Below are 57,671 nucleotides of genomic sequence, written 5' to 3'. Positions count from 1 at the left end.
CGCATAATTTTTAGCACTTCACCAACCATCTCTGGGTCAAGGGCTGACGTAGGTTCGTCAAACAACATAACTTCAGGGTCCATTGAAATGGCACGAGCAATAGCTACCCGTTGTTTTTGTCCACCTGATAATTGAGACGGTTTAGCATGAGCAAATTGTTTCATGCCAACTTTATCTAAGTTTTCAATGGCAATTTTTTCAGCCTCTTCTTTTGAACGGTTTAACACCTTCATTTGGCCAACCATACAGTTGCTTAAAATATCATGATTTTCAAATAAATTAAATTGCTGGAAAACCATTCCAACATGAGTTCTGAATTGAGGTAAATCATAACCTGGTGCTAAAATATTTTCATTTTTATAAAGGATTTCACCGCCTGTTGGCTTTTCAAGTAAGTTAATACAGCGCAAAAGAGTCGATTTACCAGAACCAGAAGGCCCAATAATAGTAACGATTTCTCCTTTTTCAATGCCAACATGAACATCTTTTAACACATTGTTGTCTCCGTAACTTTTTTGTAAATGATTAATTTCAATGAAAGAAGCCATTAGCGTTCATCCTTTCTTTCTAATTTTGCAGTTTGCATTTGATTAGCATATGGTGCGTAACTACCATCGCCGTCTAATCTTTTTTCTAGATAGCGTAAAATTCTTGTGACTGTAAAGGTCATTACAAAGTAGATAACACATGTAATAGTGAATGTTTCAAAGAATCTAAAGTTAGCACCTGCAGCAGTTTTTGATGCAAAGAACAACTCAGAAACCGCGATAACATTTAAAACAGATGTATCTTTGATATTAATAACAAACTCATTACCAATAGCTGGAAGAGTATTTCTAAAAACTTGAGGAATAACAACGTTGGTCATTGTTTGCCAGTGAGTCATTCCGATAGCTGAAGCAGCTTCAAATTGCCCTTTATCAACGGAGAAGATCCCACCACGCACAATCTCAGTCATGTAAGCTCCTGTGTTGATTGAAACAATGATTAAAGCAGCTGTTAAAGGATTCATATCAATTCCATATAATTGAGATGAACCGTAGAAGATAACCATTGATTGAACGATCATCGGAGTTCCTCTAAAGATCTCAATATAAACTGAGAAAATACCATTTAACAGATTATAAGCCATACGAAGTCCTGTTTTTTCAGGTGTTGGAATGGTTCTGTAAATCCCGATTCCTAAACCAATCGTTGTTCCGACAACTGTTCCGACTAAAGCAATTAAAAGAGTTGTTCCAGCTCCGCGTAAGAACATTTTCCAATTATCTTTAGCGATATTTTTAACCCAGATATACCAAGGTTGATCTTCTTTAACATCAGGTTGTTGATTGATTGCGTGATCCATAATCTCGTCACGCTCTTTTTGAGAAATGCCAGCTAGAGTTTCATTTACTTTAGCTAAGTCTGGTGATTTCTTTTTCATACCAATCGCAATCGCATTATCAGCTTCTGATGTTTGAAAGCCATTTTCTTTATCAAAACGAATCATTTTAAAATTAGGATTTAATTTTTCAGCTGTGATTCCTTCAGGCACTTCTGTGACATAGCCATCAATTTTTCCAGATTCTAAAGCAACACGCATAGCTGAAAAATCACTCATAGCAGTTTGCTTAGCAACATCTGGTATTTGGTCAATAACATTGTAGTGTAGCGTGTTTAATTGTGCGGTAATTTTAGCGTCTTTAAAATCTGCTAGGGAAGTAGCTTTACTAAAAGAACCATCTTTTTTAACAAGCATTGTTAATTGTGAACTGTAGTAGTAATCAGAAAAATCCAAAGTTCTTTTACGTTCTTCTGTTGGTGACATCCCAGCAATAATAGCATCAGCTTTTCCTGATGTTACAGCAGGTGGTAAACCATCCCAATCTGTTTTAAAAATAACTAATTCTTTTCCTAATCCATCAGCAATTTTTTTGGCAATTTCAACATCGTAACCACCAGCAAATTCTTTCGAGCCCTTAATAGGAACAGCTCCGTTACTGTCATCTTGCTGCGTCCAGTTGAAGGGTGGGTAACCAGCTTCCATCCCAACAGTAAAGGTTTCTTTTTCAGCTAGAGCTGTATTTCCAGCAAAAAAGAGACTTATCATAAGTAATGCCAACGAATAAACAATTGTTTGTACTTTATTTCCTTTTTTTAACATATCCATGTTCCTTTCTTATACAAAAAAGAAGCAACCTTATCTAAAGGTTGCTTCATGGATAGTTGATAAATAATAAAACACATAGGTATTTATCAAATCGTAGCGCACCTCAGATTGACTGAGACAGTGCTATAGTTATTCACTATAGCCCCAACATTAAACAGGTAAGGTCCTAATTTAACATTTCGGCGAAAATCCCTCACTATCAACGTCGTCGCATCCTTATGCTCGTTTGATAATCATGATGTTTCGCAACCTCTAGATTCTTTATTCAGCTGTTCTTTTTCTTTCTTGTGTTTCACTATAGCACACCCAAATGGAAAAGTCATGGAAAAATAAAAAGAAATTGACAACTTTTCTTTCATTCTGTTCTTTTTTATGTTAAAAAAGGATAAGAATAATCCATGATACAATAGAAGTAAGAAAAATATAGAGGAGGCCAAAAAAATGAATCAGGAAGCAATTGATTTAATTAAAAAAAGTCAGCGAATCGTTTTTATGACTGGAGCTGGCGTTTCAACGCCTTCAGGGATTCCAGATTATCGTTCTATGACTGGCGTTTATAAGGGAATCGAAAATCCAGAGTATTTGCTTAGTCATACTTGTTTGATGGAAGAACCTGAAAAGTTTTATGATTTTGTGAAACAACTTTATCATGAAGAAGCAATGCCTAATGTTATTCATCAAGGAATGAAAAAGCTTGAAACTGCTCATGATGTTAGTATTATTTCTCAAAATATAGATGGTTTACATGATAAAGCAGGTAGCCAAAAAGTCGTGAATTTCCATGGTAATCTTAATGATTGCTACTGTATGGCTTGTGGGCAAAAGGTTTCCTCAAGTCAATATCTTATCTCTTCTATTCATGAAAATTGCGGTGGAAGAGTAAGACCTAATGTGGTTTTATATGAGGAAGGTTTATCTGAAGAGGGAATTCAATCTTCTGTTCAGTGGCTTGAACAAGCTGATTTAGTTGTTATTGTAGGAACCACTTTTAAAGTATATCCATTTAGTGGATTAATTGATTACAGGAATCCAAAAAGCAAAATATTAGTGATTAATAATGAGCCAATCTATTTACAAGCACCTCATTTATTTGTTCAAGAATCAGCAGAAACATTTTTTAAAGAGTTCGTTTAGCAAAATTAGAAGGAGAAAAAGATGTTAGAGAAAATAAGAGATGAAATTAATCAAATTGATCAAGAAATTGTAAAACTACTTGAAAAACGCTATATCTGTGTGGATGAAGTGGTACGTATTAAAAAAGAGAATAATATACCTGTGCTAGATAATAATAGAGAAAAAGAAGTTCGCGAAAAGATAGCAAATTCAATTGAAAAAACAGAATATAAAGAAGCAATTGTTGAAACGTTTCAACAAATAATGGATGTTTCGAAAGAATATCAGAAAAATAAAAAATAAATTGATTGTATTGGGTAGGAAAAGAATATAGACACAAATACAAAAAAAGTGATTTAAAATAATAAGGATTTTCACAAACGACCACTTAAATAACGTTAAATGAAAATCGGTTTTAAAAATAAATTATTAAATTAAGTGCTTTTTTCGAAAAAATGAAGATAAAAAAACAAAGCGATAATTAATCGCTTTGTTTTTTGTCTTTTAAAATAGTGTACAAACCGTATTTTGATATGTTTTTTTATAATTAGAATGATAGATGTTGTTTAACTGTTGTTATTTTAAAAAAATAAAATAAATGTTTCTTTATTAAAAAGTTTAAAAAATAGTTATTTAATTTTTTGTGAAATCGTTTTTAATGGGTGATAATATTATTAAAATAGCGTTTATATAGTTAACTAAAAGTTAGCTTAAGTAGTTTAAATATTTTTATATGTTTTTTAAATAGAACTTAATGCATAAAACTTGTAATAAAAAACAGTTTTTTTTATGATGAGTTCATAAATAGATTATTTTTAATACAAGCAAGGGGGAATTGTTTTGAACGATAAAAATGGATTAAAAAAACGCTATAAAATGTATAAGTCAGGTAAATTTTGGGTGGTAGCAGGGCTATTCTTTTTAGGAACAGGAACTTTAAAAGTAACTGTTGCGAATGCAGAAGGTCTTAATTTAATGGGGAATGATCAAACAGCTATTCATAGTATTTTAAATTATTCAGCTAGTTTAAATCCGTTGGACGCAAAATTGGTAGATAGAAATATGACGATTAGTGACAATCTTAATAATCCACAAACTGCACCAATTGATGAAGATTCAGAGTATTACACAAATAGAGTTTATAAAAATATTGCTGAAACAGAATACTATACAATATCAGTTCCAAGAGAAAAACGTCAGAATGAAGCAGTAAAAAACATGAAAATAATTGAATGGAAAAAAAGTGGTAAAGATTATACAAAAGTTAAAACAACTATTTTAAAACCTGGTGAAAAATATTCAGTAAATGAGAAAGAATTCTCCCTTTTTGCATCAGGTCAGAGATATTACTATCGAACACTAAGTACTGGTGAGAAAGAAACAGCACCAGGAACTGTAAAGATTGCTTATGATTGGTTAACAAAAAATATTACAGAGACACTTCATACAGCCAATGGTTATACTACAGCAAATCCAGCTTCATCAATTGGAGTTCCATTCCCAGGTGAGATAACAACAACTGTAACCTTTAGGGATAATTTGGGACGAAAGGTTAATGACTCATCAGGTAAAGAAATTCCAGATGAAACCTATACTTTACTAAATGGTCAAACGTATCAATATGATGAAAAAGCGTTACTTGATATACCTGGTTATACACTTAAAAAACCAGGAAATATGACGGGAGCTTTACAAGATCCTGATACTAAAGAAGTATCAATTAAATTTGTTTATGAATTTGATAAAGAAGCATATAAAGAAATTAAATTAGCTGATTTAGATAAAGTGATTCAAGAGACGAATGATAAAATAAATGGAGATACAAATTTAACAGAAGCTGAAAAAGGAAAACAACTAAAAGAAGTTGAAGAAGCAGGGAATACAGCTAAAAAAGCTATTGAAGCTGCAGATACAGCTGATAAATTAAATGCAGCATTTGAGACTGGTAAAAAAGATATTGAAAGTAAGTACGTTAAAGGAACACCTTTAGATGAACAAAAAACAAAGGCATTAGCCGATTTAGATAAAGTTATTCAAGGTACTAATAAAAAAATTAATGACGATAACAATTTAACGCAAGTTGAAAAAGATAAGCAATTAAAAGAAGTTGAAGAAGCAGGAAAAGCAGCTGAAGGAGCAATCAATAAAGCCAATACAGCTGATGAGTTGAAAACGGCATTAGATACAGGTAAAGGTATATTGAGGGGAAATATATTGCAGGAACACCTTTAGATGAACAAAAAACAAAAGTATTAGCCGATTTAGATGAAGTTATTAAAGAAACTAATAAAAAAATTAATGACGATAAGAATTTAACGCAAGTTGAAAAAGATAAACAATTAGAAGCTGTTGTTGAAGCAGGAAAAGCAGCTGAACAAGCAATTAACGATTCTAAGACAGCTGATGATTTAAATACTGCACTAGATTCAGGTTCTAAAGAAATTAGAAGTAAGTATCAACAAGGTTCACCATTGGAGGAACAACAAACACAAGCTCTAGAAAATTTAGATAAAGTTGTAAAAGCGACAAAAGAAAAGATTAATGCAGACGATAACTTAACTAAGGCTCAAAAAGAAGAACAATTGACAACAGTCGATAATGCTTCAGATACTGCTAAGAAAGCAATCAACGAATCTAAGACAGCTGATGAGTTAAAACTTGCTCTAGAGAATGGTACAAAAGATATTGAAAGTAAATATCACCCAGGAGCACCTTTAGATGAGCAAAAAACGACAGCTTTAGTGGATTTAGATAAGGTTATTACAGATACAAAAGAGAAAATAAATGGTGACACTAATTTAACTGAAACTGAAAAGAAAGAACAGTTAAAAGAAGTCGATGATGCTGCTGCAGTGGCTAAAAAAGAAATATCAGATGCAACAAATGCAGAAAATTTATCTAAAGCATTGGAAAAAGGAACGAAAGATATTGAAAGTAAATATCACCCAGGAACACCTTTAGATAAGCAAAAAGAAAAAGCATTAACTGATTTAGAAAAAGTAATGACTGACACGAAAAAAGCGATTGATGCAGATCCAACTTTAACAAAAGAGGAAAAAGAAGTTCAAAAGAAAGCAGTAAATGAAACAGGCCAATTAACTAAAGATGCTATTAATGGAACAAATACAGCAGATGAGCTTGAAAAAGCTGTCGAAACAGGTACAGCGTCTATTATTAAAGAACATAAACCAGGTGATGGTTTAGACGTGAGAAAAGAAGCGTCTAAAGAGTTAATTGATAAGGCAGTAGCTGAAACGAAAGAAGCTATTAAAAATGATCCAACCTTAACTAAAGAAGAAAAAGAAGTTCAAACTAAGTTAGCTGAAGAAGCAGGTGAAACAGCTAAAGAGGTAATTAATAAAGCTGAAAACGCAGATCAAATCAATCAAGAAACTGCAAAAGGTATCGAAATAGTTAATAATCAACATAAATCAGGTGATAGCTTAGACCTACGTAAAGAAGAAGCTAAAAAAGCAATTGACGAAGAGGCAAAACTCATCAAAGAAAAAATTGCTAATGAACCAACATTGACAAAAGAAGAGAAAGAAATTCAAAGTAACAAAGTTGATGAAGAAGCATCAAAAGCAAAAGAGTCAATTGATGAAGCAACAACAGCAGATAGTGTAGATGAAGCTAAAGGAAAAGGTATTGAATTAATTGATAAACAGTACCAACCAGGCACTTCATTAGATGTAAGAAAAGAAGCAGCTAAAGATGCAATTGATGAAGAAGCGAAACTTATTAAAGAAAAAATTGCTAACGAACCAACACTGACAAAAGAAGAAAAAGAAATTCAAAGTAATAAAGTTGATGAAGAAGCATCAAAAGCAAAAGAAACAATTGATGAAGCAACAACAGCAGACAGTGTGGATGAAGCTAAAGGAAAAGGTATTGAATTAATCGATAACCAGTACCAACCAGGTAGTTCATTAGACGTTAGAAAAGAAGCAGCAAAAGATGCAATTGATGAAGAAGCAAAAATTGTTAAAGAAAAAATTGCTAATGATTCAACATTGACAGCTGAAGAGAAAGAAATCCAAAGTAATAAAGTTGATGGGAAAGCATTAAAAGCAAAAGAAACAATAGATGCAGCAACAACAGCAGATAATGTAGATGAAGCTAAAGGAAAAGGCATTGAATTAATTGATAAACAGTACCAACCAGGAAGCTCACTAGATGTTAGAAAAGATTCAGCAAAAGAAGCGATTGACGCGGAAGCAGCTAAAATTAAAGAACGCATTAATAATGATCCAACTTTAACTGCTGAAGAAAAAGCAATCCAAAGTGGTGGAGTTGACCAAGAAGTTGTAAACGCTAAGGATGCAATAGATGCAGCAACAACAGCAGACGGTGTAGATGAAGCTAAAGGCAAAGGTATTGAATTGATTGACAAGCAACACCAATCAGGTAATTCATTAGACACGAGAAAAGACTCAGCAAAAGAAGCAATTGATGCAGAAGCAGCTAAAATTAAAGAACGTATTAATAATGATCCAACTTTAACTGCTGAAGAAAAAACAGCTCAAAGTGGTGGAGTTGATCAAGAAGCGACAAATGCTAAAAGTGCAATAGACGCAGCAACAACAGCAGATGGAGTGGATGAAGCTAAAGGCAAAGGTATTGAGTTGATTAATAATCAATATCAACCAGGTGTTTCAATTGACTCTCGTAAAGAAGCAGCTAAAAAAGCGATTGATCAAGAAGCTAATTTAATCAAAGAACGTATTAATAATGATCCAACCTTAACAAATGAAGAAAAAGCTAGCCAAAGTAGTAATGCTGATGCCGAAGCAGTAAAAGCAAAAGAGTCAATTGATGCAGCGGTAGATGCAAATGGCGTAGATTCATCTAAGGGTCAAGGAATTACAAATATCGACAATCAGTATCAAACAAGTCAACCGTTGGAAGAAAGAAAAGAAGCAGCTAAAGCTGGAATTGATGAAGCAACTCAATCAGCAAAAGAACGTATTGCTAATGATTTGACGTTGACAGATGAAGAAAAAGCAACACAAAGTGCTGGAGTAGATGCCGAAGCAGCAAAAGCTAAGGAAGCGATAGATGCAGCAGTAGATGCAAGTGGTGTAGACTCATCTAAGGGTCAAGGAGTTACAAACATCGATAACAACTACCAACCAGGAACAGCATTGAATGAACGAAAAGAGTTGGCAAAAGCAGATATTGATGAAGCAGCTCAAGCAACAAAAGAAAAAATCAATAATGATCCAACACTAACAGATGAAGAAAAAGCAACACAAAGTGCTGGAGTAGACGAAGCAGCGACTAAAGCTAAGGAAACAATAGATGCAGCAGTAGATGCAAATGGTGTAGATCGTGCTAAAGGTGAAGGGATTACAAACATTGATAAAAACTATCAACCAGGTACACCTTTAAACAAGCGTAAAGAATTAGCAAAAGCAGATATTGATGAAGCTGCAAAAGCAACAAAAGAAAAAATTAATAATGATGTGACCCTAACGAATGAAGAAAAAGCAACACAAAGTGCTGGAGTAGATGAAGCCGCAACAAAAGCAAAAGAAGCAATTGATGCAGCTGAATCAGCAGACGCAGTAGACGCTTCAAAAGGTGAGGGTATTACGAATATTGATAAAGCATACCAACCAGGAAGTGCCTTAGACTTACGTAAAGAAGAAGCTAAAAAAGCAATCGATGCAGCTGCAAAAGCAACAAAAGAAAAAATTAATAACGATGCGACACTAACAAAAGCAGAAAAAGAAAAACAAAGTAATTCAGTAGACACAGAAGCAACAAAAGCTAAAAAAGCAATTGATGTAGCTGAAACAGCAGATGCAGTAGACGCTTCAAAAGGTGAAGGTATTACAAATATTGATAAAGCGTATCAACCAGGAAGTGCCTTAGACTTACGTAAAGAAGACGCTAAAAAAGCAATCGATGAAGCCGCAAAAGTAACAAAAGAAAAAATCAATAATGATGTAACTTTAACAAAAGAAGAAAAGAAAAAACAAAATGATGTAGTGGATGCAGAAGCAACAAAAGCGAAAAAAGCAATCGATGTAGCTAAAACAGCAGACGCAGTAGACGCTTCAAAAGGTGAAGGTATTACAAATATTGATAAAGCGTATCAACCAGGAAGTGCCTTAGACTTACGTAAAGAAGACGCTAAAAAAGCAATCGATGAAGCTGCAAAAGCAACAAAAGAAAAAATTAATAATGATGCGACACTAACGAAAGCAGAAAAAGAAAAACAAAGTGATGCAGTAGATACAGAAGCAACAAAAGCGAAAAAAGCAATCGATGTAGCTAAAACAGCAGACGCAGTAGACGCTTCAAAAGGTGAAGGTATTACGAATATTGATAAAGCGTACCAACCAGGAAGTGCCTTAGACTTACGTAAAGAAGAAGCTAAAAAAGCAATCGATGAAGCTGCAAAAGCAACAAAAGAAAAAATCAATAACGACGTAACTCTAACAAAAGAAGAGAAGAAAAAACAAAATGACGCAGTAGATGCAGAAGCTAAAAAAGCGAAAGCAGCGATCGTTGCGGCAAAAACTCCAGATGAAATTGATCAAGCTAAAGGTCAAGGAATTACAGATGTAAGTAAGCAACATGAATCTGGAAAGGCTATTAACGAACAAAAAGAAATAGCTAAAAATGAACTTGATAAAGTGGCAGAAGCAACAAAAGAGAAAATTAGAAATGATGAAAATCTAACTAACTCTCAAAAAGAAGCACAAATCAAGGCGGTTGACGAAGCATTAGTAAAAGCTAAGATCGAAATCGACAAAGCAACAACAGCAGACGCTATTGTCAAAACTAAATTAGAGTCAATTACTCTAGTTGAAAGTCAATATAAACCAGGTAAAAAAATTACCGGTATTAACACTGGAGGTAAAGGAACTTCATCAGGTGGAGGTTATACATCATCTGGGACTTCAGGTAAAACAGGCTACTCAGCCCTACCTAAAACTGGTAGTGAACAAAATGGTTATTTAGCAGGATTAGTCGGTTTTGTTTTATCAGGTTTAGCATTATTAGGATTTAGAAAAAGACGTGAAACAGAAGAAAAATAAACAATAAAAAGAGAACTGACCTTATAGTCAGTTCTCTTTTTATTTATTGAAAAATTTATTTGATTCTTCAGCAATAGCTTTTGATTGAGTACGGTGTAAATAATGATGCCCTTTAAGTTCAATCATTTTACCATTAGTTACCTGTTTCATTTGTTTTTGATGTTCTGGAACCCAGTCATCGCGACCGTCATTAATTGCAACAAACATTAAAGTAGGTAAGTCTTTAGGTAGTACCATTTTTTTAGTTTTTTGGAAGTTCTCACTTAGTAAATCAAGTTCTTCTTCTAAATTATCACTAATTGAGTTTTTCAAGGTAATCATTCTAACTTGGTCGACATTAGGGTCATCTTCTTTCATCCCTAACCCTTTGGCAGGGTTACTATCAATATAGAGTCTCATGATACCTGATTTTTTTAAGAAGTTGAAAGGAGCCATATTCATACTTTCCATTTTTTGAGTTGGAACACTCGTATCAATACCTAAAAATCCAGTGACGTTTTCATCCTTGTAACGATTTAAATAATTTACACCATACAGTCCAGTAATTGAGTGCCCACCTAAAATGTAATGATCCATATTTAGTTGAGTGATGACTTCATGCATCTCTTCAACGATATTTTCAATAGATCTTTTTCGTTTTGTTTGGCTACTTAAGCCGTATCCAAAAGGTTCAACGACGATTACGTTAAAATCCTTTTCAAGCTTTGTTATAACAGGTAAAAAATCGTAATAAGGTGAAGCTGTTCCGTATCCAGGAAATAGAAGAATATTTTCTTTATTCTTATCTTTTCCACTGCGTACCACGTTTATTTTGCCATCAAATACATCAAGTTGTTCACCATAACTTTCAATTTGCTTGGCCTCTTTTTTTAGTTTACTTTGATTATTTATATAACTACCACCTAAAAATAAACAAACAATAGCAAGTAAACTTCCTAAAATAATTAAACTAATTTTCCAAAATTTCTTCATGTGTCATTGCCTCAATTCCTTCTTTTATTTTTGATAAAACTCGCGAGTCAATTACATCGACACCGATTTGTTTTAAAACGTATTGAGAAGTTTCTAATTTCTGATAGAAGTTATCTAGTGAATTAGAAAACAGGGTTGCGTTATACCAAGTTGTTAATAGAAATAGAATAACTTCTGCTATTAAATCTGGATTTGGGACGTCTAAAGAACCATCCTCATTACCTTCTTTAATAAATGCAGCAATTTCTGGAATAAAAACATCTTGAGTTAATTTTACGTATTTTAAGGATAATAGTGGTTCCTTAGTAAAATTAGGTGAAAAAGGTAAAAACTTTTGAACATCGACGTGAAACATCGCATTTAAAAATAAAGTTTGAATTTTTTCTAAACCTGAAAGTTCCTTATCAGAACGAATACTTTCAATTAGAGCTTCACTTGGCATAAAGTGACGCATTAATTCATCTAAAATAGCTTCTTTCGATGGAAAGTGATGATAAATAGCACCTTTAGATAAACCATTTAATTCAAGTACAATCGATTGAATAGACGTTTTTTGAAATCCTTGTTCTCTAAAAAGCTTGCCGGCAGCTATTAAAATATCTTCTCTTGTTTGATCGCCATCATAGCGTTGTTTTGACATTATTATTCTCCTTCCAACGTGAAACATTCTTCGGTATGTTTTATAATAAAGTAAAATGAAAAAAATGTCAAAAAAAGAAACTTCATTTGAAGTTTCTTTTAAGTGTTATTTTTTAAACCAACGTTTCTTAGCACTATCTTCTGCTTCTTCTTGTGTTTTTTGAGCTTCTTCAATTTCTTCTTCTACAACATCTCGGTCTAAACGTTCAATTTTTCCGTTAAGTTGAGTCAAGGCGATATCATTAATGTGACCTGTATTTGGCTCGTCACAAATGATAATCAATCCCGTTTCACCTTCAGGAATAATAGCTATTGCTTTCTCAAAAATAGACATCGCACTTTTGACTTCTTTAACGTCCTTAGAAGAACCAATCAAACTACCTGTAAACCAGCCTAGTAAGACACCTAGAGGGCCTCCGAGAATCCCGACTAGCATACCAATCATACTGCCTTTAAAGTTTTTATCCGCACCTGTAAAATCAATAAAATCCTTTGGTTCAAGATTATGGTTAGAACGGTGTTCTAAAATTGCCATTTGTTCACCTTTGATATTTCCAGATTGGTGTAATTTCTTTAATTCGGAAAAAGCTTGATAAGATTTACTTTCTTCGTCAAAACTCATAATAATTACTTTTTCATTAGTTGCCATTGTCGTTTCCTCCTTGATGGATGTTTGTCATAAATGATTTATATATTCATCTTACAAGACATAGTTGATAGAAGATTGATAAAAATATGAAGTAATTATAACTATTTTTTTCTTAAAATAAGCCATGATATACAATCTGTGCTGATAATGGCTACTACGATTAGACTAATGAGTAATTTGTTACTACTTCCAACTAATAAAAAATAGAGTAGATAAACAATTCCTGTTAATAAAATAAGAAAGCCAAATACTTGATTGGTAATTTTCCGAGAATTTTTTATCTGAAATAAATAAAGAACTCCTCTAAAACCAAGCATAGGGTAATATTTGGGGACAACAGCTAAGAGAAATAAACCAGCAATAATCATAAAGAGTGAAATCCACATATAGCTTCCTCCTTAATCTAGCTATGTTTTAATTCATTATAAGCTTCTTGAAACATTGGATGAATAACAGGCATTCCTTGATTAAAGGCCCATTCTAGATAGACGAGACAGGCTTGGTTTAAAGAAACTGTTAAAGCTTGTTCCACATCATCTAGAAAAGGTGCTCTATCAGAATGATCCCATTTAACTTTATCTGAGATGAAAATAAGTTTATCTAAGCCAGTTGCCTGAGCTTTTAGTGTTGTATGACAAGCCATAGCAGAAAGCAGCTCCTGGTCAGTCACTAAAAAGATTTTTTCAGCTAGATAAGCAGATAATTTTTGATGAAGCAAAAAAGGGAGTATTTCTTCTGCTTCAACTACATGTAACTTAAGTTCTTTTGCTAGTAAAAGTTGTTTCTCGCTAGGAACAACATTTCCTATATCATGGAGTAAAGCGGCAAAATAGGCTTTTTCTTCATCTATTTGAAATTGAGGAGCTAATCTTTTAGCTTCTGTGGCGACCTCTAATGAATGTTTAGCGATTTTTTCTAAGTCAAAACAATTAAAATAAAAAAACATTTTATCTTCAATAGAAGTTATTTCTTTTGGAAAAGTTATATTGTAATTTTCAATAAGCATATTATCCCTCTTTTTAGAATTTTTTATAAGTTAATCCAGTATTGTTTTACTTGTTTATTACTTTCAGAATCTAGAACAATAGATTCTAAGACTCCTTCATTTGCTTCAATCACTTTGGCAGAAGGTATATTATCCTCATCACAGGTAACTAACACACGTTTTAATCCGTGACCCTCAGCTTTTTTTAGAGCTTCTTTTAAGATGAGTCGCCCATATCCTTTACGCCGTTTAGATGGAGCAACCGAATAACCAATGTGTCCTCCTACTTGTCGTAAACAGTCATTTAATTCAGTTCTGATAGATACTGCTCCTAAAATCTCATGAGTTAAAGTATCATATAAAACATATTGAAAACTAGGAACGAAATTTTTATTAGGTAATGTTTCTTTTGACTCATAGGCTTTTAAATGTTCTAACCAATCGTTAATCTCAGTAAATTTTTCCAAAGAGCTAACACCATGCATGGTATCTCCTGTCTCTTCAAACTCTGTTCGGTATTTTTTAAGAGCATTAGCCATTTCAATAGACGGAAAAACGAGTTTTGTTTTATGAACCATGATAACGCCTCCTTTTAAATGATTGTATCATTAAAAATGTGTTTTTTTAATTGTAAACCCAGATAGACATCCTTAGAATGGATATTAAATACAAGTATCACTAGAAAGAGAGGGATAGAATGAATGGATTTTATAACTTTTATTGGTATTTGTTTCAATTAACATTCGTTTTTGTTTCGTTAACAGGAACAGCCCTATTTCTAGGTGCTAAAAATCACATTAAAGAACAAACTTCGATGAAGAAAACAAGTTTTTTATGGGGTGTAAGTTTCTTAAACATGATGACTTTAATTTTTTTAACCTATATGTATATCTTTTTGAAAAAAGAGTATAAGCTGACGATGGATACCGTTATTATCCTTTTTATTTTATATTTATTGACGTTATTTATTATTCAAACTGTTTTTTTTATCAAGAAGATTAATCAGTCAGAGACAATGATGAAAGAATACCGAGCGCCTGTATTTTTAATTGGTTTTTCAATGTGCCTCCATTTTGTCTCGTTAATCGAAATAAATGAAATAGATAAGCTTAATTATTTGATTGATCCTTTCTATTGGTCATGGTTAATTAGTTTATTTTTAGGTGTCATCGGAAATATCGCTCTAGTTGTTTTAGGTACGGTGGATTTCTTGAGGTTAAAAAAAGAGCGAGTGAATCAATAGAATGATTGGAGAATAGAATAAATGTTAGATTTACGAATAAGAAAAATGGAATTATCTGATATTGAAAAAATAGATAAAGCTTTTACAAATCAGGGGTGGGAAAAAAGAACAGATGTCTTAACGAATTATTTGACTGAGCAAGCAGAAGGGAAGAGAGAGGTTTTAATTGCAGCTGAAAATGAAGAAGTTGTTGGCTATCTAACGATTCTTCCATTGGCAAAAGAAGGACCATTTAAAAATAAATTTCCAGAAATAGTTGATTTTAATGTCTTTACTGCTTTTCAAAATAGAGGAGTAGGACGTTCGCTTTTATCTGTAGCTGAAGCAAGAGTTATGAATGAAACGAATATTTTAACGCTTGGTGTTGGGCTTCATTCAGGGTATGGTGTTGCTCAAAGATTATATGTGAAAATGGGGTATTGTCCTGACGGTTCTGGTGTTTGGTATAATGATAAGCTTTTAAAGCAAGGTGAATCCTGTACGAATGGTGATAACTTAGTTCTTTATTTGATGAAACAATTAGATGAGTAGAAAATACAGCTTAAGTCTTAACACAAGTCCATGCCATAGCCGATGTGGTTATAGCTTTTTTTCTTCTATAATAAGCTTATCAAAATAAATCAGATAAGGAATGAAGATAGATGAAAAAAGTAATTTTAGGATTTGCAATTCTGGGTGTATTGGTAATAGGAACACCGATTATAGGATCAATGGTAACCAAAGGACAAAAACAAACAGATAATAATGATTTACCTCAGCAATTTGACCGATTGAATATTTTAATTAAAAAAGAACCATCTTATGTGGTAACAAATAGTAAAGAAGCAGTAAAACAAGAGCCAGGTGGTTATATGTATCATCAATCTGCTATTAGTGAAAGTGGAGAAAAATATGACTTATCTTATTATGCTGGAGATAAATTAAAAGAAAATGCTATTTTAAAATTAGATACTAAAGGACGTTTTGTAGAAACGTGGGAAGAAGTACAAAAAGATGACGTGCCAACAAACGTTTTAGAAAAATTAATGAATTAAAGAAAAGTAAGTTGTAGTTAAATTATTTTGACTACGACTTCTTTTTTTATTTCTTTAAAGGGTATAATTAAGAAAATAAACCGATAAAGGGAGGTAACTAAGCATGGATTTAAATTATTTAATGAAACAAAATAATTGGCAAAAAGTTATACCTATAGAAAAAGGCTGGTCAGCTGATGAGAAGTATCAAGTGATAACTAAAGAAGGAGAATCTCTTTTATTACGAATTTCTGATAAAAGTAATTGGAAAGAAAAGCAAGAAGAGTTTCAGCGAATACAGCTATTCAATCAATTACCCGATTTGATGTCCCGGGTTATCAAATTAGAAGAAATACCTGATACGGATAACATTTATATGCTACTTAGTTATCTTGAAGGAAATGATTTAGAAAGTGTACTGCCGCTATTAACAGAAGAGAATCAATATGATTTAGGAATAGAAGCGGGGAAGATTTTGAAGGAGTTTCATCAGATTGACATTGAGGTAGATGAAGCAATGATTTTAAAAAAATTACAAGATAAAAAAATACATCAATTAAACCGTTTTTTAAATAGCCAATATGCCAGTTTGCCTCAAGTCGAGATATTAGAAAAATATGTTAGAGAAAATAGTTATCAAATTTTACAACAATCGGTTTCCCTGCAGCATGGTGACTTTCACGCTGGAAATTTAATCTATACAAATAATAAAAAAGTCGGGGTAATTGATTTTAATCGAAGTGACATAGGAGATCCTTACGAAGAATTTTATAAGTTGCAAATGTTTGGAAAAGAGAGCAGTTTGCTATTTGTTAAAGGAATTATAATGGGCTATTTTGAGAATGACGTTCCAGAGAGTTTTTGGCGTATGCAAAAATTCTATGTGCTCCATACGAGTTTATTTTCCATAACCTGGGCAGAAAATTTCTTTAAAGAAGACGTCGAGAAGATGATTGAGAGAATGTACCAAAATTTAGCTGATTATGATGATGGTAGAAGATTAATTCCTAAGTGGTGGGAATAAAAAAAGAGAAATGCTCAAAGCATTTCTCTAAGATATATCATTAAAAGACAACAACCGGAACTCCGACTTCAATCATATCAAATAATTTAGCACAAACTGAAGGTGGTGTGTTGATACAACCATGAGATCCAACTGTTTGGAAAGAATTACCGCCATATGCACCATCATTTTGCCAAGGTGAATCGTGAATTCCAACACCTGTCCAATCGATTGGCATCCAGTAATCAACTGGACTTGCATAATCTTCACCACGTAAAATTTCATTTCGTTTCTTATTCCATACATAGAAAACTCCAGGTGGAGTAGGTGTACTTGGTTTACCAGTAATAACTGGTGTTTCTAATGCGACTTGACCATCTTTGTAGTACCACATATGTTGGTTTTGTAAATCAACTTCAATATATGAATTACCAATTAAAGAAGAAGCTGGTGTACCACTTCCTTGGAAAGCAGGAACACGACCACTAAAGTCTTCGCCTTTTAGAATTTGTTCAGTTAATTGAGCGACTTCTGTATCTGTCGCAATTGTCCAACTTAAAGCACCAGCAGGCACTGAAACTTCGCCTCGTTTTGTACTTTTGAATTTAGAAGGATTCGTACTTGTGTTATAAGTTGCTCCAAGCTCTTCAACATATTTTTTAACTTCATCTTGTTTTAAGTTTAATTTACCATCTTCGAAAATAACCCATGAAGCCATTTTATCTTTTGGAATTTTAACTTCTTGGCCATTAATAGAGTATGAGGCATTAATTTCAGCTACTTTATTAATGTTATCTAACTCTTTTTTCAGATTGTCATCTGTCGCAAGAATCGTTGGTTTTTCGATGAATTTGGTTAACTCAATGTCTGATTCACCTTTTTCAATACTTTTAGCTGCGGCTGAGATAAATTTTTTTGTATCTATTGAATCTCCCTGAACTTCAGGGATAATTTGGAATTTACCATCTTTTTGTTCCACAGAAGCATTTTTAGTTTGCTTGCGATTTTTATTGAAAGCCTCTAATTCTTTATTAACAGAATCCATTATTTTATTAAGAGATTCTTTGTTAATTCCTTTAGCTTCAAGGTCTTCTTTTTCAGGTGCTTGAATATATGACATGAACCACAACCATGAATTTTGTTTTGACATAGCATTGTTGACAGTTTTATCAATATCATATTCCATTCCTAATTCTTTTTTAGGAATTTCCTTAAAGACTTCTCCATTATCAAGTACACGATAGACTTCTGCATCAACTAATTCATTCAATTTTGTTTTTGCTTCCTCTTTGGTTAACTTACTAACGTCTGTATTACCAATCATTGTTTTATCGAGAAATTTATTTTGAAACTGAATGGCTTGGTAACAATAGAAACTTACCAATATCAGGACTAATACAAGAGGTATTAGAAGCCATTTTTTCTTAGTCATAAACGAACTCCTTTTTGATCAATTTTTGTAACAATATTGTAACATAAAAGCTTATAAATACAAGAGTATTGACTCATATGTTAGTTTATTTTAAGTAATTCTGTCAACTTATAAGATTAAAATAAGGTGTAAAATAAAAAAAAGAATGTTTGTGTCGCTCCGAACAAACAAAAGTCCTAACTATTCGAATAAAAGAATAGTTAGGACTTTTAGGTTAATTTGCTGGACGGTTATCGTTCATACTATAGTAATTTAAGTTCTCTGTTGGATGATTTAGTAGGGCATCAACTGTTACAAAATTGTATCCTTGTTGAGTTAAATTATCAATAATAGCTGGAACTGCATTAATTGTTTCTGCATAAATATCATGCATTAAGATAATCGCTCCAGGTGTTGTATTTTGAGTGACTTGATTGATAATAGATTGGGTATTTTTGCTTGACCAATCTTTTGAATCTACAGACCATTGAACAAGAGGTCTTTTGGCTACTTCAGCAACTTGCTTATTGGCAGCACCATATGGTGGACGAATGTAGTGGAAAGGTTCTTTAAAGACAGCTTTAATTTTATCATCCATGTCATTAAAATCTTTTTTAAGAGCAGTCATATCCATCTGACTTAGATTATAGTGATACATAGAATGACTTCCAATGACATGACCTTCATCTTTCATTCGTTTTAAAAGATCTTCATTTCCTGAGATGTTTTGTCCAAGAATAAAGAAGCTTGCTTTAATATTTCTTTGAGCTAGGATGTCCAGTAGTTGACTAGTTGTTTCTCTTTTAGGACCATCATCAAAAGTCAGCGCAATTGAATTTTCATTGACTGCTTCAACTTCTTTTGGAGGTTCTTTTTCGGATGATTCTTCGACTTGGCTACTTTGAGTCGACTCAGCTAAAGTGGTCTCTTCTTTTTTTGATTCAGAGGCTGAGCTCTTTTGTTGGACAGAAGAGTCGGTAGTTGTTGGTGTTGCTAAACTTGCTTGAGTTTTCCAAACAGCTACACTAACGACTGCGATTTCAAGAATCAAAAAGGCAATAATATACTTGAGGTGTTTTTTCATTCGCCGGCTCCTTTTTTGCTTAAATTCTATTGAAAAACGTTTGTTTAGATGACATTTCTATAAAAACGTTAATTTCACACAATTGTTATTCTAACATGATTTATCTACTTTGTGGCAATTTTAAAATAAATACCAAATAAAATCAAAGAAAACTGCTTGATAATAGAATTAAAATTAGAAGATAATGGGCAATCAATTCAAAAAATGAACGTATAAAAAAGGATGAAACATTAAGCTTCATCCTTTTAGAAAGTTACCTATTTTTCTAATTGTTCAAATGCAGCATCCATGACTTCTTTTAATTTTTGAGCAGAATAGTCAAATTTTTCTTGTTCTGCATCTGTTAGTGGGATTTCAACAATATTTTGAACACCATTACTGTTAATCACAGCAGGTGCGCCAATGAAAATATCATTTAGTCCGTAATGACCATCTAAATAAACAGATAACGGTAGAATCGCATTTTCGTCATTTAAAATGGCTTTTGTGATACGAGCTAAGGCAACAGCTATACCGTAAAAAGTAGCTCCCTTTTTCTCGATAATGGTGTAGGCAGCATCTCTTACTTTGAAGAAAATATTAACCATTTCTTCTTCATCCACTTCTGGGTGATCTTTAACCCATTCATAAATTTGAAGACCTGCAATATTAGCATGAGACCACACTGGAAATTCTGTATCTCCATGCTCACCTAAGATATAACCATGAACGTTACGGGCATCAACGCCTACTAATTCAGAGATAGTTTGGCGGAAACGAGCAGAATCAAGAGAAGTTCCACTACCGATAACTTTATGTTGAGGAAATCCTGAGAATTTCCATGTAGCGTACGTTAAAATATCAACAGGATTTGAAGCGACTAAGAAAATACCATTAAATCCTGAATCAACAATACTTTTAACAATTCCTTGGAAAATTTTAAGGTTCTTGTTAACTAAATCAAGGCGTGTTTCGCCAGGTTTTTGAGCAGCTCCTGCTGTAATAACAACTAAATCAGCGTCTTTACAATCTGAGTATTCTGCTGCATATATTTTTTTAGGAGATGTAAATGCTAATGCGTGGGATAAATCAATTGCATCCCCTTCAGCTTTATTTTTATCAATATCAATGATACCAACTTCTTGTGCAATATCTTGAGTAACTAATGCGAAAGTATAACTAGAGCCAACAGCACCGTTACCGACAACAATAATTTTTTGATGATTCGAATTTTGATACGCCATGAAAATCTCTCCTTTGTTGTTATGATAAATCGTGTTAATTATAACACCGAAAAAAAACAAAGTCATTTGAAAAGTTTCAGAAAATGCCTGATAAAACTTAATTGTTAAAAAATACACATGTTTAATAAACAGAAATGAAGAGACTAAAATTGAAAAAAGTAAAATTAAAAAGATTTCTTTAAATTAAGCAATATCGCTAAGAGAATGCGTGAAATATGATATACTGAGTAAGAATCTGGGCACTTTTTAGTGTGCGGATATTTTCTTGTTAATGAAATAAAAATAGAAGATAGGGGAGAAAGACAATGAAATTAATCGTTGGCTTAGGTAATCCTGGTAGTAAATATCGAGCAACAAAACACAATATTGGTTTTATCACATTAGATGAAATTGCGTATCAAGAAAAAGTAGAGTTTAATAAACATCAGTTTGAAGCAGATATTGCTGAGTTTTTCTTGAACGGCGAAAAAATAATTTTAGCAAAACCACAAACTTTCATGAATGAGTCAGGTAGATCAGTTGGTCCATTAATGACTTACTATAATGTAGCAGATGAAGATTTGATTGTTATCTATGACGACTTAGACTTACCGATTGGTCGTATTCGCTTACGTGAAAAAGGAAGTGCAGGGGGGCATAACGGCATTAAGAGTTTGATTGCTCATTTAGGAACAAAAGAGTTCAACCGAATTAAAGTAGGAATTGATCGACCAAAGAGCAGTCAAGAAGTAGTGTCATATGTCTTAAGTACTTTTCCAAAAAATACTCATGAGGATATGCTTCAATCAGTAAAATTAGCAGCAGAAGCGTCACTTTACTGGGCAGAAGGTCATGATTTTGTGAATACAATGAATCAATTTAATTCCAAAAAATAAGAAAGGAGAGAAATAATGTATTTGAATAAGGGATTAGTCAAACGCATGAACGAGGCTTCCAAAATAAAGGATTGGCATGAACATTTAGAAAAAGAAACCTCTCAGTTAATCACCGGGTTATCTGGTTCTGCTAAGACTTTGGCAATATCGACACTTTTGGCTAGGAAAAAGAAAATACTTATTGTAACTCCGAATCTTTATTATGCATCCAAATTGATGGATGATTTACAGCATATAATAGAAGAAAAGTATTTAAATTTCTTTCCAGTAGATGAAGTAACAGCCGTAGAGATGTCTTTTTCATCTCCAGAAGCTTTATCAGAACGGATTAACGCACTTAATTTTTTAGCAAGTTCTAAACCAGGTATCTTAGTGACCCCAGTCGCAGGTTTGCGTCGTTTTTTACCACATCCTAAATTGTGGAAAGAACAAACGATATTACTCAAAAAATTGGGAACACTAGATATCGGAACCCTTTCAGAAAAACTAGTTTTACATGGTTATGAAAGACAACAAATGATTGGTAAACCTGGAGAATTTAGTATGAGGGGAAGTATTATTGATATTTACCCTTTAACGAGTGATTATCCAGTCAGAATTGATTTGTTTGATGATGAAATTGAATCTCTTCGTTTATTTGACGCAGAAACACAGCGCTCAATTGAAGAAATTGAGGAAATTCTAATTCCACCAGCTATTGATACGCCAGTGACCAAAGAACAACTAGTTGCAGGTAGTTCAGTATTTCAAGAGTTGATGGATACAAAATTATCTTTAATGAAACCAACTGAAGAAAAAGAACGAATGATGGCTTACAAGGAACAGATTGTTAGTGAGTGGAGCCAAGGTCATCCAACAGAAGAAGTCAAAATGTACGGTGATTTACTTTATCCAGATAAATGTTACTTAACAGACTATTTAAAACCATCTGATCTGATTGTTATGGATGACTATAGTCGTATGGTAGAAAGTGAGCGAGAGTTACTAAGAGAAGAAGCAGAGTGGATTACTTCTAAGTTAGAAGAAGGCGTATTCTTTGAGGAACATGACTTAGGTGGCGACTTACGAGGTATTTTAAAAGAAAGTAAACAAGCTAAAACTTATTTTTCTTTATTTCAAAAGGGAATGGGAAATTTACGTTTTTCTCATATCCATCCATTTGAATACCGCACCATGCAACAGTTTTTTGGACAAATGCCACTTCTAAAAACAGAAATGGATCGTTGGAAGAAACAAAAACAAAGTGTGGTTGTTCTAGCAGAAAATGAAGAACGAACACAAAAAATAGAAGAACTATTGATGGATTTTGACATTCAAGCAGTAGTCAATAATAGTGGGAAGATTCTCTCAGGAGAAATCCAAATTCAAACAAATACACTTCTTTCAGGGTTTGAATTACCAGAAGAGAAATTAGTTGTTCTGGTAGAAAAAGAAATTTTACATACGCAAACAAAAAAGCGTGCAAGAAAACAAACTATTTCTAATGCGGAACGTTTAAAAAGTTACAATGAATTAAAACCAGGAGATTACGTGGTTCATGCGAATCACGGGATTGGTAAGTATATTGGAATGGAAACGTTATTAAGCGGTGGCGTCCATCAAGATTATATGACGATTCTTTATAAAAATAATGATAAATTATTTATTCCTGTAACTCAGCTTGATTTAATTCAAAAATATGTTGCTTCTGAATCGAAAACACCAAGAGTTAATAAACTTGGTGGAACTGAGTGGACGAAGACTAAAAGCAAAGTCTCAGCTCGCGTGGAAGATATCGCTGACGATTTGATTAAATTATACGCAGAACGAGAAGCTGAAAAAGGCTATGCTTTTGCCCCAGATGATGATTATCAAATGGAATTTGAAGGGAACTTTCCTTACTCAGAAACAGATGACCAATTAAGAAGTATTCAAGAAATCAAACAAGATATGGAAAAAGAACGACCAATGGACCGCTTATTAGTGGGAGATGTGGGATATGGTAAGACAGAAGTTGCTATCAGGGCGGCTTTTAAAGCTGTTAGAGATGGTAAACAAGTAGCCTTTTTAGTTCCGACTACAATCTTAGCACAGCAACATTATGAAACAATGCGTGATCGTTTTGCTAATTTTCCTGTGAATGTTGGCTTGATGAGTCGTTTTAGAACGAAAAAACAACAAGCTGAAACAACGGAACAATTGAAAAAAGGCCAGGTTGATATCGTTGTCGGGACTCACCGAATCTTATCTCAAGATGTAGAGTTTATGGATTTAGGATTATTAATCGTCGATGAGGAACAACGTTTTGGTGTTAAACACAAAGAGAGACTTAAACAATTGAAATCTCAAGTAGATGTTTTAACGTTAACAGCAACACCGATTCCAAGAACACTTCATATGTCCATGTTAGGCGTTCGTGATTTATCAGTTATTGAAACACCGCCTGCTAACCGTTATCCAGTCCAAACTTATGTCATGGAAAAAAATCCAGGTGCGATTAGGGAAGCGTGCGAGAGAGAAATTGCTCGTGGTGGTCAATTGTTTTATCTTTATAACCGAGTAGATACGATTGAGCAAAAAGTGGATGAACTAAGAGCGCTTGTTCCTGATGCTAGAATTAGTTATGCTCATGGACAAATGACAGAAGTGCAGCTGGAAAATGTTTTAATGGAATTTATTAATGGAGACTACGATATCTTAGTAACTACAACAATTATTGAAACAGGGGTAGATATCCCAAATGTTAATACATTATTTGTCGAAAATGCTGATTACATGGGCTTATCTCAATTGTATCAATTAAGAGGACGAGTTGGTCGTAGTAACCGAGTGGCTTATGCTTATTTCATGTATGAACCACAAAAAGTATTAAATGAGGTTAGTGAGAAAAGACTTCAGGCTATTAAAGATTTTACTGAATTAGGTTCTGGTTTTAAAATTGCGATGCGAGATTTATCAATTCGTGGGGCAGGGAACTTACTAGGAGCTCAGCAACATGGCTTCATCGATTCAGTTGGTTTTGATATGTATACGCAAATGTTAACAGAGGCTGTGAACCGCAAACAAGGTAAGAAATCACAAGATCTTAAAACAATCACAGAGATTGATTTGGGCATCGATGCTTATATTCCTTCTGATTATATTGAAGATGAACGTCAAAAAATTGAAATTTATAAGCGAATCCGTCAAATGGATAGCCAAGAAGTATTTGATGAATTGGAAGCAGATTTACTCGATCGTTTTGGTGAATATCCAGATGAAGTAGCTAATCTACTGACTGTTGGTTTAATCAAAATGAACAGTGATTTTGCCTTAGTTGAAAAAATTCAAAAACAAGATTTGAAAATTAAAGTGTTATTATCAAAAGAAGGCACCAATGCTTATACCATTGAACAAATATTTAAAGCATTGGCAGAAACAACGCTTAAAGCAGAACTCAGCTCAGATGAGCAGCTAACAGTGACTCTTAAATTGAATAAACAAATCAACGAAGCAGTCTGGTTGCAGGAAATATCTCAATTTGTTGCAGCATTACGAGAGCAAAAATACGTAAAAAAAGACCAGAAAGATAGCTAGAAGGTGATCTGAGATGGAAGACAAGAAAATTGAAACAAGCATGATGAGAGGTGCAGTTGTTTTAGTGATTACCTCTTTTATTGTTAAGATTTTAAGCGCTGTTTACCGGGTTCCTTTTCAAAACCTTGTAGGAGACGAAGGGTTTTACGTCTATCAGCAAATTTATCCAATCTATGGGATAGCGATGACCTTAGCTCTTTCAGGATTACCTGTTTATCTATCTAAGTTGATAGCTTCAAAAGAAAGTCAAGAAGAGCAAGAAAAAGTAGTTAGTTATTTCTTTATTGTTGTTAGTGCTCTTTCTTTAGTGGCTTTTGTGATTCTCTATTTAGGTGCGGGACTTATTTCAAGGTCAATGGGAGATGCTAGTTTATCACCACTTATAAAAGTAGTTTCTTTCATTTTTTTACTAGTTCCGTTCTTATCAACTTATCGCGGGTTTTATCAAGGTCAGATGGAGATGAAACCAACAGCTATTTCTCAGCTAGCTGAACAAGGTAGTCGGGTAATTGTTATTTTGGCGGCAGGTTATTTATTTATGGTGAATGAATGGTCTGTTTATAAAATGGGAGCTTTAGCAACATCAGGTGCATTAATAGGTGGGGCTTGTGGTTTATTAGTTCTCTTTATTTATGGTAGAAAACACCGCGTTTTTGTTTGGCCTAAAAAAATAGATAAACCGCGATTTTTATTTTTTGCGAAACGTTTAATCATTGAAGGTGGAACGCTTTGTTTCTTCAGTGCTTATCTAGTTGTATTTCAATTAGTTGACTCCTTTACTATTAAGCAATATTTAGTGTTTGGTGGGTTAGATGAGACATCTGCTAAGATTGCCAAAGGTGTTTTTGATCGGGGACAGCCTATTGTTCAACTAGGATTAGTCATTGCAGTAAGTATGACAGCTACTTTTTTACCTACTTTAACAAGATTTTTTGTCACAAAGCAAAAGGAAAAATATCAGCAAACAGTTTTATCTTATTTAAAAGTATCAACAGCAATTGCAAGTGCAGCTGCTGTTGGTTTAGCTCTTATTTTACCTTACATGAATGTGGCATTGTTCAGCGATAATAGTGGTGAAATAACTCTTAGCTTATTTATGTTATCAGTATTTTTTGTTTCGATGATTCAAAGCTACCAAACGATTTACCAAAGCCAGAGTTTAGTGAAGTATCAATTTGTAGCGGCTTTAATGGGATTGTTTGTAAAAATTATATTTACCCCGCTGATGACTTATTATTTTAAAACAGAAGGTGCTAGTTTAAGTACGTTGTTTGGTTTAATTATTTGTCTGCTTGTTATGCATCAGTATTTGATTAAAAGAGAAAATAAAATAAAATTACCAAAAGGTTTTGTTGTTAAACTATCTCTTAACCTAACAGCAATGGGCGGTATCTTAGTGATGTACCGTGTTGTTTTAGAAGAGATGGGTTGGAGTAACTTTGGAAGAGGTGCTTCATTAATGATAGCTTTATTAGGCGTATTGATTGGTTTTTCTATCTATTTAATGGGTATGATTCAAAGCAAATTATTTACAAAAACTGAATGGGAAATGATTCCTTTTGGTAGTAAAATCATTAAATATTTTTATTAAAAAGGAGAAACGACATGAGATTAGATAAATTTTTAAAAGTATCTCGTATTATTAAGAGAAGAACAGTCGCAAAAGAAATTGCAGATAAAGGTCGTATTCAAGTAAATGGTCAATTAGCAAAATCTTCTACTAATGTGAAGATTGGTGATGAATTAAAGATAATGTTTGGTAATAAGACATTAGAAGTTCGTGTTTTAGACTTAAAAGACACAACAAAAAAAGATGAAGCGAAAGATTTGTATGAAATTGTTAGTGAAACAAGAGAAACAAGTTACGAAAGTTTAGATTAGCATTAGACATTAAGAACTTGACTTGGTATAATGAGTTCATCTTTAAATTAAGTAGATTGGAGTTCTAAAGAGAATGAAAAAAGACCGTAAACTGTTGACCTATGATAAAGACCAACAAACAAGTCTAACGATGCAAACGATGCAAAAAGATCAGAAAAAGATTATCTTTAGACGTCGTCGTTTGGGAATTATGTTTGCCGCAGCTCTTATTATGTTTTCATTAATTGGTTTTAATCTTTTTAGAAATAGCCAACATCTTTTGACGCTACAAGCAAGTCGCCAAGAAATCGAGAAAGAAAGTAAAAAGACTGCTAAAGCAAAAAAAGATTTGAAAAGAGAAGTAGATCTTTTGAATGACACAGAGTATGTTGAAAAAATTGCTCGTGCCAAATATTTCTACTCAAAAGAGGGAGAACAAGTTTATAGTATCCCAGATTTAAATAGCTCTACCCAAACTAGTGGTAACAAATAACAATAAATATTTTGGAAGGTTCAAGGAGGAAAAATTTTTTTATGTCAATTGAAGTAGGGGTAAAATTACCTGGAAAAGTTTCAGGAATTACCAATTTTGGTGCATTCGTTGATTTGGGTGAAGGCAAGACAGGGTTGGTTCACATCAGTGAAGTTTCAAATAGTTTTGTAAAAGATATTAACGATGTTTTAACTGTTGGGGATGAAGTCGAAGTAAAAGTCATGACTATTGGGGATGACGGAAAAATCGGTTTGTCAATTAAACGTGCAAACGAAGAAGAGCGTCCAGCAAGAGATCAACGCCCGCCTAAGAAAGATTTTAAACGTCAAAATAATAACTTCAGATCTGACAGAAATGACAGACCTGATCGATCAGGTAACAGCCGTAAACCGGCAGCGTCGGCTCCTAAGAAAGAAGGCTTCGATTCATTAATGAGCTCATTCTTGAAAGATAGTGATGAAAGATTAAGTTCGATTAAACGAAATACTGAAGGTAAACGTGGAGGCCGCGGAGGTCGTCGCAGTTAGTAGATAAACAAAGAGAGTGCTGTTATGGCTCTCTTTTTTTTATGATAAAAAAGGAAGTGTCAGTTACACATGTTAACCAAAAAGCTTGAAGACCAAATTAAGAAGGAAAATTGGTGGAAAAAGGATGAAAGAGTATTAGTAGCTGTTTCTGGAGGTGTTGATTCAGTTGTTTTACTTCATCTTTTATTAGAGTTGCCATCTGAAGTACGCCCAGATATCTATGTGGCTCATATTAATCACCAATTAAGAGCTGTTTCTGAAGAAGAAGAGGCGTTTGTGCTTAAGTTGTGTCGAGATAACCAAGTGCCAGTCTTTACAACTAAATGGACAGAGGGTTTAACGATTTCATCTAATGTGGAACAACAAGCACGTCAGTTTCGGTATAGTTTTTTTGATGAAGTGATGAAACGTCAGAAAATCACCAAACTTTTAACAGCTCATCATGAAGACGATCAAGTAGAAACAATGATGATGCGACTAATCAATGGTAATCGCATTAAATCAATTACTGGTATGAAGGAAATCAGAGAATTTGGTCAGGGAGAATTAATCAGACCCCTTCTTCAAATAAAAAAAGAAGAATTAACTTTATTTGCTACAGAGAATAATCTTTTCTTTTATGAAGATGAGAGTAATCAGTCCCCTGATTATTTACGTAATCGATTAAGACATCAATTACTTCCTACTATTAAGAAGGAAAATCCTAAATTTAATGAGCATATGATGCGTTTTAGAGAAGAGCTTGAGATGAGTACCTCTTTAATAGAAGAAATAGTTAAGCTAAAATACAATAATTGTGTAACGTTTGATACAGGTGAATGGCAAATAGATCGTCAAAAATTTATATCTTGCTCACAAAAAGAACAATATTTTATTCTAGAATACTTGATGGACTCATTAAAAGAAAAAGAGAATATTGTTATAGGATTTAAACAAAAAGAGCAACTTCATGCGAATCTTTTAAGTGAAAAGCCTAATCAGGGATATTTTCTAAAAAAAGATTGGTATGTAACGAGGTTTTATGATGATGTAACAATTACTAAGAAGAAAGAGGAGATAGAAAAAGAGATATCTTTTGACATTGCTCTTAATCAAGGTGTATTTTTATCTGATACGGAATGGTTTGGCTTTTTTGAAGTAGAAAAGGAAGAGTTTCCATCTACTGTTAAGTCGTGGTTAAAAAAAGAAATGTTATTCAGTGATAGACAGCAAAAAAGAATGATTATTCGAAAAAAAAGACCAGGAGATAGATTACTTTTAAATAAAAAAGGTCAGACAAAAAAAGTTTCAAGATACTTTATTGACGAGAAAATTCCAACTTTAGAACGAAAAAAAAGTTGGGTTGTAGAAGATCACGAAAATATTGTGAAATGGTTAGTACCTTTTAGGGAAAGTTATTTGAGTATTCGAGATGAAACTGATAAAATACAGTATAAGCTTGTCTATTTTTATGCAAAAGACGAGTAAGTTTGGAAGGAGATCCTGATGTTAGAGAAAGATATAGAAAAAACATTTTATTCAGAAGAACAAATCCAAGAACGTGTGAAAGCTTTAGGAGAAGCTATTAGCAACGATTATGAGGACAAATTTCCTCTAGTTGTTGGTGTCTTAAAAGGTGCTGTACCTTTTTTAGCTGACTTAGTTCGCGCAATGAATATTCATATGGAAATGGATTTTATGGATGTATCTAGTTATGGAAACGCAACAGTCTCTTCAGGAGAAGTGCGTATTTTAAAAGATTTAAGTACGGTAGTTGAAGGTCGTCACATTCTAATTGTAGAAGATATCGTTGATAGTGGTCGTACACTGAGATATTTAGTTGATTTATTGAAACACCGTAAAGCAGCATCCGTTAAAATTGTAACAATGCTTGATAAGCCAGAAGGTCGCGTTGTTGAAATGGACGCAGATTACATTGGATTTGAAGTGCCGAATGAATTTGTGGTAGGATACGGCTTAGATTACGCTGAAGATTACCGTAATTTACCATATATCGGTGTTTTAAAACCAGAGATTTACGAAAATAATTAAATTTTTGTCAATCTGTGTGTGATATAATCAAGACTTACTGATAAAACTAAAAACTAAATATATAAGGAGGCCATGTATGAATAATAAGAAGAATTCAGGGATGAAAAATTCACTTTATTACATTATTGTTTTCTTATCGATGATAATGATTGTGTATTTCTTCTTTGGTCAAGGTGGAGATCAGTCTCCTAGCATCAATTATTCAACATTCTATCAGCAATTAAAAGATGAACAAGTCAAAGAATTCTCAGTCCAGCCATCTAATGGCGTTTATAAAATAACTGGTGAGTATTTTGAAGATCAAAAAGTAACAGACTCAGGTGGCTTACCTGTCTTTGGAAAAACAAAAGTAAAATCTAAACGTTTTACGACTACAGTTTTACCAAATGACTCAACCTTAGCCAATATCAATGAAGCTGCCAAAAGTGCTAAGACAAAATTTGTTGTCAAAGAGCAATCAAGTAGCGGTATTTGGGTCCAATTATTATTTAGTTTCTTACCATTAATCTTTATGGTGTTCTTGTTCTACATGTTAATGGGTCAAGGTGGTCAAGGCGGCGGAAATGGTCGTGTGATGAACTTTGGAAAAACAAAAACAAAAGAAGCAGATAAAAAATCAATTACAGTTCGCTTCTCTGACGTAGCAGGTGCTGAAGAAGAGAAACAAGAACTAGTAGAAGTAGTAGAATTCTTAAAAGACCCACGACGATTTGTCGCTCTGGGTGCTCGTATTCCGGCAGGTGTTCTTTTAGAAGGACCTCCGGGAACAGGTAAAACATTACTTGCTAAAGCAGTAGCCGGAGAAGCAGGCGTTCCTTTCTTCTCAATTTCAGGTTCTGACTTTGTAGAAATGTTCGTTGGTGTTGGGGCAAGTCGTGTACGTGACTTGTTTGAAAATGCTAAAAAGGCAGCCCCTGCTATTATCTTTATTGATGAGATTGATGCAGTTGGTCGTCAGCGTGGTGCTGGTATGGGTGGAGGACACGATGAACGTGAACAAACCCTTAACCAATTATTAGTTGAGATGGATGGTTTCAATGGAAATGAAGGAGTTATTGTCATTGCCGCTACTAACCGTTCAGACGTACTGGATCCAGCTTTATTAAGACCGGGTCGTTTTGACCGTCAAATCTTAGTAGGAACACCAGATGTTAAAGGTCGTGAACAAATTTTACGAGTTCATTCACGTAACAAACCTTTAGCAGACGATGTGGATTTAAAAGTGGTTGCTCAACAAACACCAGGCTTTGCCGGTGCAGATTTAGAAAACGTGTTAAACGAAGCAGCTTTAGTGGCAGCTCGTCGTAACAAGAAGAAAATCGATGCAACAGATATTGATGAAGCTCAAGATAGAGTTATTGCAGGACCTGCTAAAAAAGATCGCGTGATTAGTAAACGTCAACGTGAACTAGTTGCCTATCATGAGGCAGGGCACACAATTTGTGGGTTAGTCTTAGATGATGCTAACGTGGTTCATAAAGTAACGATTGTCCCTCGTGGTCGTGCGGGTGGTTATATGATTTCATTACCGAAAGAAGATCAATTCTTAATTACGAAGAACGAAATGTTCGAACGTATTGTTGGTCTTTTAGGTGGACGTGTTGCTGAAGAAATCGTCTTTGGTGTTAAATCAACTGGAGCAAGTAATGACTTTGAACAAGCAACTCGTTTAGCTCGTTCAATGGTAACTGAGTATGGTATGAGTGATTCATTAGGTCCTGTACAATACGAAGGTAACCATCAAGTCTTTGTAGGTCGTGACTACGGTCAAACAAAAGCTTATTCAGAACAAGTTGCTTACCAAATTGATGAAGAAGTTCGTAACATCTTGAAACGTGCTCATGAAAAAGCAGTTGAAATTATTGAGTCACATCGTGGGCAACATAAATTAATTGCTGAATCATTATTAGAGTATGAAACATTAGATGCTAAAGCAATTAAATCTTTATTCGAAGATGGTGTAATGCCTTCTAAAGAAAAAGAAAATGAATTTCCAAGTGAAAAAGAAGGTTCTTTTGAAGAAGCTAAAGAAGCGTTAGCTAGAAAAGACGCTGAAAAACAGCAAGAAGAAAAAGAATTGGAAGAAGAAAAACACGAAGAACATTCAGAAGTAACTGAATCAGAAGAGTCATCTAACGAGTAAAATCGTTTTGAAGATTTAATTAAATAAGTTATGATAAGTGGGATATACGAAAGTGTACCCCACTTTTCTATTGTAGTGAGAATCAATTTATATAGAAGGAAGAGATAAAATGACTGATTATTTAGTAAAAGCATTGGCTTTTAATGGTGAAATACGTGCAATGGCAACAAGAACAACAGATACAGTTAGTGAAGCTCAAAAAAGACATGACACATGGCGAGCAGCTACTGCAGCGCTTGGTCGTACAATGACAGGTTCTTTGTTATTAGGAGCTATGCATAAAAATGATGAAAAATTAACAGTGAAAATCCAAGCGGACGGACCGGTTGGCGCTATTGTAGTAGACGTTGACGGTAAAGGTAACGTTAAGGGATATGTGAAAAATCCAGAGGTGAATCTACCACCAAATGAATTAGGGAAAATCGATGTACGTGGTGCAGTAGGGACAAACGGAACTTTTAGTGTGGTAAAAGACTTAGGTTTAAAAGAACCAGTTACTGGACAAGTGCCAATTGTCTCAGGAGAAATTGCAGAGGATTTCACTTATTATTTAGCTAATTCAGAACAAGTACCATCAGCAGTTGGTCTAAGTGTATTAGTAGATAATACAGATGACGATTGTGTTAAAGCTGCTGGAGGATTTGTGATTCAAGTTATGCCAGGAGCAAGTGAGGCTACTATTGTTGAAATTGAAAAACGTTTAGCCGATATTCCACAAGTATCAACTCTACTTGATCAAGGTGAAACACCTGAAGCTATTCTAAACCGATTGTTAGGAGAAGAAAACGTTGAAATTTTAGAAACGATGCCAGTTCAATTTTTCTGTGATTGTTCAAAAGAACGTTTTGCTTCAGCAATTGTAACTCTAGGAGAGAGTGAGTTAACTAAAATGATTGAAGAAGATGAAGGAGCGGAAGCTGTTTGTCATTTCTGTGGTGAAAAATATCAATACAACGCAGCTGAATTAACAGAATTAAGAGATGAAGCAATCAAATAGTAGGGGGATTCCTTTGTGTGGAAAATAGGTAATGTTGAAATACCGAATCGTGTCGTAGTGGCGCCAATGGCAGGAATTAGTAACTCAGCTTTTCGAGTAACTGTGAAAGAATTTGGTGCTGGTTTAGTTGTCTGCGAGATGATTAGTGATAAAGGAATTCAACAACGAAATAAGAAAACATTAGAGATGCTACATATTGATGAAACGGAACATCCGTTAAGTTTGCAAATATTTGGCGGAAACAAAGAAAATTTAGTAGAAGCTGCTCAGTTTGTTGAAGAGAATACAACGGCAGATATCATTGATATTAATATGGGGTGTCCTGTTAATAAGGTGATTAAAGCAGAAGCAGGAGCCAGGTGGTTACTAGATCCAGATAAAGTCTATGAGATGGTAGAAGCAGTTTCTAGTGCAGTTAAAATTCCGGTGACTGTTAAGATGCGAATTGGTTGGGACGAAGAGCATATACTAGCTGTCGAAAATGCAAAAGCAGCCCAAAGTGCAGGAGCTTCAGCTATCGCTATGCATGGTAGAACAAGAGTGCAGATGTATGAAGGAAAAGCTAACTGGGATGTATTAAAGGAAGTAACACCTCATTTAACAATTCCTTTTATGGGAAATGGTGACGTGAGAACGCCAGAAGATGCAAAACGTATGCTAGATTATGTTGGGTGCGACGGAGTTATGATAGGAAGAGCAGCTTTAGGTAATCCATGGATGATTTACCGAACTCAGCATTATTTAGAAACGGGAGAACTATTAGAAGAACCACCTGCTTCTAAAAAAATTGAAACAGCCAAACTTCATTTAGAAAGATTAGTTGCTTTAAAAGGTGAAAAGATAGCCTGTTTAGAATTTAGACAACATGCTGCCTATTATTTAAAAGGAGCACCAAGAGCAACGACTACTAGGTTGGCTGTTAACAAAGCTCAAACTAAGAAAGAGATGTTTGAGCTATTAGATGAATACATTCAAAATTTAGCATTAAAAGGCGTTGTTGGTTAATATTTATAGAAAAAGGCAAATAGACTTGCCTTTTTTTGTTTTATTGTGGCATTATAGTAGGGAACAGATTGTCAAAAAAGTCTATAGGAGGAAGTAACGTGGCAAAAGAAATCCAAGGTCATGAAGAAATGAATGATCAATTAATCGTACGTAGAGAAAAAATGGCGGAGTTACGCGAAAAGGGACTAGATCCATTTGGCACTCGTTTTGAACGTACTACTAATTCTAAAGAACTTCATGAAACATATGATGAACATACAAAAGAAGAATTACAAGAACTTAACTTAACAGCAACTGTAGCAGGTCGTATGATGACTAAGCGTGGTAAAGGTAAAGTTGGCTTTGCTCACTTACAAGACCGCGAAGGCCAAATTCAAATTTATGTTAGAAAAGATGCTGTAGGTGAAGAAGAATACGAATTATTTAAACAAGCTGATTTAGGAGACTTTGTTGGAGTAACAGGTCAAATCATGAAAACTGACATGGGTGAAGTAACAATTAAGCCAACAAGCTTAACATTTTTAACAAAAGCACTTCGCCCATTACCAGATAAATATCATGGCTTAACGAATGTCGAACAAAAGTATCGCCAACGTTATTTAGATTTAATTAGTAATAGAGATAGCTTTGACACATTTGTTAAACGAAGTGAAATTATTCGCGAAGTTCGTAATTATTTAAATACCCATGGCTACTTAGAAGTAGAAACACCAACATTACATAATATTGCTGGTGGAGCAGCAGCCCGTCCGTTTATTACACATCACAACGCTTTAGATATGGAATTGTATTTACGAATCGCTTTAGAGTTACATTTAAAACGATTAATCGTAGGTGGAATGGAAAAAGTTTATGAGATTGGCCGAGTTTTCAGAAATGAAGGAATTGATACAACTCATAATCCTGAATTCACTATGTTAGAAGTTTACACAGCTTATACAGATTATAAAGACATTATGGATTTAACAGAAGGTATCATTACTCATACAGCAAAAACTGTTCTAGGTAAACTACAAATTGAATATGGTGAATACCAAGTTAACTTAGAAGGACCATGGAAGAGAATTCATATGGTTGATGCTATTAAAGAAGAATGTGGTGTTGATTTTTGGAAAGAGATGACAGACGAAGAAGCTCGAGCGATTGCAAAAGAGCATGATATCGAATTAGGTGAACATATGGATTATGGTCATGTTATTAATGAATTCTTTGAAAAATATGTAGAACATACATTAATTCAACCAACATTTATTTATGGTCATCCAACATCTATTTCACCGTTGGCTAAGAAAAATGCAGACGATGGTCGATTCACAGATCGTTTTGAGGTATTTATTGTAGGAAAAGAATATGGAAATGCCTTTACAGAGTTAAATGATCCGATTGATCAACGTGAACGTTTTGAAGCGCAAATGAAAGAGAAAGATTTAGGGAATGATGAAGCACAAGGTATCGATGAAGATTTCATCGAAGCTTTAGAGTATGGAATGCCTCCAACAGGTGGTTTAGGTATTGGGATTGATCGACTAGTTATGCTACTTACTAACTCTCAATCAATTAGAGATATCTTATTATTCCCAACAATGAGATAAAAAAAGGAGAATTTTTTCTCCTTTTTTTGTTGGAGTTTTTATATAAAAAGTATGTTTTTTTGGTTTAAATCAGTAAAAAATAAGTATTGCGCATGTTTGTAGAATGAATAACATCTGAAAAACATATAAAGACGAATAAAAAATAGTTTTAGCTGTATAAAGTTAGTGAAAAAAAACAGTTGACGAAAGACAGAATACTTGGTATATTAATACATGTCGCTGACAGAGATAAAAAAACATCCATCGAAACTAAAAGATGAAATGTTACAACATCTGGAAGCTTGTTATTAAAAGGATTATTTATTTTTAAAATAAAAAATAAATAACAAAAAAGTGTTGACAAACATTTAACAACTTGGTATGATATAAAAGTTGTTAAGACAACACAGGTTAGACCTTTGAAAACTGAACAAAGTAAGACAAACCAAATGTGTAGGGCGTTTTTACTTCTAGTAAAAACAAACCATATTTAGTGAATAACATTCGCTAGCAAGTTTTAAAATTAATGAGCTAAACATCGCAAGATGTTAATCAACTTTTATTGAGAGTTTGATCCTGGCTCAGGACGAACGCTGGCGGCGTGCCTAATACATGCAAGTCGAACGCTTTGATTTTCACCGGAGCTTGCTCCACCGAAAATCAAAGAGTGGCGGACGGGTGAGTAACACGTGGGCAACCTGCCCAACAGAGGGGGATAACACTTGGAAACAGGTGCTAATACCGCATAATTTGTTTTTCCGCATGGAAAAATAATAAAAGACGCTTCGGTGTCACTGTTGGATGGGCCCGCGCTGCATTAGTTAGTTGGTGGGGTAATGGCCTACCAAGACCATGATGCATAGCCGACCTGAGAGGGTGATCGGCCACACTGGGACTGAGACACGGCCCAGACTCCTACGGGAGGCAGCAGTAGGGAATCTTCGGCAATGGACGAAAGTCTGACCGAGCAACGCCGCGTGAGTGAAGAAGGTTTTCGGATCGTAAAACTCTGTTGTTAGAGAAGAACAAGTGAGAGAGTTACTGTTCTCACCTTGACGGTATCTAACCAGAAAGCCACGGCTAACTACGTGCCAGCAGCCGCGGTAATACGTAGGTGGCAAGCGTTGTCCGGATTTATTGGGCGTAAAGCGAGCGCAGGCGGTTTCTTAAGTCTGATGTGAAAGCCCTCGGCTCAACCGAGGAAGGTCATTGGAAACTGGGGAACTTGAGTGCAGAAGAGGAGAGTGGAATTCCATGTGTAGCGGTGAAATGCGTAGATATATGGAGGAACACCAGTGGCGAAGGCGACTCTCTGGTCTGTAACTGACGCTGAGGCTCGAAAGCGTGGGGAGCAAACAGGATTAGATACCCTGGTAGTCCACGCCGTAAACGATGAGTGCTAAGTGTTGGAGGGTTTCCGCCCTTCAGTGCTGCAGTTAACGCATTAAGCACTCCGCCTGGGGAGTACGGCCGCAAGGCTGAAACTCAAAGGAATTGACGGGGGCCCGCACAAGCGGTGGAGCATGTGGTTTAATTCGAAGCAACGCGAAGAACCTTACCAGGTCTTGACATCCTTTGACCACTCTAGAGATAGAGCTTTCCCTTCGGGGACAAAGTGACAGGTGGTGCATGGTTGTCGTCAGCTCGTGTCGTGAGATGTTGGGTTAAGTCCCGCAACGAGCGCAACCCTTATTGTTAGTTGCCATCATTCAGTTGGGCACTCTAGCGAGACTGCCGGTGACAAACCGGAGGAAGGTGGGGATGACGTCAAATCATCATGCCCCTTATGACCTGGGCTACACACGTGCTACAATGGACGGTACAATGAGTCGCAAGACCGCGAGGTTTAGCTAATCTCTTAAAGCCGTTCTCAGTTCGGATTGTAGGCTGCAACTCGCCTACATGAAGCCGGAATCGCTAGTAATCGTGGATCAGCACGCCACGGTGAATACGTTCCCGGGCCTTGTACACACCGCCCGTCACACCACGAGAGTTTGTAACACCCAAAGTCGGTGAGGTAACCTTTTGGAGCCAGCCGCCTAAGGTGGGATAGATGATTGGGGTGAAGTCGTAACAAGGTAGCCGTATCGGAAGGTGCGGCTGGATCACCTCCTTTCTAAGGAATATTACGGAAAACACATTGGTACTTACTTTGTTCAGTTTTGAGAGGTTTACTCTCAAACGAATTGTTCATTGAAAACTGGATAGTTGAAGTTAGACATCAACATTAATTTTTAACACACCGAGTTGATCAGTTTTATTAGTAAAATTGTGATACATAAATAGTTTTACTTGAATATCGCTATTTAAGTAAAATCAGAAACATCTAACTCATATATAGTTAGAAAAGGTTAAGTGAATAAGGGCGCACGGTGGATGCCTTGGCACTAGAAGCCGATGAAGGACGGGACTAACTCCGATATGCTTTGGGGAGCTGTAAGTAAGCTATGATCCAGAGATTTCCGAATGGGGGAACCCAGCATCTTTTATAGGATGTTACTTTCAAGTGAATACATAGCTTGTTAGAGGTAGACGCAGAGAACTGAAACATCTAAGTACCTGCAGGAAGAGAAAGAAAATTCGATTTCCTTAGTAGCGGCGAGCGAAACGGAAACAGCCCAAACCAAGAAGCTTGCTTCTTGGGGTTGTAGGACTCAGCTGTGGTAGCTGTTGTGGATAGTTGAATCGATCTGGAAAGATCAGCCGGAGCGGGTAAAAGCCCCGTAGACGAAATCGACAACACACCTATGAGTATCCTGAGTACGGCGGAACACGAGAAATTCCGTCGGAATCCGGGAGGACCATCTCCCAAGGCTAAATACTCTCTAGTGACCGATAGTGAACCAGTACCGTGAGGGAAAGGTGAAAAGCACCCCGGAAGGGGAGTGAAATAGAACCTGAAACCGTGTGCCTACAACAAGTCAGAGCCCGTTAATGGGTGATGGCGTGCCTTTTGCAGAATGAACCGGCGAGTTACGATTGCATGCGAGGTTAAGCTGAAGAAGCGGAGCCGTAGCGAAAGCGAGTCTGAATAGGGCGAGTGAGTATGTAGTCGTAGACCCGAAACCATGTGACCTACCCATGTCCAGGTTGAAGGTGCGGTAAAACGCACTGGAGGACCGAACCCACGTACGTTGAAAAGTGCGGGGATGAGGTGTGGGTAGCGGAGAAATTCCAAACGAACTTGGAGATAGCTGGTTCTCTCCGAAATAGCTTTAGGGCTAGCCTCGGAATTAAGAATGATGGAGGTAGAGCACTGTTTGGACTAGGGGCCCGTCTTGGGTTACCGAATTCAGATAAACTCCGAATGCCATTCATTTATGTCCGGGAGTCAGACAGTGAGTGATAAGATCCATTGTCGAAAGGGAAACAGCCCAGACCACCAGCTAAGGTCCCCAAATATATGTTAAGTGGAAAAGGATGTGAGGGTGCACAAACAACTAGGATGTTGGCTCAGAAGCAGCCATCATTTAAAGAGTGCGTAATAGCTCACTAGTCGAGTGCCCTTGCGCCGAAAATGTACCGGGGCTAAACATATTACCGAAGCTGTGGATAGAACCTTTTGGTTCTATGGTAGGAGAGCGTTCTAAGGGCGTCGAAGCTAGATCGTAAGGACTGGTGGAGCGCTTAGAAGTGAGAATGCCGGTATGAGTAGCGAAAGACAGGTGAGAATCCTGTCCACCGAATGACTAAGGTTTCCTGGGGAAGGCTCGTCCTCCCAGGGTTAGTCGGGACCTAAGCCGAGGCCGATAGGCGTAGGCGATGGATAACAGGTTGAGATTCCTGTACCCGTTTGTTTTGTTTGAACAATGGAGGGACGCAGTAGGTTACAAGTTCGCACTGTTGGATATGTGCGTTCAAGCAATAAGTCTTGATAAGAGTCAAATGCTTTTATCTCTAAGGACAAGTTGTGATGAGGAGGGAAATTTAGTACCGAAGTCTTAATATCACACTGCCAAGAAAAGCTTCTAGTTAGAAACAAACGGCCCGTACCGCAAACCGACACAGGTAGTCGAGGAGAGAATCCTAAGGTGAGCGAGAGAACTCTCGTTAAGGAACTCGGCAAAATGACCCCGTAACTTAGGGAGAAGGGGTGCTGAACGCAAGTTCAGCCGCAGTGAATAGGCCCAAGCGACTGTTTATCAAAAACACAGGTCTCTGCAAAATCGAAAGATGACGTATAGGGGCTGACGCCTGCCCGGTGCTGGAAGGTTAAGAGGATGGGTTAGCAATAGCGAAGCTCAGAATTGAAGCCCCAGTAAACGGCGGCCGTAACTATAACGGTCCTAAGGTAGCGAAATTCCTTGTCGGGTAAGTTCCGACCCGCACGAAAGGCGTAACGATTTGGGCACTGTCTCAACGAGAGACTCGGTGAAATTTTAGTACCTGTGAAGATGCAGGTTACCCGCGACAGGACGGAAAGACCCCATGGAGCTTTACTGTAGTTTGATATTGAATGTTTGTGACACATGTACAGGATAGGTAGGAGCCGTAGAGCTCGGGACGCTAGTCTCGAGGGAGGCATTGGTGGGATACTACCCTTGTGTTATGACCATTCTAACCCGCGCCACTTATCGTGGCGGGAGACAGTGTCAGATGGACAGTTTGACTGGGGCGGTCGCCTCCTAAAATGTAACGGAGGCGCCCAAAGGTTCCCTCAGAATGGTTGGAAATCATTCGTAGAGTGCAAAGGCAGAAGGGAGCTTGACTGCGAGAGCTACAACTCGAGCAGGGACGAAAGTCGGGCTTAGTGATCCGGTGGTTCCGCATGGAAGGGCCATCGCTCAACGGATAAAAGCTACCCTGGGGATAACAGGCTTATCTCCCCCAAGAGTTCACATCGACGGGGAGGTTTGGCACCTCGATGTCGGCTCGTCGCATCCTGGGGCTGTAGTCGGTCCCAAGGGTTGGGCTGTTCGCCCATTAAAGCGGCACGCGAGCTGGGTTCAGAACGTCGTGAGACAGTTCGGTCCCTATCCGTCGCGGGCGTTGGAAATTTGAGAGGAGCTGTCCTTAGTACGAGAGGACCGGGATGGACATACCTCTGGTGTACCAGTTGTTCTGCCAAGGGCATTGCTGGGTAGCTATGTATGGACGGGATAAACGCTGAAAGCATCTAAGCGTGAAGCCCCCCTCAAGATGAGATTTCCCATTTCTTTAAGAAAGTAAGACCCCTGAAAGATGATCAGGTAGATAGGCTAGGAGTGGAAGTGCAGCGATGTACGGAGCGGACTAGTACTAATCGGTCGAGGACTTAACCAAAATATCGGTGACAATGTTGAATATAACTAAAACATCCAGTTTTGAGTGAATAATCACTCAATATAATATAACGCACGTAAGTGTGGTGACGATGGCAAGAAGGATACACCTGTTCCCATGCCGAACACAGAAGTTAAGCTTCTTAGCGCCGAGGGTAGTGAAGGGTTTCCCTTTGTGAGAGTAGGACGTCGCCATGCTATTTGCGTTTTTATTTGGAGGTTTAGCTCAGCTGGGAGAGCACCTGCCTTACAAGCAGGGGGTCAGCGGTTCGATCCCGTTAACCTCCATTTTAAAAAGACTCGTTAGCTCAGTTGGTAGAGCATCTGACTTTTAATCAGAGGGTCACTGGTTCGAGCCCAGTACGGGTCATTTTTTTTATGCATAAACATGCGCCGGCTTAGCTCAGTTGGTAGAGCATCTGATTTGTAATCAGAGGGTCGAGGGTTCAAGTCCTTTAGCCGGCACTTCTTTAAGCGGAAGTAGTTCAGTGGTAGAACATCACCTTGCCAAGGTGGGGGTCGCGGGTTCGAACCCCGTCTTCCGCTCTTTTAAGTTTCAGCCGGGGTGGCGGAACTGGCAGACGCACAGGACTTAAAATCCTGCGGAGAGTGATCTCCGTACCGGTTCGATTCCGGTCCTCGGCATTGTTATATATATTTAAGCGCCCATAGCTCAATTGGATAGAGTGTCTGACTACGGATCAGAAGGTTAGGGGTTCGACTCCTCTTGGGCGCGTTTAAAAGTGATACGGGAAGTAGCTCAGCTTGGTAGAGCACTTGGTTTGGGACCAAGGGGTCGCAGGTTCGAATCCTGTCTTCCCGATTTTCTAAATAAAAAACTTTAGAAAAACTTTTTAAAAAGTGTTGACAAAATTCTGACAACTTGGTATGATATAAAAGTTGTTAAGGCAACACAGATTAGACCTTTGAAAACTGAACAAAGTAAGACAAACCAAATGTGTAGGGCGTTTTTACTTCTAGTAAAAACAAACCATATTTAGTGAATAACATTCGCTAGCAAGTTTTAAAATTAATGAGCTAAACATCGCAAGATGTTAATCAACTTTTATTGAGAGTTTGATCCTGGCTCAGGACGAACGCTGGCGGCGTGCCTAATACATGCAAGTCGAACGCTTTGATTTTCACCGGAGCTCGCTCCACCGAAAATCAAAGAGTGGCGGACGGGTGAGTAACACGTGGGCAACCTGCCCAACAGAGGGGGATAACACTTGGAAACAGGTGCTAATACCGCATAATTTGTTTTTCCGCATGGAAGAATAATAAAAGACGCTTCGGTGTCACTGTTGGATGGGCCCGCGCTGCATTAGTTAGTTGGTGGGGTAACGGCCTACCAAGACCATGATGCATAGCCGACCTGAGAGGGTGATCGGCCACACTGGGACTGAGACACGGCCCAGACTCCTACGGGAGGCAGCAGTAGGGAATCTTCGGCAATGGACGAAAGTCTGACCGAGCAACGCCGCGTGAGTGAAGAAGGTTTTCGGATCGTAAAACTCTGTTGTTAGAGAAGAACAAGTGAGAGAGTTACTGTTCTCACCTTGACGGTATCTAACCAGAAAGCCACGGCTAACTACGTGCCAGCAGCCGCGGTAATACGTAGGTGGCAAGCGTTGTCCGGATTTATTGGGCGTAAAGCGAGCGCAGGCGGTTTCTTAAGTCTGATGTGAAAGCCCTCGGCTCAACCGAGGAAGGTCATTGGAAACTGGGGAACTTGAGTGCAGAAGAGGAGAGTGGAATTCCATGTGTAGCGGTGAAATGCGTAGATATATGGAGGAACACCAGTGGCGAAGGCGACTCTCTGGTCTGTAACTGACGCTGAGGCTCGAAAGCGTGGGGAGCAAACAGGATTAGATACCCTGGTAGTCCACGCCGTAAACGATGAGTGCTAAGTGTTGGAGGGTTTCCGCCCTTCAGTGCTGCAGTTAACGCATTAAGCACTCCGCCTGGGGAGTACGGCCGCAAGGCTGAAACTCAAAGGAATTGACGGGGGCCCGCACAAGCGGTGGAGCATGTGGTTTAATTCGAAGCAACGCGAAGAACCTTACCAGGTCTTGACATCCTTTGACCACTCTAGAGATAGAGCTTTCCCTTCGGGGACAAAGTGACAGGTGGTGCATGGTTGTCGTCAGCTCGTGTCGTGAGATGTTGGGTTAAGTCCCGCAACGAGCGCAACCCTTATTGTTAGTTGCCATCATTCAGTTGGGCACTCTAGCGAGACTGCCGGTGACAAACCGGAGGAAGGTGGGGATGACGTCAAATCATCATGCCCCTTATGACCTGGGCTACACACGTGCTACAATGGACGGTACAATGAGTCGCAAGACCGCGAGGTTTAGCTAATCTCTTAAAGCCGTTCTCAGTTCGGATTGTAGGCTGCAACTCGCCTACATGAAGCCGGAATCGCTAGTAATCGTGGATCAGCACGCCACGGTGAATACGTTCCCGGGCCTTGTACACACCGCCCGTCACACCACGAGAGTTTGTAACACCCAAAGTCGGTGAGGTAACCTTTTGGAGCCAGCCGCCTAAGGTGGGATAGATGATTGGGGTGAAGTCGTAACAAGGTAGCCGTATCGGAAGGTGCGGCTGGATCACCTCCTTTCTAAGGAATATTACGGAAAACACATTGGTACTTACTTTGTTCAGTTTTGAGAGGTTTACTCTCAAACGAATTGTTCATTGAAAACTGGATAGTTGAAGTTAGACATCAACATTAATTTTTAACACACCGAGTTGATCAGTTTTATTAGTAAAATTGTGATACATAAATAGTTTTACTTGAATATCGCTATTTAAGTAAAATCAGAAACATCTAACTCATATATAGTTAGAAAAGGTTAAGTGAATAAGGGCGCACGGTGGATGCCTTGGCACTAGAAGCCGATGAAGGACGGGACTAACTCCGATATGCTTTGGGGAGCTGTAAGTAAGCTATGATCCAGAGATTTCCGAATGGGGGAACCCAGCATCTTTTATAGGATGTTACTTTCAAGTGAATACATAGCTTGTTAGAGGTAGACGCAGAGAACTGAAACATCTAAGTACCTGCAGGAAGAGAAAGAAAATTCGATTTCCTTAGTAGCGGCGAGCGAAACGGAAACAGCCCAAACCAAGAAGCTTGCTTCTTGGGGTTGTAGGACTCAGCTGTGGTAGCTGTTGTGGATAGTTGAATCGATCTGGAAAGATCAGCCGGAGCGGGTAAAAGCCCCGTAGACGAAATCGACAACACACCTATGAGTATCCTGAGTACGGCGGAACACGAGAAATTCCGTCGGAATCCGGGAGGACCATCTCCCAAGGCTAAATACTCTCTAGTGACCGATAGTGAACCAGTACCGTGAGGGAAAGGTGAAAAGCACCCCGGAAGGGGAGTGAAATAGAACCTGAAACCGTGTGCCTACAACAAGTCAGAGCCCGTTAATGGGTGATGGCGTGCCTTTTGCAGAATGAACCGGCGAGTTACGATTGCATGCGAGGTTAAGCTGAAGAAGCGGAGCCGTAGCGAAAGCGAGTCTGAATAGGGCGAGTGAGTATGTAGTCGTAGACCCGAAACCATGTGACCTACCCATGTCCAGGTTGAAGGTGCGGTAAAACGCACTGGAGGACCGAACCCACGTACGTTGAAAAGTGCGGGGATGAGGTGTGGGTAGCGGAGAAATTCCAAACGAACTTGGAGATAGCTGGTTCTCTCCGAAATAGCTTTAGGGCTAGCCTCGGAATTAAGAATGATGGAGGTAGAGCACTGTTTGGACTAGGGGCCCGTCTTGGGTTACCGAATTCAGATAAACTCCGAATGCCATTCATTTATGTCCGGGAGTCAGACAGTGAGTGATAAGATCCATTGTCGAAAGGGAAACAGCCCAGACCACCAGCTAAGGTCCCCAAATATATGTTAAGTGGAAAAGGATGTGAGGGTGCACAAACAACTAGGATGTTGGCTCAGAAGCAGCCATCATTTAAAGAGTGCGTAATAGCTCACTAGTCGAGTGCCCTTGCGCCGAAAATGTATCGGGGCTAAACATATTACCGAAGCTGTGGATAGAACCTTTTGGTTCTATGGTAGGAGAGCGTTCTAAGGGCGTCGAAGCTAGATCGTAAGGACTGGTGGAGCGCTTAGAAGTGAGAATGCCGGTATGAGTAGCGAAAGACAGGTGAGAATCCTGTCCACCGAATGACTAAGGTTTCCTGGGGAAGGCTCGTCCTCCCAGGGTTAGTCGGGACCTAAGCCGAGGCCGATAGGCGTAGGCGATGGATAACAGGTTGAGATTCCTGTACCCGTTTGTTTTGTTTGAACAATGGAGGGACGCAGTAGGTTACAAGTTCGCACTGTTGGATATGTGCGTTCAAGCAATAAGTCTTGATAAGAGTCAAATGCTTTTATCTCTAAGGACAAGTTGTGATGAGGAGGGAAATTTAGTACCGAAGTCTTAATATCACACTGCCAAGAAAAGCTTCTAGTTAGAAACAAACGGCCCGTACCGCAAACCGACACAGGTAGTCGAGGAGAGAATCCTAAGGTGAGCGAGAGAACTCTCGTTAAGGAACTCGGCAAAATGACCCCGTAACTTAGGGAGAAGGGGTGCTGAACGCAAGTTCAGCCGCAGTGAATAGGCCCAAGCGACTGTTTATCAAAAACACAGGTCTCTGCAAAATCGAAAGATGACGTATAGGGGCTGACGCCTGCCCGGTGCTGGAAGGTTAAGAGGATGGGTTAGCAATAGCGAAGCTCAGAATTGAAGCCCCAGTAAACGGCGGCCGTAACTATAACGGTCCTAAGGTAGCGAAATTCCTTGTCGGGTAAGTTCCGACCCGCACGAAAGGCGTAACGATTTGGGCACTGTCTCAACGAGAGACTCGGTGAAATTTTAGTACCTGTGAAGATGCAGGTTACCCGCGACAGGACGGAAAGACCCCATGGAGCTTTACTGTAGTTTGATATTGAATGTTTGTGACACATGTACAGGATAGGTAGGAGCCGTAGAGCTCGGGACGCTAGTCTCGAGGGAGGCATTGGTGGGATACTACCCTTGTGTTATGACCATTCTAACCCGCGCCACTTATCGTGGCGGGAGACAGTGTCAGATGGACAGTTTGACTGGGGCGGTCGCCTCCTAAAATGTAACGGAGGCGCCCAAAGGTTCCCTCAGAATGGTTGGAAATCATTCGTAGAGTGCAAAGGCAGAAGGGAGCTTGACTGCGAGAGCTACAACTCGAGCAGGGACGAAAGTCGGGCTTAGTGATCCGGTGGTTCCGCATGGAAGGGCCATCGCTCAACGGATAAAAGCTACCCTGGGGATAACAGGCTTATCTCCCCCAAGAGTTCACATCGACGGGGAGGTTTGGCACCTCGATGTCGGCTCGTCGCATCCTGGGGCTGTAGTCGGTCCCAAGGGTTGGGCTGTTCGCCCATTAAAGCGGCACGCGAGCTGGGTTCAGAACGTCGTGAGACAGTTCGGTCCCTATCCGTCGCGGGCGTTGGAAATTTGAGAGGAGCTGTCCTTAGTACGAGAGGACCGGGATGGACATACCTCTGGTGTACCAGTTGTTCTGCCAAGGGCATTGCTGGGTAGCTATGTATGGACGGGATAAACGCTGAAAGCATCTAAGCGTGAAGCCCCCCTCAAGATGAGATTTCCCATTTCTTTAAGAAAGTAAGACCCCTGAAAGATGATCAGGTAGATAGGCTAGGAGTGGAAGTGCAGCGATGTACGGAGCGGACTAGTACTAATCGGTCGAGGACTTAACCAAAATATCGGTGACAATGTTGAATATAACTAAAACATCCAGTTTTGAGTGAATAATCACTCAATATAATATAACGCACGTAAGTGTGGTGACGATGGCAAGAAGGATACACCTGTTCCCATGCCGAACACAGAAGTTAAGCTTCTTAGCGCCGAGGGTAGTGAAGGGTTTCCCTTTGTGAGAGTAGGACGTCGCCATGCTATTTGCGTTTTTATTTGGAGGTTTAGCTCAGCTGGGAGAGCACCTGCCTTACAAGCAGGGGGTCAGCGGTTCGATCCCGTTAACCTCCATTTTAAAAAGACTCGTTAGCTCAGTTGGTAGAGCATCTGACTTTTAATCAGAGGGTCACTGGTTCGAGCCCAGTACGGGTCATTTTTTTTATGCATAAACATGCGCCGGCTTAGCTCAGTTGGTAGAGCATCTGATTTGTAATCAGAGGGTCGAGGGTTCAAGTCCTTTAGCCGGCACTTCTTTAAGCGGAAGTAGTTCAGTGGTAGAACATCACCTTGCCAAGGTGGGGGTCGCGGGTTCGAACCCCGTCTTCCGCTCTTTTAAGTTTCAGCCGGGGTGGCGGAACTGGCAGACGCACAGGACTTAAAATCCTGCGGAGAGTGATCTCCGTACCGGTTCGATTCCGGTCCTCGGCATTGTTATATATATTTAAGCGCCCATAGCTCAATTGGATAGAGTGTCTGACTACGGATCAGAAGGTTAGGGGTTCGACTCCTCTTGGGCGCGTTTAAAAGTGATACGGGAAGTAGCTCAGCTTGGTAGAGCACTTGGTTTGGGACCAAGGGGTCGCAGGTTCGAATCCTGTCTTCCCGATTTTCTAAATAAAAAACTTTAGAAAAACTTTTTAAAAAGTGTTGACAAAATTCTGACAACTTGGTATGATATAAAAGTTGTTAAGGCAACACAGATTAGACCTTTGAAAACTGAACAAAGTAAGACAAACCAAATGTGTAGGGCGTTTTTACTTCTAGTAAAAACAAACCATATTTAGTGAATAACATTCGCTAGCAAGTTTTAAAATTAATGAGCTAAACATCGCAAGATGTTAATCAACTTTTATTGAGAGTTTGATCCTGGCTCAGGACGAACGCTGGCGGCGTGCCTAATACATGCAAGTCGAACGCTTTGATTTTCACCGGAGCTCGCTCCACCGAAAATCAAAGAGTGGCGGACGGGTGAGTAACACGTGGGCAACCTGCCCAACAGAGGGGGATAACACTTGGAAACAGGTGCTAATACCGCATAATTTGTTTTTCCGCATGGAAGAATAATAAAAGACGCTTCGGTGTCACTGTTGGATGGGCCCGCGCTGCATTAGTTAGTTGGTGGGGTAACGGCCTACCAAGACCATGATGCATAGCCGACCTGAGAGGGTGATCGGCCACACTGGGACTGAGACACGGCCCAGACTCCTACGGGAGGCAGCAGTAGGGAATCTTCGGCAATGGACGAAAGTCTGACCGAGCAACGCCGCGTGAGTGAAGAAGGTTTTCGGATCGTAAAACTCTGTTGTTAGAGAAGAACAAGTGAGAGAGTTACTGTTCTCACCTTGACGGTATCTAACCAGAAAGCCACGGCTAACTACGTGCCAGCAGCCGCGGTAATACGTAGGTGGCAAGCGTTGTCCGGATTTATTGGGCGTAAAGCGAGCGCAGGCGGTTTCTTAAGTCTGATGTGAAAGCCCTCGGCTCAACCGAGGAAGGTCATTGGAAACTGGGGAACTTGAGTGCAGAAGAGGAGAGTGGAATTCCATGTGTAGCGGTGAAATGCGTAGATATATGGAGGAACACCAGTGGCGAAGGCGACTCTCTGGTCTGTAACTGACGCTGAGGCTCGAAAGCGTGGGGAGCAAACAGGATTAGATACCCTGGTAGTCCACGCCGTAAACGATGAGTGCTAAGTGTTGGAGGGTTTCCGCCCTTCAGTGCTGCAGTTAACGCATTAAGCACTCCGCCTGGGGAGTACGGCCGCAAGGCTGAAACTCAAAGGAATTGACGGGGGCCCGCACAAGCGGTGGAGCATGTGGTTTAATTCGAAGCAACGCGAAGAACCTTACCAGGTCTTGACATCCTTTGACCACTCTAGAGATAGAGCTTTCCCTTCGGGGACAAAGTGACAGGTGGTGCATGGTTGTCGTCAGCTCGTGTCGTGAGATGTTGGGTTAAGTCCCGCAACGAGCGCAACCCTTATTGTTAGTTGCCATCATTCAGTTGGGCACTCTAGCGAGACTGCCGGTGACAAACCGGAGGAAGGTGGGGATGACGTCAAATCATCATGCCCCTTATGACCTGGGCTACACACGTGCTACAATGGACGGTACAATGAGTCGCAAGACCGCGAGGTTTAGCTAATCTCTTAAAGCCGTTCTCAGTTCGGATTGTAGGCTGCAACTCGCCTACATGAAGCCGGAATCGCTAGTAATCGTGGATCAGCACGCCACGGTGAATACGTTCCCGGGCCTTGTACACACCGCCCGTCACACCACGAGAGTTTGTAACACCCAAAGTCGGTGAGGTAACCTTTTGGAGCCAGCCGCCTAAGGTGGGATAGATGATTGGGGTGAAGTCGTAACAAGGTAGCCGTATCGGAAGGTGCGGCTGGATCACCTCCTTTCTAAGGAATATTACGGAAAACACATTGGTACTTACTTTGTTCAGTTTTGAGAGGTTTACTCTCAAACGAATTGTTCATTGAAAACTGGATAGTTGAAGTTAGACATCAACATTAATTTTTAACACACCGAGTTGATCAGTTTTATTAGTAAAATTGTGATACATAAATAGTTTTACTTGAATATCGCTATTTAAGTAAAATCAGAAACATCTAACTCATATATAGTTAGAAAAGGTTAAGTGAATAAGGGCGCACGGTGGATGCCTTGGCACTAGAAGCCGATGAAGGACGGGACTAACTCCGATATGCTTTGGGGAGCTGTAAGTAAGCTATGATCCAGAGATTTCCGAATGGGGGAACCCAGCATCTTTTATAGGATGTTACTTTCAAGTGAATACATAGCTTGTTAGAGGTAGACGCAGAGAACTGAAACATCTAAGTACCTGCAGGAAGAGAAAGAAAATTCGATTTCCTTAGTAGCGGCGAGCGAAACGGAAACAGCCCAAACCAAGAAGCTTGCTTCTTGGGGTTGTAGGACTCAGCTGTGGTAGCTGTTGTGGATAGTTGAATCGATCTGGAAAGATCAGCCGGAGCGGGTAAAAGCCCCGTAGACGAAATCGACAACACACCTATGAGTATCCTGAGTACGGCGGAACACGAGAAATTCCGTCGGAATCCGGGAGGACCATCTCCCAAGGCTAAATACTCTCTAGTGACCGATAGTGAACCAGTACCGTGAGGGAAAGGTGAAAAGCACCCCGGAAGGGGAGTGAAATAGAACCTGAAACCGTGTGCCTACAACAAGTCAGAGCCCGTTAATGGGTGATGGCGTGCCTTTTGCAGAATGAACCGGCGAGTTACGATTGCATGCGAGGTTAAGCTGAAGAAGCGGAGCCGTAGCGAAAGCGAGTCTGAATAGGGCGAGTGAGTATGTAGTCGTAGACCCGAAACCATGTGACCTACCCATGTCCAGGTTGAAGGTGCGGTAAAACGCACTGGAGGACCGAACCCACGTACGTTGAAAAGTGCGGGGATGAGGTGTGGGTAGCGGAGAAATTCCAAACGAACTTGGAGATAGCTGGTTCTCTCCGAAATAGCTTTAGGGCTAGCCTCGGAATTAAGAATGATGGAGGTAGAGCACTGTTTGGACTAGGGGCCCGTCTTGGGTTACCGAATTCAGATAAACTCCGAATGCCATTCATTTATGTCCGGGAGTCAGACAGTGAGTGATAAGATCCATTGTCGAAAGGGAAACAGCCCAGACCACCAGCTAAGGTCCCCAAATATATGTTAAGTGGAAAAGGATGTGAGGGTGCACAAACAACTAGGATGTTGGCTCAGAAGCAGCCATCATTTAAAGAGTGCGTAATAGCTCACTAGTCGAGTGCCCTTGCGCCGAAAATGTACCGGGGCTAAACATATTACCGAAGCTGTGGATAGAACCTTTTGGTTCTATGGTAGGAGAGCGTTCTAAGGGCGTCGAAGCTAGATCGTAAGGACTGGTGGAGCGCTTAGAAGTGAGAATGCCGGTATGAGTAGCGAAAGACAGGTGAGAATCCTGTCCACCGAATGACTAAGGTTTCCTGGGGAAGGCTCGTCCTCCCAGGGTTAGTCGGGACCTAAGCCGAGGCCGATAGGCGTAGGCGATGGATAACAGGTTGAGATTCCTGTACCCGTTTGTTTTGTTTGAACAATGGAGGGACGCAGTAGGTTACAAGTTCGCACTGTTGGATATGTGCGTTCAAGCAATAAGTCTTGATAAGAGTCAAATGCTTTTATCTCTAAGGACAAGTTGTGATGAGGAGGGAAATTTAGTACCGAAGTCTTAATATCACACTGCCAAGAAAAGCTTCTAGTTAGAAACAAACGGCCCGTACCGCAAACCGACACAGGTAGTCGAGGAGAGAATCCTAAGGTGAGCGAGAGAACTCTCGTTAAGGAACTCGGCAAAATGACCCCGTAACTTAGGGAGAAGGGGTGCTGAACGCAAGTTCAGCCGCAGTGAATAGGCCCAAGCGACTGTTTATCAAAAACACAGGTCTCTGCAAAATCGAAAGATGACGTATAGGGGCTGACGCCTGCCCGGTGCTGGAAGGTTAAGAGGATGGGTTAGCAATAGCGAAGCTCAGAATTGAAGCCCCAGTAAACGGCGGCCGTAACTATAACGGTCCTAAGGTAGCGAAATTCCTTGTCGGGTAAGTTCCGACCCGCACGAAAGGCGTAACGATTTGGGCACTGTCTCAACGAGAGACTCGGTGAAATTTTAGTACCTGTGAAGATGCAGGTTACCCGCGACAGGACGGAAAGACCCCATGGAGCTTTACTGTAGTTTGATATTGAATGTTTGTGACACATGTACAGGATAGGTAGGAGCCGTAGAGCTCGGGACGCTAGTCTCGAGGGAGGCATTGGTGGGATACTACCCTTGTGTTATGACCATTCTAACCCGCGCCACTTATCGTGGCGGGAGACAGTGTCAGATGGACAGTTTGACTGGGGCGGTCGCCTCCTAAAATGTAACGGAGGCGCCCAAAGGTTCCCTCAGAATGGTTGGAAATCATTCGTAGAGTGCAAAGGCAGAAGGGAGCTTGACTGCGAGAGCTACAACTCGAGCAGGGACGAAAGTCGGGCTTAGTGATCCGGTGGTTCCGCATGGAAGGGCCATCGCTCAACGGATAAAAGCTACCCTGGGGATAACAGGCTTATCTCCCCCAAGAGTTCACATCGACGGGGAGGTTTGGCACCTCGATGTCGGCTCGTCGCATCCTGGGGCTGTAGTCGGTCCCAAGGGTTGGGCTGTTCGCCCATTAAAGCGGCACGCGAGCTGGGTTCAGAACGTCGTGAGACAGTTCGGTCCCTATCCGTCGCGGGCGTTGGAAATTTGAGAGGAGCTGTCCTTAGTACGAGAGGACCGGGATGGACATACCTCTGGTGTACCAGTTGTTCTGCCAAGGGCATTGCTGGGTAGCTATGTATGGACGGGATAAACGCTGAAAGCATCTAAGCGTGAAGCCCCCCTCAAGATGAGATTTCCCATTTCTTTAAGAAAGTAAGACCCCTGAAAGATGATCAGGTAGATAGGCTAGGAGTGGAAGTGCAGCGATGTACGGAGCGGACTAGTACTAATCGGTCGAGGACTTAACCAAAATATCGGTGACAATGTTGAATATAACTAAAACATCCAGTTTTGAGTGAATAATCACTCAATATAATATAACGCACGTAAGTGTGGTGACGATGGCAAGAAGGATACACCTGTTCCCATGCCGAACACAGAAGTTAAGCTTCTTAGCGCCGAGGGTAGTGAAGGGTTTCCCTTTGTGAGAGTAGGACGTCGCCATGCTATTTGCGTTTTTATTTGGAGGTTTAGCTCAGCTGGGAGAGCACCTGCCTTACAAGCAGGGGGTCAGCGGTTCGATCCCGTTAACCTCCATTTTAAAAAGACTCGTTAGCTCAGTTGGTAGAGCATCTGACTTTTAATCAGAGGGTCACTGGTTCGAGCCCAGTACGGGTCATTTTTTTTATGCATAAACATGCGCCGGCTTAGCTCAGTTGGTAGAGCATCTGATTTGTAATCAGAGGGTCGAGGGTTCAAGTCCTTTAGCCGGCACTTCTTTAAGCGGAAGTAGTTCAGTGGTAGAACATCACCTTGCCAAGGTGGGGGTCGCGGGTTCGAACCCCGTCTTCCGCTCTTTTAAGTTTCAGCCGGGGTGGCGGAACTGGCAGACGCACAGGACTTAAAATCCTGCGGAGAGTGATCTCCGTACCGGTTCGATTCCGGTCCTCGGCATTGTTATATATATTTAAGCGCCCATAGCTCAATTGGATAGAGTGTCTGACTACGGATCAGAAGGTTAGGGGTTCGACTCCTCTTGGGCGCGTTTAAAAGTGATACGGGAAGTAGCTCAGCTTGGTAGAGCACTTGGTTTGGGACCAAGGGGTCGCAGGTTCGAATCCTGTCTTCCCGATTTTCTAAATAAAAAACTTTAGAAAAACTTTTTAAAAAGTGTTGACAAAATTCTGACAACTTGGTATGATATAAAAGTTGTTAAGGCAACACAGATTAGACCTTTGAAAACTGAACAAAGTAAGACAAACCAAATGTGTAGGGCGTTTTTACTTCTAGTAAAAACAAACCATATTTAGTGAATAACATTCGCTAGCAAGTTTTAAAATTAATGAGCTAAACATCGCAAGATGTTAATCAACTTTTATTGAGAGTTTGATCCTGGCTCAGGACGAACGCTGGCGGCGTGCCTAATACATGCAAGTCGAACGCTTTGATTTTCACCGGAGCTCGCTCCACCGAAAATCAAAGAGTGGCGGACGGGTGAGTAACACGTGGGCAACCTGCCCAACAGAGGGGGATAACACTTGGAAACAGGTGCTAATACCGCATAATTTGTTTTTCCGCATGGAAGAATAATAAAAGACGCTTCGGTGTCACTGTTGGATGGGCCCGCGCTGCATTAGTTAGTTGGTGGGGTAACGGCCTACCAAGACCATGATGCATAGCCGACCTGAGAGGGTGATCGGCCACACTGGGACTGAGACACGGCCCAGACTCCTACGGGAGGCAGCAGTAGGGAATCTTCGGCAATGGACGAAAGTCTGACCGAGCAACGCCGCGTGAGTGAAGAAGGTTTTCGGATCGTAAAACTCTGTTGTTAGAGAAGAACAAGTGAGAGAGTTACTGTTCTCACCTTGACGGTATCTAACCAGAAAGCCACGGCTAACTACGTGCCAGCAGCCGCGGTAATACGTAGGTGGCAAGCGTTGTCCGGATTTATTGGGCGTAAAGCGAGCGCAGGCGGTTTCTTAAGTCTGATGTGAAAGCCCTCGGCTCAACCGAGGAAGGTCATTGGAAACTGGGGAACTTGAGTGCAGAAGAGGAGAGTGGAATTCCATGTGTAGCGGTGAAATGCGTAGATATATGGAGGAACACCAGTGGCGAAGGCGACTCTCTGGTCTGTAACTGACGCTGAGGCTCGAAAGCGTGGGAGCAAACAGGATTAGATACCCTGGTAGTCCACGCCGTAAACGATGAGTGCTAAGTGTTGGAGGGTTTCCGCCCTTCAGTGCTGCAGTTAACGCATTAAGCACTCCGCCTGGGGAGTACGGCCGCAAGGCTGAAACTCAAAGGAATTGACGGGGGCCCGCACAAGCGGTGGAGCATGTGGTTTAATTCGAAGCAACGCGAAGAACCTTACCAGGTCTTGACATCCTTTGACCACTCTAGAGATAGAGCTTTCCCTTCGGGGACAAAGTGACAGGTGGTGCATGGTTGTCGTCAGCTCGTGTCGTGAGATGTTGGGTTAAGTCCCGCAACGAGCGCAACCCTTATTGTTAGTTGCCATCATTCAGTTGGGCACTCTAGCGAGACTGCCGGTGACAAACCGGAGGAAGGTGGGGATGACGTCAAATCATCATGCCCCTTATGACCTGGGCTACACACGTGCTACAATGGACGGTACAATGAGTCGCAAGACCGCGAGGTTTAGCTAATCTCTTAAAGCCGTTCTCAGTTCGGATTGTAGGCTGCAACTCGCCTACATGAAGCCGGAATCGCTAGTAATCGTGGATCAGCACGCCACGGTGAATACGTTCCCGGGCCTTGTACACACCGCCCGTCACACCACGAGAGTTTGTAACACCCAAAGTCGGTGAGGTAACCTTTTGGAGCCAGCCGCCTAAGGTGGGATAGATGATTGGGGTGAAGTCGTAACAAGGTAGCCGTATCGGAAGGTGCGGCTGGATCACCTCCTTTCTAAGGAATATTACGGAAAACACATTGGTACTTACTTTGTTCAGTTTTGAGAGGTTTACTCTCAAACGAATTGTTCATTGAAAACTGGATAGTTGAAGTTAGACATCAACATTAATTTTTAACACACCGAGTTGATCAGTTTTATTAGTAAAATTGTGATACATAAATAGTTTTACTTGAATATCGCTATTTAAGTAAAATCAGAAACATCTAACTCATATATAGTTAGAAAAGGTTAAGTGAATAAGGGCGCACGGTGGATGCCTTGGCACTAGAAGCCGATGAAGGACGGGACTAACTCCGATATGCTTTGGGGAGCTGTAAGTAAGCTATGATCCAGAGATTTCCGAATGGGGAACCCAGCATCTTTTATAGGATGTTACTTTCAAGTGAATACATAGCTTGTTAGAGGTAGACGCAGAGAACTGAAACATCTAAGTACCTGCAGGAAGAGAAAGAAAATTCGATTTCCTTAGTAGCGGCGAGCGAAACGGAAACAGCCCAAACCAAGAAGCTTGCTTCTTGGGGTTGTAGGACTCAGCTGTGGTAGCTGTTGTGGATAGTTGAATCGATCTGGAAAGATCAGCCGGAGCGGGTAAAAGCCCCGTAGACGAAATCGACAACACACCTATGAGTATCCTGAGTACGGCGGAACACGAGAAATTCCGTCGGAATCCGGGAGGACCATCTCCCAAGGCTAAATACTCTCTAGTGACCGATAGTGAACCAGTACCGTGAGGGAAAGGTGAAAAGCACCCCGGAAGGGGAGTGAAATAGAACCTGAAACCGTGTGCCTACAACAAGTCAGAGCCCGTTAATGGGTGATGGCGTGCCTTTTGCAGAATGAACCGGCGAGTTACGATTGCATGCGAGGTTAAGCTGAAGAAGCGGAGCCGTAGCGAAAGCGAGTCTGAATAGGGCGAGTGAGTATGTAGTCGTAGACCCGAAACCATGTGACCTACCCATGTCCAGGTTGAAGGTGCGGTAAAACGCACTGGAGGACCGAACCCACGTACGTTGAAAAGTGCGGGGATGAGGTGTGGGTAGCGGAGAAATTCCAAACGAACTTGGAGATAGCTGGTTCTCTCCGAAATAGCTTTAGGGCTAGCCTCGGAATTAAGAATGATGGAGGTAGAGCACTGTTTGGACTAGGGGCCCGTCTTGGGTTACCGAATTCAGATAAACTCCGAATGCCATTCATTTATGTCCGGGAGTCAGACAGTGAGTGATAAGATCCATTGTCGAAAGGGAAACAGCCCAGACCACCAGCTAAGGTCCCCAAATATATGTTAAGTGGAAAAGGATGTGAGGGTGCACAAACAACTAGGATGTTGGCTCAGAAGCAGCCATCATTTAAAGAGTGCGTAATAGCTCACTAGTCGAGTGCCCTTGCGCCGAAAATGTACCGGGGCTAAACATATTACCGAAGCTGTGGATAGAACCTTTTGGTTCTATGGTAGGAGAGCGTTCTAAGGGCGTCGAAGCTAGATCGTAAGGACTGGTGGAGCGCTTAGAAGTGAGAATGCCGGTATGAGTAGCGAAAGACAGGTGAGAATCCTGTCCACCGAATGACTAAGGTTTCCTGGGGAAGGCTCGTCCTCCAGGGTTAGTCGGGACCTAAGCCGAGGCCGATAGGCGTAGGCGATGGATAACAGGTTGAGATTCCTGTACCCGTTTGTTTTGTTTGAACAATGGAGGGACGCAGTAGGTTACAAGTTCGCACTGTTGGATATGTGCGTTCAAGCAATAAGTCTTGATAAGAGTCAAATGCTTTTATCTCTAAGGACAAGTTGTGATGAGGAGGGAAATTTAGTACCGAAGTCTTAATATCACACTGCCAAGAAAAGCTTCTAGTTAGAAACAAACGGCCCGTACCGCAAACCGACACAGGTAGTCGAGGAGAGAATCCTAAGGTGAGCGAGAGAACTCTCGTTAAGGAACTCGGCAAAATGACCCCGTAACTTAGGGAGAAGGGGTGCTGAACGCAAGTTCAGCCGCAGTGAATAGGCCCAAGCGACTGTTTATCAAAAACACAGGTCTCTGCAAAATCGAAAGATGACGTATAGGGGCTGACGCCTGCCCGGTGCTGGAAGGTTAAGAGGATGGGTTAGCAATAGCGAAGCTCAGAATTGAAGCCCCAGTAAACGGCGGCCGTAACTATAACGGTCCTAAGGTAGCGAAATTCCTTGTCGGGTAAGTTCCGACCCGCACGAAAGGCGTAACGATTTGGGCACTGTCTCAACGAGAGACTCGGTGAAATTTTAGTACCTGTGAAGATGCAGGTTACCCGCGACAGGACGGAAAGACCCCATGGAGCTTTACTGTAGTTTGATATTGAATGTTTGTGACACATGTACAGGATAGGTAGGAGCCGTAGAGCTCGGGACGCTAGTCTCGAGGGAGGCATTGGTGGATACTACCCTTGTGTTATGACCATTCTAACCCCGCGCCACTTATCGTGGCGGGAGACAGTGTCAGATGGACAGTTTGACTGGGGCGGTCGCCTCCTAAAATGTAACGGAGGCGCCCAAAGGTTCCCTCAGAATGGTTGGAAATCATTCGTAGAGTGCAAAGGCAGAAGGGAGCTTGACTGCGAGAGCTACAACTCGAGCAGGGACGAAAAGTCGGCTTAGTGATCCGGTGGTTCCGCATGGAAGGG

The 57,671-nt window shown here is 39.4% G+C and carries 31 protein-coding genes, 21 tRNA genes, 11 rRNA genes and 1 riboswitch (1 of these 64 running past the window's edge); of the genes, 52 read left to right on the top strand and 11 right to left on the bottom strand.

Features of this window, described 5'->3' with window-relative positions; genetic code table 11:
• Positions 1-548, bottom strand: partial view of an amino acid ABC transporter ATP-binding protein gene (locus H9L18_RS00320; RefSeq protein WP_126795414.1) — the 5' portion only. The gene continues 190 nt to the left of window position 1, outside the view; the window shows 548 of its 738 coding nt (coding positions 1-548); the start codon lies at positions 546-548; the stop codon falls past the left edge of the window.
• On the bottom strand, positions 548-2,146 hold the full coding sequence (locus tag H9L18_RS00315; protein WP_126795411.1) for an ABC transporter permease subunit: 1,599 nt from the start codon (positions 2,144-2,146) through the stop codon (positions 548-550). The genes H9L18_RS00320 and H9L18_RS00315 overlap by 1 nt, the downstream gene beginning before the upstream one ends.
• Before the next feature lie 92 nt (positions 2,147-2,238).
• A riboswitch (Lysine riboswitch) is annotated at positions 2,239-2,415 on the bottom strand.
• 178 nt (positions 2,416-2,593) lie between these two features.
• On the opposite strand from H9L18_RS00315, the gene H9L18_RS00310 reads away from it, so the two are divergent.
• From H9L18_RS00310 to H9L18_RS00290, 4 genes are all read left to right on the top strand, one after another.
• Entirely contained in the window at positions 2,594-3,286 is a 693-nt protein-coding gene (locus H9L18_RS00310; protein WP_126795410.1) for an NAD-dependent protein deacylase, read from the top strand.
• 21 nt (positions 3,287-3,307) lie between these two features.
• Positions 3,308-3,568, top strand: a complete 261-nt coding sequence (locus tag H9L18_RS00305; protein ID WP_126795408.1) for a chorismate mutase — start codon at positions 3,308-3,310, stop codon at positions 3,566-3,568.
• 537 nt (positions 3,569-4,105) lie between these two features.
• A complete protein-coding gene (locus H9L18_RS00300) occupies positions 4,106-5,497 on the top strand; it encodes a DUF1542 domain-containing protein (protein ID WP_126795406.1) in 1,392 nt (463 codons plus the stop codon).
• A 239-nt stretch (positions 5,498-5,736) separates the two neighbouring features.
• Complete coding sequence (locus H9L18_RS00290) at positions 5,737-10,314, top strand: DUF1542 domain-containing protein (RefSeq protein ID WP_126795404.1); 4,578 nt, start codon at positions 5,737-5,739, stop codon at positions 10,312-10,314.
• Positions 10,315-10,353: 39 nt separating this feature from the next.
• Here the strand turns inward: H9L18_RS00290 and H9L18_RS00285 are convergent, their stop codons facing one another.
• The 6 genes from H9L18_RS00285 to H9L18_RS00260 form a co-directional block, all read right to left on the bottom strand.
• Positions 10,354-11,286 carry an alpha/beta fold hydrolase gene (locus H9L18_RS00285; protein WP_126795402.1) on the bottom strand — a complete coding sequence of 311 codons (933 nt, stop codon included), beginning with the start codon at positions 11,284-11,286 and terminating at the stop codon, positions 10,354-10,356.
• Positions 11,264-11,926 carry a TetR/AcrR family transcriptional regulator gene (locus tag H9L18_RS00280; protein WP_185847515.1) on the bottom strand — a complete coding sequence of 221 codons (663 nt, stop codon included), beginning with the start codon at positions 11,924-11,926 and terminating at the stop codon, positions 11,264-11,266. The genes H9L18_RS00285 and H9L18_RS00280 overlap by 23 nt, the downstream gene beginning before the upstream one ends.
• 105 nt (positions 11,927-12,031) lie before the next feature.
• Positions 12,032-12,574 (bottom strand): DUF1269 domain-containing protein, encoded by a 543-nt coding sequence (locus H9L18_RS00275; protein WP_126795398.1) that lies wholly within the window; start codon positions 12,572-12,574, stop codon positions 12,032-12,034.
• Positions 12,575-12,675: 101 nt separating this feature from the next.
• Positions 12,676-12,960, bottom strand: a complete 285-nt coding sequence (locus H9L18_RS00270) for a hypothetical protein (protein ID WP_126795396.1) — start codon at positions 12,958-12,960, stop codon at positions 12,676-12,678.
• Positions 12,961-12,977: 17 nt separating this feature from the next.
• Positions 12,978-13,580: a bis(5'-nucleosyl)-tetraphosphatase (symmetrical) YqeK gene (gene yqeK, locus H9L18_RS00265; RefSeq protein WP_126795394.1), complete on the bottom strand. Its 603-nt coding sequence runs from the start codon at positions 13,578-13,580 to the stop codon at positions 12,978-12,980.
• 23 nt (positions 13,581-13,603) lie between these two features.
• Entirely contained in the window at positions 13,604-14,137 is a 534-nt protein-coding gene (locus tag H9L18_RS00260; protein ID WP_126795392.1) for a GNAT family N-acetyltransferase, read from the bottom strand.
• Positions 14,138-14,256: 119 nt separating this feature from the next.
• On the opposite strand from H9L18_RS00260, the gene H9L18_RS00255 reads away from it, so the two are divergent.
• The 4 genes from H9L18_RS00255 (at position 14,257) to H9L18_RS00240 (ending at position 16,839) form a co-directional block, all read left to right on the top strand.
• The gene (locus H9L18_RS00255; protein ID WP_126795390.1) at positions 14,257-14,802 is read left to right on the top strand and encodes a hypothetical protein; all 546 of its coding nucleotides are present in this window, start codon (positions 14,257-14,259) and stop codon (positions 14,800-14,802) included.
• A 21-nt stretch (positions 14,803-14,823) separates the two neighbouring features.
• Positions 14,824-15,333, top strand: coding sequence for a GNAT family N-acetyltransferase (locus H9L18_RS00250; protein ID WP_126795388.1), 510 nt, complete (start codon positions 14,824-14,826; stop codon positions 15,331-15,333).
• 110 nt (positions 15,334-15,443) lie between these two features.
• On the top strand, positions 15,444-15,836 hold the full coding sequence (locus H9L18_RS00245; protein WP_126795386.1) for a YxeA family protein: 393 nt from the start codon (positions 15,444-15,446) through the stop codon (positions 15,834-15,836).
• 103 nt (positions 15,837-15,939) lie between these two features.
• On the top strand, positions 15,940-16,839 hold the full coding sequence (locus H9L18_RS00240) for an aminoglycoside phosphotransferase family protein (RefSeq protein WP_126795384.1): 900 nt from the start codon (positions 15,940-15,942) through the stop codon (positions 16,837-16,839).
• A gap of 40 nt (positions 16,840-16,879) precedes the next feature.
• On the opposite strand, the gene H9L18_RS00235 is transcribed toward H9L18_RS00240, so the two are convergent.
• From H9L18_RS00235 to H9L18_RS00225, 3 genes are all read right to left on the bottom strand, one after another.
• Positions 16,880-18,250 carry a L,D-transpeptidase family protein gene (locus H9L18_RS00235; RefSeq protein WP_126795382.1) on the bottom strand — a complete coding sequence of 457 codons (1,371 nt, stop codon included), beginning with the start codon at positions 18,248-18,250 and terminating at the stop codon, positions 16,880-16,882.
• A 214-nt stretch (positions 18,251-18,464) separates the two neighbouring features.
• Complete coding sequence (locus H9L18_RS00230) at positions 18,465-19,313, bottom strand: polysaccharide deacetylase family protein (protein WP_126795380.1); 849 nt, start codon at positions 19,311-19,313, stop codon at positions 18,465-18,467.
• Positions 19,314-19,570: 257 nt separating this feature from the next.
• A complete protein-coding gene (locus H9L18_RS00225; RefSeq protein ID WP_126795378.1) occupies positions 19,571-20,536 on the bottom strand; it encodes an L-lactate dehydrogenase in 966 nt (321 codons plus the stop codon).
• 305 nt (positions 20,537-20,841) lie between these two features.
• Between H9L18_RS00225 and pth the strand changes: the two genes are divergently transcribed.
• The 44 genes from pth (at position 20,842) to H9L18_RS00005 (ending at position 57,671) form a co-directional block, all read left to right on the top strand.
• On the top strand, positions 20,842-21,411 hold the full coding sequence (gene pth, locus H9L18_RS00220; RefSeq protein ID WP_126795376.1) for an aminoacyl-tRNA hydrolase: 570 nt from the start codon (positions 20,842-20,844) through the stop codon (positions 21,409-21,411).
• Positions 21,412-21,426: 15 nt separating this feature from the next.
• Entirely contained in the window at positions 21,427-24,966 is a 3,540-nt protein-coding gene (mfd, locus tag H9L18_RS00215) for a transcription-repair coupling factor (RefSeq protein ID WP_126795374.1), read from the top strand.
• 13 nt (positions 24,967-24,979) lie between these two features.
• Positions 24,980-26,557: a putative polysaccharide biosynthesis protein gene (locus H9L18_RS00210; RefSeq protein WP_126795372.1), complete on the top strand. Its 1,578-nt coding sequence runs from the start codon at positions 24,980-24,982 to the stop codon at positions 26,555-26,557.
• 14 nt (positions 26,558-26,571) lie between these two features.
• A complete protein-coding gene (locus H9L18_RS00205; RefSeq protein WP_126795370.1) occupies positions 26,572-26,847 on the top strand; it encodes an RNA-binding S4 domain-containing protein in 276 nt (91 codons plus the stop codon).
• 73 nt (positions 26,848-26,920) lie between these two features.
• Positions 26,921-27,319 carry an FtsB family cell division protein gene (locus tag H9L18_RS00200; protein WP_126795368.1) on the top strand — a complete coding sequence of 133 codons (399 nt, stop codon included), beginning with the start codon at positions 26,921-26,923 and terminating at the stop codon, positions 27,317-27,319.
• Positions 27,320-27,360: 41 nt separating this feature from the next.
• Complete coding sequence (locus H9L18_RS00195) at positions 27,361-27,846, top strand: S1 domain-containing RNA-binding protein (RefSeq protein ID WP_126795366.1); 486 nt, start codon at positions 27,361-27,363, stop codon at positions 27,844-27,846.
• A 69-nt stretch (positions 27,847-27,915) separates the two neighbouring features.
• The gene (tilS, locus tag H9L18_RS00190) at positions 27,916-29,313 is read left to right on the top strand and encodes a tRNA lysidine(34) synthetase TilS (RefSeq protein ID WP_126795364.1); all 1,398 of its coding nucleotides are present in this window, start codon (positions 27,916-27,918) and stop codon (positions 29,311-29,313) included.
• Positions 29,314-29,331: 18 nt separating this feature from the next.
• Positions 29,332-29,877, top strand: a complete 546-nt coding sequence (gene hpt, locus H9L18_RS00185) for a hypoxanthine phosphoribosyltransferase (protein ID WP_126795362.1) — start codon at positions 29,332-29,334, stop codon at positions 29,875-29,877.
• Positions 29,878-29,953: 76 nt separating this feature from the next.
• Positions 29,954-32,020, top strand: a complete 2,067-nt coding sequence (gene ftsH, locus H9L18_RS00180; RefSeq protein WP_126795360.1) for an ATP-dependent zinc metalloprotease FtsH — start codon at positions 29,954-29,956, stop codon at positions 32,018-32,020.
• A 109-nt stretch (positions 32,021-32,129) separates the two neighbouring features.
• Positions 32,130-33,017 (top strand): Hsp33 family molecular chaperone HslO, encoded by an 888-nt coding sequence (gene hslO, locus H9L18_RS00175; RefSeq protein WP_126795358.1) that lies wholly within the window; start codon positions 32,130-32,132, stop codon positions 33,015-33,017.
• 66 nt (positions 33,018-33,083) lie between these two features.
• On the top strand, positions 33,084-34,022 hold the full coding sequence (gene dusB / locus H9L18_RS00170; RefSeq protein WP_246433323.1) for a tRNA dihydrouridine synthase DusB: 939 nt from the start codon (positions 33,084-33,086) through the stop codon (positions 34,020-34,022).
• Between the two features lie 128 nt (positions 34,023-34,150).
• The gene (gene lysS / locus H9L18_RS00165) at positions 34,151-35,614 is read left to right on the top strand and encodes a lysine--tRNA ligase (RefSeq protein ID WP_148109042.1); all 1,464 of its coding nucleotides are present in this window, start codon (positions 34,151-34,153) and stop codon (positions 35,612-35,614) included.
• A 537-nt stretch (positions 35,615-36,151) separates the two neighbouring features.
• A 16S ribosomal RNA gene (locus H9L18_RS00160) occupies positions 36,152-37,709 on the top strand.
• Between the two features lie 233 nt (positions 37,710-37,942).
• Positions 37,943-40,855 (top strand): 23S ribosomal RNA (locus H9L18_RS00155).
• A gap of 81 nt (positions 40,856-40,936) precedes the next feature.
• Positions 40,937-41,052, top strand: a 5S ribosomal RNA gene (gene rrf, locus H9L18_RS00150).
• A 17-nt stretch (positions 41,053-41,069) separates the two neighbouring features.
• Positions 41,070-41,142 (top strand) — tRNA-Val (locus H9L18_RS00145).
• Between the two features lie 9 nt (positions 41,143-41,151).
• Positions 41,152-41,224, top strand: a tRNA-Lys gene (locus tag H9L18_RS00140).
• A 22-nt stretch (positions 41,225-41,246) separates the two neighbouring features.
• Positions 41,247-41,319 (top strand) — tRNA-Thr (locus H9L18_RS00135).
• 9 nt (positions 41,320-41,328) lie between these two features.
• Positions 41,329-41,400, top strand: a tRNA-Gly gene (locus tag H9L18_RS00130).
• A gap of 13 nt (positions 41,401-41,413) precedes the next feature.
• Positions 41,414-41,499, top strand: a tRNA-Leu gene (locus H9L18_RS00125).
• Between the two features lie 17 nt (positions 41,500-41,516).
• Positions 41,517-41,590: transfer RNA gene (locus H9L18_RS00120), tRNA-Arg, on the top strand.
• Positions 41,591-41,603: 13 nt separating this feature from the next.
• Positions 41,604-41,677 (top strand) — tRNA-Pro (locus H9L18_RS00115).
• A gap of 242 nt (positions 41,678-41,919) precedes the next feature.
• Positions 41,920-43,477 (top strand): 16S ribosomal RNA (locus H9L18_RS00110).
• A gap of 233 nt (positions 43,478-43,710) precedes the next feature.
• Positions 43,711-46,623 (top strand): 23S ribosomal RNA (locus H9L18_RS00105).
• A gap of 81 nt (positions 46,624-46,704) precedes the next feature.
• Positions 46,705-46,820, top strand: a 5S ribosomal RNA gene (rrf, locus tag H9L18_RS00100).
• A gap of 17 nt (positions 46,821-46,837) precedes the next feature.
• Positions 46,838-46,910 (top strand) — tRNA-Val (locus H9L18_RS00095).
• Between the two features lie 9 nt (positions 46,911-46,919).
• Positions 46,920-46,992, top strand: a tRNA-Lys gene (locus tag H9L18_RS00090).
• Positions 46,993-47,014: 22 nt separating this feature from the next.
• A tRNA-Thr gene (locus H9L18_RS00085) sits at positions 47,015-47,087 on the top strand.
• A gap of 9 nt (positions 47,088-47,096) precedes the next feature.
• Positions 47,097-47,168: transfer RNA gene (locus H9L18_RS00080), tRNA-Gly, on the top strand.
• Positions 47,169-47,181: 13 nt separating this feature from the next.
• Positions 47,182-47,267 (top strand) — tRNA-Leu (locus tag H9L18_RS00075).
• A 17-nt stretch (positions 47,268-47,284) separates the two neighbouring features.
• A tRNA-Arg gene (locus H9L18_RS00070) sits at positions 47,285-47,358 on the top strand.
• 13 nt (positions 47,359-47,371) lie between these two features.
• Positions 47,372-47,445 (top strand) — tRNA-Pro (locus H9L18_RS00065).
• Positions 47,446-47,687: 242 nt separating this feature from the next.
• A 16S ribosomal RNA gene (locus tag H9L18_RS00060) occupies positions 47,688-49,245 on the top strand.
• Positions 49,246-49,478: 233 nt separating this feature from the next.
• Positions 49,479-52,391 (top strand): 23S ribosomal RNA (locus H9L18_RS00055).
• An 81-nt stretch (positions 52,392-52,472) separates the two neighbouring features.
• Positions 52,473-52,588, top strand: a 5S ribosomal RNA gene (gene rrf, locus H9L18_RS00050).
• 17 nt (positions 52,589-52,605) lie between these two features.
• Positions 52,606-52,678, top strand: a tRNA-Val gene (locus H9L18_RS00045).
• Positions 52,679-52,687: 9 nt separating this feature from the next.
• Positions 52,688-52,760 (top strand) — tRNA-Lys (locus H9L18_RS00040).
• Positions 52,761-52,782: 22 nt separating this feature from the next.
• Positions 52,783-52,855: transfer RNA gene (locus H9L18_RS00035), tRNA-Thr, on the top strand.
• Between the two features lie 9 nt (positions 52,856-52,864).
• Positions 52,865-52,936 (top strand) — tRNA-Gly (locus H9L18_RS00030).
• A gap of 13 nt (positions 52,937-52,949) precedes the next feature.
• Positions 52,950-53,035 (top strand) — tRNA-Leu (locus H9L18_RS00025).
• Between the two features lie 17 nt (positions 53,036-53,052).
• A tRNA-Arg gene (locus tag H9L18_RS00020) sits at positions 53,053-53,126 on the top strand.
• A gap of 13 nt (positions 53,127-53,139) precedes the next feature.
• Positions 53,140-53,213 (top strand) — tRNA-Pro (locus tag H9L18_RS00015).
• Between the two features lie 242 nt (positions 53,214-53,455).
• A 16S ribosomal RNA gene (locus H9L18_RS00010) occupies positions 53,456-55,012 on the top strand.
• A gap of 233 nt (positions 55,013-55,245) precedes the next feature.
• A 23S ribosomal RNA gene (locus H9L18_RS00005) occupies positions 55,246-57,671 on the top strand.
• Together the 16S, 23S and 5S rRNA genes with 21 tRNA genes alongside form the textbook arrangement of a ribosomal RNA operon.

The organism is Vagococcus carniphilus (assembly GCF_014397115.1).
Lineage (GTDB): Bacteria > Bacillota > Bacilli > Lactobacillales > Vagococcaceae > Vagococcus > Vagococcus carniphilus.
Note: the sequence above shows the minus strand (reverse complement) of the source record. Positions and strands in the feature narration are given on the sequence as shown.

What these genes read in the sequence shown, in the direction of transcription:
- H9L18_RS00305 (WP_126795408.1), top strand. Translation starts at nt 3,308, where the DNA reads ATGTTAGAGAAAATAAGAGATGAAATTAATCAAATTGATCAAGAAATT.
- H9L18_RS00225 (WP_126795378.1), bottom strand. Translation starts at nt 20,536, where the DNA reads ATGGCGTATCAAAATTCGAATCATCAAAAAATTATTGTTGTCGGTAAC.
- H9L18_RS00230 (WP_126795380.1), bottom strand. Translation starts at nt 19,313, where the DNA reads ATGAAAAAACACCTCAAGTATATTATTGCCTTTTTGATTCTTGAAATC.
- yqeK (WP_126795394.1), bottom strand. Translation starts at nt 13,580, where the DNA reads ATGCTTATTGAAAATTACAATATAACTTTTCCAAAAGAAATAACTTCT.
- tilS (WP_126795364.1), top strand. Translation starts at nt 27,916, where the DNA reads ATGTTAACCAAAAAGCTTGAAGACCAAATTAAGAAGGAAAATTGGTGG.
- H9L18_RS00245 (WP_126795386.1), top strand. Translation starts at nt 15,444, where the DNA reads ATGAAAAAAGTAATTTTAGGATTTGCAATTCTGGGTGTATTGGTAATA.
- H9L18_RS00315 (WP_126795411.1), bottom strand. Translation starts at nt 2,146, where the DNA reads ATGTTAAAAAAAGGAAATAAAGTACAAACAATTGTTTATTCGTTGGCA.
- ftsH (WP_126795360.1), top strand. Translation starts at nt 29,954, where the DNA reads ATGAATAATAAGAAGAATTCAGGGATGAAAAATTCACTTTATTACATT.
- hpt (WP_126795362.1), top strand. Translation starts at nt 29,332, where the DNA reads ATGTTAGAGAAAGATATAGAAAAAACATTTTATTCAGAAGAACAAATC.
- H9L18_RS00195 (WP_126795366.1), top strand. Translation starts at nt 27,361, where the DNA reads ATGTCAATTGAAGTAGGGGTAAAATTACCTGGAAAAGTTTCAGGAATT.
- H9L18_RS00255 (WP_126795390.1), top strand. Translation starts at nt 14,257, where the DNA reads ATGAATGGATTTTATAACTTTTATTGGTATTTGTTTCAATTAACATTC.
- H9L18_RS00260 (WP_126795392.1), bottom strand. Translation starts at nt 14,137, where the DNA reads ATGGTTCATAAAACAAAACTCGTTTTTCCGTCTATTGAAATGGCTAAT.
- H9L18_RS00240 (WP_126795384.1), top strand. Translation starts at nt 15,940, where the DNA reads ATGGATTTAAATTATTTAATGAAACAAAATAATTGGCAAAAAGTTATA.
- H9L18_RS00200 (WP_126795368.1), top strand. Translation starts at nt 26,921, where the DNA reads ATGAAAAAAGACCGTAAACTGTTGACCTATGATAAAGACCAACAAACA.
- H9L18_RS00250 (WP_126795388.1), top strand. Translation starts at nt 14,824, where the DNA reads ATGTTAGATTTACGAATAAGAAAAATGGAATTATCTGATATTGAAAAA.
- H9L18_RS00280 (WP_185847515.1), bottom strand. Translation starts at nt 11,926, where the DNA reads ATGTCAAAACAACGCTATGATGGCGATCAAACAAGAGAAGATATTTTA.
- H9L18_RS00285 (WP_126795402.1), bottom strand. Translation starts at nt 11,286, where the DNA reads ATGAAGAAATTTTGGAAAATTAGTTTAATTATTTTAGGAAGTTTACTT.
- pth (WP_126795376.1), top strand. Translation starts at nt 20,842, where the DNA reads ATGAAATTAATCGTTGGCTTAGGTAATCCTGGTAGTAAATATCGAGCA.
- H9L18_RS00210 (WP_126795372.1), top strand. Translation starts at nt 24,980, where the DNA reads ATGGAAGACAAGAAAATTGAAACAAGCATGATGAGAGGTGCAGTTGTT.
- lysS (WP_148109042.1), top strand. Translation starts at nt 34,151, where the DNA reads ATGAATGATCAATTAATCGTACGTAGAGAAAAAATGGCGGAGTTACGC.
- H9L18_RS00270 (WP_126795396.1), bottom strand. Translation starts at nt 12,960, where the DNA reads ATGTGGATTTCACTCTTTATGATTATTGCTGGTTTATTTCTCTTAGCT.
- dusB (WP_246433323.1), top strand. Translation starts at nt 33,084, where the DNA reads ATGGCAGGAATTAGTAACTCAGCTTTTCGAGTAACTGTGAAAGAATTT.
- H9L18_RS00310 (WP_126795410.1), top strand. Translation starts at nt 2,594, where the DNA reads ATGAATCAGGAAGCAATTGATTTAATTAAAAAAAGTCAGCGAATCGTT.
- H9L18_RS00275 (WP_126795398.1), bottom strand. Translation starts at nt 12,574, where the DNA reads ATGGCAACTAATGAAAAAGTAATTATTATGAGTTTTGACGAAGAAAGT.
- hslO (WP_126795358.1), top strand. Translation starts at nt 32,130, where the DNA reads ATGACTGATTATTTAGTAAAAGCATTGGCTTTTAATGGTGAAATACGT.
- H9L18_RS00235 (WP_126795382.1), bottom strand. Translation starts at nt 18,250, where the DNA reads ATGACTAAGAAAAAATGGCTTCTAATACCTCTTGTATTAGTCCTGATA.
- H9L18_RS00205 (WP_126795370.1), top strand. Translation starts at nt 26,572, where the DNA reads ATGAGATTAGATAAATTTTTAAAAGTATCTCGTATTATTAAGAGAAGA.
- mfd (WP_126795374.1), top strand. Translation starts at nt 21,427, where the DNA reads ATGTATTTGAATAAGGGATTAGTCAAACGCATGAACGAGGCTTCCAAA.